At 67.8% G+C, this 57,060-nt stretch carries 55 protein-coding genes (1 of these 55 cut by a window edge); 36 read left to right on the top strand and 19 right to left on the bottom strand.

Going from position 1 to position 57,060, the window contains the following annotated elements; genetic code table 11:
- Positions 1-355: 355 nt before the first annotated feature.
- Together yaaA and BM394_RS11945 are read right to left on the bottom strand one after the other, a co-directional pair.
- Positions 356-1,096, bottom strand: coding sequence for a peroxide stress protein YaaA (gene yaaA / locus BM394_RS11950; RefSeq protein WP_092977701.1), 741 nt, complete (start codon positions 1,094-1,096; stop codon positions 356-358).
- A gap of 214 nt (positions 1,097-1,310) precedes the next feature.
- Positions 1,311-1,580 (bottom strand): HC3 family zinc finger protein, encoded by a 270-nt coding sequence (locus BM394_RS11945; protein WP_092977699.1) that lies wholly within the window; start codon positions 1,578-1,580, stop codon positions 1,311-1,313.
- 239 nt (positions 1,581-1,819) lie between these two features.
- On the opposite strand from BM394_RS11945, the gene BM394_RS11940 reads away from it, so the two are divergent.
- Positions 1,820-3,568: a proline--tRNA ligase gene (locus BM394_RS11940; protein ID WP_092977697.1), complete on the top strand. Its 1,749-nt coding sequence runs from the start codon at positions 1,820-1,822 to the stop codon at positions 3,566-3,568.
- Positions 3,569-3,711: 143 nt separating this feature from the next.
- Here the strand turns inward: BM394_RS11940 and BM394_RS11935 are convergent, their stop codons facing one another.
- On the bottom strand, positions 3,712-4,707 hold the full coding sequence (locus BM394_RS11935) for a DUF8017 domain-containing protein (RefSeq protein WP_245780126.1): 996 nt from the start codon (positions 4,705-4,707) through the stop codon (positions 3,712-3,714).
- 62 nt (positions 4,708-4,769) lie between these two features.
- Positions 4,770-5,180, bottom strand: coding sequence for a YjbQ family protein (locus BM394_RS11930; RefSeq protein WP_092977695.1), 411 nt, complete (start codon positions 5,178-5,180; stop codon positions 4,770-4,772).
- Positions 5,181-5,315: 135 nt separating this feature from the next.
- On the opposite strand from BM394_RS11930, the gene BM394_RS11925 reads away from it, so the two are divergent.
- Together BM394_RS11925 and BM394_RS23345 are read left to right on the top strand one after the other, a co-directional pair.
- The gene (locus BM394_RS11925) at positions 5,316-6,362 is read left to right on the top strand and encodes an aminotransferase class V-fold PLP-dependent enzyme (RefSeq protein WP_092977693.1); all 1,047 of its coding nucleotides are present in this window, start codon (positions 5,316-5,318) and stop codon (positions 6,360-6,362) included.
- Between the two features lie 423 nt (positions 6,363-6,785).
- On the top strand, positions 6,786-7,436 hold the full coding sequence (locus BM394_RS23345) for a hypothetical protein (RefSeq protein WP_245780125.1): 651 nt from the start codon (positions 6,786-6,788) through the stop codon (positions 7,434-7,436).
- Between the two features lie 180 nt (positions 7,437-7,616).
- Here the strand turns inward: BM394_RS23345 and BM394_RS11915 are convergent, their stop codons facing one another.
- On the bottom strand, positions 7,617-8,069 hold the full coding sequence (locus BM394_RS11915; protein ID WP_092977691.1) for a ferritin-like domain-containing protein: 453 nt from the start codon (positions 8,067-8,069) through the stop codon (positions 7,617-7,619).
- Entirely contained in the window at positions 8,066-8,524 is a 459-nt protein-coding gene (locus BM394_RS11910) for a hypothetical protein (RefSeq protein ID WP_139235205.1), read from the bottom strand. The genes BM394_RS11915 and BM394_RS11910 overlap by 4 nt, the downstream gene beginning before the upstream one ends.
- 300 nt (positions 8,525-8,824) lie before the next feature.
- On the opposite strand from BM394_RS11910, the gene rimP reads away from it, so the two are divergent.
- The 6 genes from rimP to rbfA all read left to right on the top strand — a co-directional run bounded on the left by rimP (position 8,825) and on the right by rbfA (position 15,223).
- Complete coding sequence (gene rimP, locus BM394_RS11905; protein ID WP_092977687.1) at positions 8,825-9,382, top strand: ribosome maturation factor RimP; 558 nt, start codon at positions 8,825-8,827, stop codon at positions 9,380-9,382.
- Positions 9,379-10,458 (top strand): transcription termination factor NusA, encoded by a 1,080-nt coding sequence (gene nusA / locus BM394_RS11900; RefSeq protein ID WP_092977685.1) that lies wholly within the window; start codon positions 9,379-9,381, stop codon positions 10,456-10,458. The genes rimP and nusA overlap by 4 nt, the downstream gene beginning before the upstream one ends.
- A gap of 46 nt (positions 10,459-10,504) precedes the next feature.
- Positions 10,505-10,870, top strand: coding sequence for a YlxR family protein (locus tag BM394_RS11895; protein WP_342752681.1), 366 nt, complete (start codon positions 10,505-10,507; stop codon positions 10,868-10,870).
- A gap of 80 nt (positions 10,871-10,950) precedes the next feature.
- Positions 10,951-14,211 (top strand): translation initiation factor IF-2, encoded by a 3,261-nt coding sequence (gene infB, locus BM394_RS11890; protein ID WP_217643457.1) that lies wholly within the window; start codon positions 10,951-10,953, stop codon positions 14,209-14,211.
- 74 nt (positions 14,212-14,285) lie between these two features.
- A complete protein-coding gene (locus BM394_RS11885) occupies positions 14,286-14,579 on the top strand; it encodes a DUF503 domain-containing protein (protein ID WP_092627547.1) in 294 nt (97 codons plus the stop codon).
- A 149-nt stretch (positions 14,580-14,728) separates the two neighbouring features.
- Complete coding sequence (rbfA, locus tag BM394_RS11880; RefSeq protein ID WP_092977679.1) at positions 14,729-15,223, top strand: 30S ribosome-binding factor RbfA; 495 nt, start codon at positions 14,729-14,731, stop codon at positions 15,221-15,223.
- A gap of 173 nt (positions 15,224-15,396) precedes the next feature.
- Here the strand turns inward: rbfA and BM394_RS11875 are convergent, their stop codons facing one another.
- Entirely contained in the window at positions 15,397-15,909 is a 513-nt protein-coding gene (locus tag BM394_RS11875) for a CGNR zinc finger domain-containing protein (protein WP_092977677.1), read from the bottom strand.
- A 66-nt stretch (positions 15,910-15,975) separates the two neighbouring features.
- On the opposite strand from BM394_RS11875, the gene BM394_RS11870 reads away from it, so the two are divergent.
- The gene (locus BM394_RS11870; RefSeq protein ID WP_092977872.1) at positions 15,976-17,319 is read left to right on the top strand and encodes an MATE family efflux transporter; all 1,344 of its coding nucleotides are present in this window, start codon (positions 15,976-15,978) and stop codon (positions 17,317-17,319) included.
- Between the two features lie 28 nt (positions 17,320-17,347).
- Here BM394_RS11870 and def read toward each other — a convergent pair whose 3' ends face one another.
- Positions 17,348-17,848 (bottom strand): peptide deformylase, encoded by a 501-nt coding sequence (gene def, locus BM394_RS11865; RefSeq protein WP_092977675.1) that lies wholly within the window; start codon positions 17,846-17,848, stop codon positions 17,348-17,350.
- A gap of 135 nt (positions 17,849-17,983) precedes the next feature.
- Here def and truB point away from each other — a divergent pair, with 135 nt between their 5' ends.
- The 8 genes from truB to BM394_RS11825 all read left to right on the top strand — a co-directional run bounded on the left by truB (position 17,984) and on the right by BM394_RS11825 (position 26,004).
- The gene (truB, locus tag BM394_RS11860) at positions 17,984-18,895 is read left to right on the top strand and encodes a tRNA pseudouridine(55) synthase TruB (protein ID WP_092977673.1); all 912 of its coding nucleotides are present in this window, start codon (positions 17,984-17,986) and stop codon (positions 18,893-18,895) included.
- Positions 18,896-19,086: 191 nt separating this feature from the next.
- Positions 19,087-20,067, top strand: a complete 981-nt coding sequence (locus BM394_RS11855) for a bifunctional riboflavin kinase/FAD synthetase (RefSeq protein ID WP_092977671.1) — start codon at positions 19,087-19,089, stop codon at positions 20,065-20,067.
- 137 nt (positions 20,068-20,204) lie between these two features.
- The gene (locus tag BM394_RS11850; protein ID WP_092977669.1) at positions 20,205-20,714 is read left to right on the top strand and encodes a helix-turn-helix domain-containing protein; all 510 of its coding nucleotides are present in this window, start codon (positions 20,205-20,207) and stop codon (positions 20,712-20,714) included.
- 132 nt (positions 20,715-20,846) lie between these two features.
- Positions 20,847-21,425, top strand: coding sequence for a 2'-5' RNA ligase family protein (locus BM394_RS11845; protein WP_092977667.1), 579 nt, complete (start codon positions 20,847-20,849; stop codon positions 21,423-21,425).
- Positions 21,426-21,639: 214 nt separating this feature from the next.
- Entirely contained in the window at positions 21,640-21,909 is a 270-nt protein-coding gene (rpsO, locus tag BM394_RS11840; RefSeq protein WP_092627302.1) for a 30S ribosomal protein S15, read from the top strand.
- 284 nt (positions 21,910-22,193) lie between these two features.
- On the top strand, positions 22,194-24,446 hold the full coding sequence (locus BM394_RS11835) for a polyribonucleotide nucleotidyltransferase (RefSeq protein WP_092977665.1): 2,253 nt from the start codon (positions 22,194-22,196) through the stop codon (positions 24,444-24,446).
- Between the two features lie 368 nt (positions 24,447-24,814).
- On the top strand, positions 24,815-25,522 hold the full coding sequence (dapB, locus tag BM394_RS11830) for a 4-hydroxy-tetrahydrodipicolinate reductase (protein WP_092977870.1): 708 nt from the start codon (positions 24,815-24,817) through the stop codon (positions 25,520-25,522).
- Positions 25,522-26,004, top strand: a complete 483-nt coding sequence (locus BM394_RS11825) for a tetratricopeptide repeat protein (RefSeq protein WP_092977663.1) — start codon at positions 25,522-25,524, stop codon at positions 26,002-26,004. Before dapB ends, BM394_RS11825 begins: the two co-directional genes overlap by 1 nt.
- 17 nt (positions 26,005-26,021) lie before the next feature.
- On the opposite strand, the gene BM394_RS11820 is transcribed toward BM394_RS11825, so the two are convergent.
- A complete protein-coding gene (locus BM394_RS11820) occupies positions 26,022-26,579 on the bottom strand; it encodes a GNAT family N-acetyltransferase (RefSeq protein WP_092977661.1) in 558 nt (185 codons plus the stop codon).
- Between the two features lie 107 nt (positions 26,580-26,686).
- Between BM394_RS11820 and BM394_RS11815 the strand changes: the two genes are divergently transcribed.
- A complete protein-coding gene (locus tag BM394_RS11815; protein WP_092977868.1) occupies positions 26,687-27,892 on the top strand; it encodes a winged helix-turn-helix domain-containing protein in 1,206 nt (401 codons plus the stop codon).
- A 64-nt stretch (positions 27,893-27,956) separates the two neighbouring features.
- On the opposite strand, the gene BM394_RS11810 is transcribed toward BM394_RS11815, so the two are convergent.
- Together BM394_RS11810 and BM394_RS11805 are read right to left on the bottom strand one after the other, a co-directional pair.
- Entirely contained in the window at positions 27,957-28,910 is a 954-nt protein-coding gene (locus BM394_RS11810) for a DUF4097 family beta strand repeat-containing protein (RefSeq protein ID WP_092977659.1), read from the bottom strand.
- A 186-nt stretch (positions 28,911-29,096) separates the two neighbouring features.
- On the bottom strand, positions 29,097-29,642 hold the full coding sequence (locus tag BM394_RS11805) for a toxin-antitoxin system HicB family antitoxin (RefSeq protein ID WP_092977657.1): 546 nt from the start codon (positions 29,640-29,642) through the stop codon (positions 29,097-29,099).
- Positions 29,643-29,916: 274 nt separating this feature from the next.
- Between BM394_RS11805 and thyX the strand changes: the two genes are divergently transcribed.
- The 5 genes from thyX to BM394_RS11780 all read left to right on the top strand — a co-directional run bounded on the left by thyX (position 29,917) and on the right by BM394_RS11780 (position 34,934).
- Positions 29,917-30,669, top strand: coding sequence for an FAD-dependent thymidylate synthase (gene thyX, locus BM394_RS11800; RefSeq protein WP_092924570.1), 753 nt, complete (start codon positions 29,917-29,919; stop codon positions 30,667-30,669).
- An 89-nt stretch (positions 30,670-30,758) separates the two neighbouring features.
- Positions 30,759-31,385, top strand: coding sequence for a TIGR03085 family metal-binding protein (locus BM394_RS11795; protein ID WP_092977655.1), 627 nt, complete (start codon positions 30,759-30,761; stop codon positions 31,383-31,385).
- Between the two features lie 236 nt (positions 31,386-31,621).
- A complete protein-coding gene (gene dapA, locus BM394_RS11790; protein WP_092924572.1) occupies positions 31,622-32,566 on the top strand; it encodes a 4-hydroxy-tetrahydrodipicolinate synthase in 945 nt (314 codons plus the stop codon).
- A 32-nt stretch (positions 32,567-32,598) separates the two neighbouring features.
- Positions 32,599-34,290 carry an RNase J family beta-CASP ribonuclease gene (locus BM394_RS11785; protein WP_175530074.1) on the top strand — a complete coding sequence of 564 codons (1,692 nt, stop codon included), beginning with the start codon at positions 32,599-32,601 and terminating at the stop codon, positions 34,288-34,290.
- Between the two features lie 392 nt (positions 34,291-34,682).
- Entirely contained in the window at positions 34,683-34,934 is a 252-nt protein-coding gene (locus BM394_RS11780) for a hypothetical protein (RefSeq protein ID WP_342752673.1), read from the top strand.
- Positions 34,935-35,325: 391 nt separating this feature from the next.
- Here BM394_RS11780 and BM394_RS11775 read toward each other — a convergent pair whose 3' ends face one another.
- Positions 35,326-35,760: an alpha/beta hydrolase gene (locus BM394_RS11775; RefSeq protein ID WP_245780138.1), complete on the bottom strand. Its 435-nt coding sequence runs from the start codon at positions 35,758-35,760 to the stop codon at positions 35,326-35,328.
- 35 nt (positions 35,761-35,795) lie between these two features.
- Positions 35,796-37,124, bottom strand: coding sequence for an IS607 family element RNA-guided endonuclease TnpB (gene tnpB / locus BM394_RS11770; protein WP_092977647.1), 1,329 nt, complete (start codon positions 37,122-37,124; stop codon positions 35,796-35,798).
- A gap of 504 nt (positions 37,125-37,628) precedes the next feature.
- On the opposite strand from tnpB, the gene BM394_RS11765 reads away from it, so the two are divergent.
- Positions 37,629-40,238 carry an FtsK/SpoIIIE family DNA translocase gene (locus tag BM394_RS11765; protein WP_175530066.1) on the top strand — a complete coding sequence of 870 codons (2,610 nt, stop codon included), beginning with the start codon at positions 37,629-37,631 and terminating at the stop codon, positions 40,236-40,238.
- Between the two features lie 119 nt (positions 40,239-40,357).
- On the opposite strand, the gene BM394_RS11760 is transcribed toward BM394_RS11765, so the two are convergent.
- Both BM394_RS11760 and BM394_RS11755 read right to left on the bottom strand, forming a co-directional pair.
- Positions 40,358-40,858: a phospholipase gene (locus tag BM394_RS11760; protein WP_245780123.1), complete on the bottom strand. Its 501-nt coding sequence runs from the start codon at positions 40,856-40,858 to the stop codon at positions 40,358-40,360.
- Between the two features lie 122 nt (positions 40,859-40,980).
- Positions 40,981-41,517, bottom strand: coding sequence for an amino-acid N-acetyltransferase (locus BM394_RS11755; RefSeq protein ID WP_092977643.1), 537 nt, complete (start codon positions 41,515-41,517; stop codon positions 40,981-40,983).
- A 320-nt stretch (positions 41,518-41,837) separates the two neighbouring features.
- On the opposite strand from BM394_RS11755, the gene pgsA reads away from it, so the two are divergent.
- From pgsA to BM394_RS11720, 6 genes are all read left to right on the top strand, one after another.
- Positions 41,838-42,476, top strand: coding sequence for a CDP-diacylglycerol--glycerol-3-phosphate 3-phosphatidyltransferase (gene pgsA / locus BM394_RS11745; protein WP_092977639.1), 639 nt, complete (start codon positions 41,838-41,840; stop codon positions 42,474-42,476).
- Entirely contained in the window at positions 42,473-42,970 is a 498-nt protein-coding gene (locus tag BM394_RS11740; RefSeq protein WP_092977637.1) for a CinA family protein, read from the top strand. Before pgsA ends, BM394_RS11740 begins: the two co-directional genes overlap by 4 nt.
- A gap of 206 nt (positions 42,971-43,176) precedes the next feature.
- Positions 43,177-43,683 (top strand): helix-turn-helix domain-containing protein, encoded by a 507-nt coding sequence (locus tag BM394_RS23515; protein WP_092977635.1) that lies wholly within the window; start codon positions 43,177-43,179, stop codon positions 43,681-43,683.
- A 251-nt stretch (positions 43,684-43,934) separates the two neighbouring features.
- On the top strand, positions 43,935-44,765 hold the full coding sequence (locus tag BM394_RS11730; protein ID WP_092977633.1) for a PspA/IM30 family protein: 831 nt from the start codon (positions 43,935-43,937) through the stop codon (positions 44,763-44,765).
- 6 nt (positions 44,766-44,771) lie between these two features.
- Positions 44,772-45,656 (top strand): phage shock envelope stress response protein PspM, encoded by an 885-nt coding sequence (pspM, locus tag BM394_RS11725; RefSeq protein ID WP_092977631.1) that lies wholly within the window; start codon positions 44,772-44,774, stop codon positions 45,654-45,656.
- 310 nt (positions 45,657-45,966) lie between these two features.
- Positions 45,967-47,274 carry a solute carrier family 23 protein gene (locus BM394_RS11720; RefSeq protein WP_092977629.1) on the top strand — a complete coding sequence of 436 codons (1,308 nt, stop codon included), beginning with the start codon at positions 45,967-45,969 and terminating at the stop codon, positions 47,272-47,274.
- 122 nt (positions 47,275-47,396) lie between these two features.
- On the opposite strand, the gene BM394_RS11715 is transcribed toward BM394_RS11720, so the two are convergent.
- Positions 47,397-48,245 (bottom strand): ParA family protein, encoded by an 849-nt coding sequence (locus tag BM394_RS11715; RefSeq protein WP_092977627.1) that lies wholly within the window; start codon positions 48,243-48,245, stop codon positions 47,397-47,399.
- 98 nt (positions 48,246-48,343) lie between these two features.
- Here BM394_RS11715 and BM394_RS11710 point away from each other — a divergent pair, with 98 nt between their 5' ends.
- Positions 48,344-49,090 carry a class I SAM-dependent methyltransferase gene (locus BM394_RS11710; RefSeq protein ID WP_092977625.1) on the top strand — a complete coding sequence of 249 codons (747 nt, stop codon included), beginning with the start codon at positions 48,344-48,346 and terminating at the stop codon, positions 49,088-49,090.
- A 182-nt stretch (positions 49,091-49,272) separates the two neighbouring features.
- Positions 49,273-49,683: a DUF3040 domain-containing protein gene (locus BM394_RS11705; RefSeq protein WP_092977623.1), complete on the top strand. Its 411-nt coding sequence runs from the start codon at positions 49,273-49,275 to the stop codon at positions 49,681-49,683.
- A gap of 111 nt (positions 49,684-49,794) precedes the next feature.
- Here BM394_RS11705 and BM394_RS11700 read toward each other — a convergent pair whose 3' ends face one another.
- The 3 genes from BM394_RS11700 to BM394_RS11690 are packed head-to-tail and all read right to left on the bottom strand — an operon-like array spanning position 49,795 to position 54,273.
- Positions 49,795-52,032: a transglutaminase TgpA family protein gene (locus tag BM394_RS11700; RefSeq protein WP_092977621.1), complete on the bottom strand. Its 2,238-nt coding sequence runs from the start codon at positions 52,030-52,032 to the stop codon at positions 49,795-49,797.
- Entirely contained in the window at positions 52,029-53,291 is a 1,263-nt protein-coding gene (locus BM394_RS11695) for a DUF58 domain-containing protein (protein WP_092977619.1), read from the bottom strand. The genes BM394_RS11700 and BM394_RS11695 overlap by 4 nt, the downstream gene beginning before the upstream one ends.
- 4 nt (positions 53,292-53,295) lie before the next feature.
- Positions 53,296-54,273, bottom strand: a complete 978-nt coding sequence (locus tag BM394_RS11690) for an AAA family ATPase (protein WP_342752680.1) — start codon at positions 54,271-54,273, stop codon at positions 53,296-53,298.
- 826 nt (positions 54,274-55,099) lie between these two features.
- Here BM394_RS11690 and rsmH point away from each other — a divergent pair.
- The 3 genes in view from rsmH to BM394_RS11670 are tightly spaced (at most 5 nt apart) and all read left to right on the top strand, a layout consistent with a single transcriptional unit that may run on beyond the window.
- The gene (gene rsmH, locus BM394_RS11680) at positions 55,100-56,122 is read left to right on the top strand and encodes a 16S rRNA (cytosine(1402)-N(4))-methyltransferase RsmH (protein ID WP_092977615.1); all 1,023 of its coding nucleotides are present in this window, start codon (positions 55,100-55,102) and stop codon (positions 56,120-56,122) included.
- Entirely contained in the window at positions 56,119-56,913 is a 795-nt protein-coding gene (ftsL, locus tag BM394_RS11675) for a cell division protein FtsL (RefSeq protein ID WP_092977613.1), read from the top strand. The genes rsmH and ftsL overlap by 4 nt, the downstream gene beginning before the upstream one ends.
- Before the next feature lie 5 nt (positions 56,914-56,918).
- Positions 56,919-57,060: the 5' portion of a peptidoglycan D,D-transpeptidase FtsI family protein gene (locus tag BM394_RS11670; RefSeq protein ID WP_092977611.1), read on the top strand. It continues 1,802 nt past the right edge of the window; only the first 142 of its 1,944 coding nucleotides appear in the window; the start codon lies at positions 56,919-56,921; its stop codon lies off the right edge, out of view.

The following is a 57,060-nucleotide window of genomic DNA, read 5'->3' as shown; positions in this document are numbered from 1 at the left end:
CGCGGAAGAGGTAACAGGACACGTTCGCGGTTCTCCTTCTCCGGGGCTCGTTGTGTCGCGGAACACGGTTCAACGGCGTGGACGATTTCCGGTACCAGCGGGATCGGCCGGGCGCGTACCGGCATGACAGCCCGGTTCGGTGTCGCCGGTACGGCGTGTCGGCCACACCGGGGTCCGGCAGGTTCCGGACGTCATGGGCGACTCCTGCCGCGGCTCCGCGCGGCGCTGCGCCTCGCTTCTCCAGATCGAGGAGCGGGGCGAACACACCGCACTACTGCTCACCGACCGGACGCGACGGGATGATTCTATCCCACTTCGGGCGTGGCGACGCTGCCGGTGACCGGCACGGTCCTCGTCAGTCCGCGATCACGCGCAGTGCTCGTTCGCCCGCGCGCTCCACCCCGATTCCGGCTTTTTCCGCCACCACCGCTATCGAGTCGAGATCGCTGGGCTCCTCCTCGGCACATGCCAGTGCGCGCGCCAGCCGCCCCTTGTAGGCCTTGTTGTGATGGCTCACGGTCTTGCGCGAGCCGTCCACGAGTTCGGTGACCACGCTTACCGCCACAGCACCGTGCGTTCTCGCCAACGCGGCGTAGGCCCCGGAGCGCAGATCCACCACCGGCCCCCGCTCGGCGGCCAGCACCGGCTCCAGCGCGGGGCGCCACACGGTGTGCAGTCGGCCGACTCCGGGCAGGGCCGAGTTCGCCGAAAACCGGTAGCCGGGTATCGGGTCCCCGCCCCGGACCATGCCGAACAACGCCGAGGCGATCGCCAACCGGTTGTCGGCACGGGACCGCTCGACCGCCGACATCGAGCCGACCTCCAGCGCGTCGTAGAGCACTCCGGTGTAGCGCTCCAGCGCCGGCGCGGTCGGGGAGTTCCACAGCGTGGCGTTGCGCGTGACCTCCCCCGACATCCGCTCGGACAGTCCGAGGGCCCGCAGACTGGCGTCGGTGTCCGCCGCCAGCTCGGTCAGGACGTCGGCCAGCCGTTCCCGCACCGGGTTGAGCTCCCCGAACGACAGTGATTCGAGCCGCAGCGGCGCTCCGTCACCGCCGTTCGACTTGGTTTCGGACGGGGGAAGCAACACCAACACGTGAAACCGGGATCCTTTCCGTGTGAGCCTGTGGTTCCGACGGGCCGGAGAGGCGAAAGAGGCCCGTGGGGTCCACCGCAGCCTAGTAGCAGGACTTCGTGGTCCCGGTTTTCGCAGTCGTTTCCGCGGCTGGCCGGGCCGCGTGCGTGGACCTTTCGGGGCTGACCGCGCCGGCCGAACGGGCAACCGCGCGGCGCCGCCGTTCCGCGTTCCCTCAGCGCTCCTCGGGAGGTTGATCCTCCTCGGGGGCCGTGCAGGGAAAGTCCGGTACCTGCCTACGAACCACGCCGTCCCAGCACGCTCGGCAGGTCGGATACAGCAACCATTCCGTGGAACTCACCGGAGCGGGGTCCAGCAGCGAGCCGCACAGCGCCCGGACCTTCGACCAGCCCCTCGGCGGGCGGTCTTGCCGGATCGCGTGGCGTTTCCCGTCCAGCTGCCGTGCCGGATGCCAGAACAGGGGGCCGTCGTCTTCCGAACTCATCACAGCTCCCATCGTGTGTTCGGTTCGCTCGAAGTGCGGAACAATTGAGCCACACCCACGCGTGGCGAGCGTGCGAAGATCCGTCGCTGTGCTCCGATCGTGGGACTCGCGTCCCGTACTCCGGACCTTTCGGGCGGGAGTTCCCCTCCGGGAGGGGACTCGCCACTGACCGTGGTCCCGACAGCTACGCTGCCCCGTAACACGCGAGGAGAATGCCGGGCGTAAAGGAGCGCGCAGCCGTGATCACGAGGATGTCCACGTTGTTCCTGCGTACCCTGCGGGAGGATCCGGCCGAGGCGGAGGTGCCGAGTCACCGCCTGCTCGTGCGCGCCGGATACGTACGTCGGGTGGCGCCGGGCATCTATTCCTGGCTGCCGTTGGGGTTGCGGGTGCTGCGCAACATCGAGCGGGCGGTACGTGAGGAAATGGACGCCATCGGTGCCCAGGAGATCCACCTGCCCGCACTGCTGCCGAAGGAACCCTACGAGGCCACCGGTCGCTGGACGGAGTACGGGCCGAACATGTTCCGGCTCAAGGACCGGAAGAACGGCGACTACCTGCTCGGGCCCACCCACGAGGAGCTGTTCGCGCAGACGGTCAAGGGGGAGTACAACTCCTACCGCGACTTCCCCGTCATCCTCTACCAGATCCAGACGAAGTACCGCGACGAGGAACGCCCCCGCGCCGGGATTCTTCGCGGCAGGGAGTTCGTGATGAAGGACTCCTACTCCTTCGATCTCGACGACGAACAACTCCTGCGGTCCTACCAGCTCCACCGGCAGGCCTACGTGCGGCTGTTCGACCGGCTCGAACTCGACTACACCGTGGTGTCGGCGACCTCCGGTGCCATGGGTGGCTCGGCCTCCGAGGAGTTCCTGGCGGAGTGTGCCACTGGTGAGGACACCTTCGTGCGCAGCAGTGAGTCCGACTACGCGGCCAACGTCGAAGCCGTCACGACCCCGGCACCCCCCGAGGGGAGGATCGAGGACCACCCCCCGGCGGAGATTCACCACACCCCGGATACCCCGACCATCGAGACCCTGGTGGAGTTCCTGAACTCCGAGAGCGGGCAACGCACCTTCACCGCCGCGGACACGCTCAAGAACGTGCTGGTGAAGACCCGTGCTCCCGGTGCCGAGGACTGGGAGCTGCTCGGGGTGGGTGTGCCCGGCGACCGCGAGGTCGACATGAAGCGGCTCGAGGCCGCCCTGGAGCCCCTGGAAGTGGCCCTGCTCGACGACGCCGATTTCGAGGCGAACCCGTTCCTGGTCAAGGGATACGTCGGCCCGCCGGCACTGCGTGACAACGAGGTGCGCTACCTCGTCGATCCCCGGGTGGCCCGGGGAACCGCCTGGGCCACCGGTGCCGACAAGCCCGACCACCACGTGGTCGATCTGGTCTGCGGCCGTGATTTCACCCCGGACGGAACGATCGAGGCGGCCGAGGTCAGGGAGGGAGACCCCTCACCGGACGGACGCGGCGTACTGCGCTCCGCCCGCGGTATCGAGATCGGGCACATCTTCCAGCTGGGCCGCAAGTACACCGACGCCATCTCGTTGGACGCGCTCGGGCAGGACGGGAAACCGAAGCGGGTCACCATGGGCTCCTACGGCGTCGGGGTTTCCCGACTGGTCGCGGCCATCGCCGAGCAGCACAACGACGAGCTCGGCCTGGTCTGGCCCAGGGAGGTCGCCCCCGCCGACGTGCACGTGGTGATCGCGGGCAAGGACGAGAGCCTGGCCACCGAGGCGGAACGGATCTCCGCCGAGTTGGACGGTGCCGGTATCAGCGTGATTCTCGACGACCGGAACGCCTCACCGGGGGTCAAGTTCGCCGACGCGGAGTTGGTCGGTGTCCCGACGATCCTCGTGGTCGGCAAGGGGCTGGCCAATGGTGTGGTCGAGGTCAAGGACCGCGCCGGTGGGGAGCGCACCGAGATCGCCACCGACCGGATCGTGGGGCATCTGGTCGGTCTGCTGCACGGCTGATCAGCGCGGTGGTGTTCCGCTCCGGCGAGAGCTCGCCGCAGCGGAACACCCGCCTGTTCATCGGGGAACGCGAGATCGTCGTGCGGTGGTGGCGAATCGATTCTCGGCGGTGGCCGCCATCCGCCGCTGAGCCCATCCGCCGCTCAGCGCACCGTCCGCGCCGAGTCGACGATGCGGGGAACGACCTTCTCGCCCGGAGCGCTCGGTGCCGAGGCGGGCCGTTCGCTGTCCGCGCTCGCCACCAGCACCACGTAGTGTTCCCGGGCCCGTACCACGAGTGTCGCCATCGTGGCCTTCGTGGGAAGGCACCCGGTTTTCCCGTCACCCGATTTCCGCTCGTCGCCCAGTGTCACCGTGCCCGACAGCCGGACCGCGTCGAATCCCTCCACCGTGGTCTCACGTGGTTCCGCCGGTTCGAACGAGACGTCCGGATCGACTCCGTTGGTGGCGTAGAAGTCGGTCACGGCTTCCTCGAAGAAGCCCTCGGCGGTCTTCGACATCGACTTTTCGTCTTCCACCAACGCGCTCACCACCCGACCGGCTACCAGCGTACGGTTGCCGCACCGGTACGAGGGGCCGTCCACGAGGCCGTGGAAGGTCACGTTCGGAACACCGGAAATCGTGTAGCTCTGCTCGGACGGCAGCACGCTCCAGTCCTGCGGTACGTCGTAGGCGAACCGGCTCCGCTCGTTGTAGCCCACCTGCCAGCCGTCGATCTCCGGCTCCGGTGCCGGCGGCGCGGTCCGGGCGGTCGTCGAGGACCGCTCCTCGTCCGCGGCGACGTTACCGCCGGACGGCGAGGAGGCGGTTCCGTAGTAGATGCTGATGGTGATCGCACTCGCCAGTAACAGGGCGGCGAGCGCGAGCCCGGTAACCACCCCCCAGCGGGTTCTCCGGCGATTCCCGCCACGGGCGGGTTCGTCGAACGTGCCGAAGCCGCGGTAGACGGACTCCCCGGGGATCCCCGAGCGGTTGGAATCGGACTGCCAGCCGTACGGACTGGAACTGGAATCCGTCGACCACCTCCCGGGGGAACCACCGGAGTGGGGTGGCCACTGTGGATACTGCTGTCCGCCTCGCGGGCCGAATCCTGATTGGCCGGACGTGTTGTCGTACGGCCCACCGGGTGGTTGCGTCACACCGGGAAGATTACCGTTCGCGGGCCCGGGACGGTCCGCCACCGCCGAGGGGACCGTTCCGTTCAGCCTCGGAGGAAACTCATCCGGACCCGACGCGTCGGGTTGTCGGTGTTGGTGTCCACCAGGCACACCGACTGCCACGTTCCCAGCGCCATGCGTCCCCCGAGCACCGGTACCGAGACGAAGGGCGCCACGAAAGCGGGAAGCACGTGGTCACGTCCGTGGCCGTACGAGCCGTGTCGATGTCGCCAACGGTCGTCCACCGGGAGCAGTTCGCGCAGCGCGGTGAGCAGGTCCTCGTCGCTGCCGGCCCCGGTTTCGATGACCGCGATCCCCGCCGTGGCGTGGGGGACCCAAAGGTGCAGCAGGCCCTCGTCCCCTCCGGCTCCGCGCAGGAACTTCTCGCACTCGGTGTTGAGATCGCGCACCACTTCGCGACCACCGGTGCGTATCTCGACCTCTTCGCTGTGCATGCCGGGCAGTCTAGGACCTCCGTGGCGATTCGGTCGGATGGCGCCGGGGCGGTGTCCCGCTGTCGTACCGAGGCGGGAAAACCGGATGGTTCTCGATGCGATCATCACCCCTCCTCGTTGCGGTATCGTTCCGCCATGCGCGAGTCGTTCGGTGCGAGCTTCGAGGTCCCGACCGGTTATCTCAACACCGCGAGCATCGGGGTTCCGCCCGCTTTCGCGGCCGACGCCGTGTCCGCGGTGATCGACAGGTGGCGAGCTGGTCGACTCGCCGCCACCGAGTTCGACGAATTCGTGGCTTCGGCGCGTAGGGACTTCGCTCGACTGGTGGGCGTTTCCTCCGAACGGGTGGCCACCGGCGGTTCGGTGGGGCAACTGGTCGGCTCGGTGGCGGCGGGGCTGCCCGACAACAGCAGCGTGCTGGTGGTCCGGCGGGAGTTCACGAGCGTGGTGTTTCCGTTCGCCGTACAACACGACCGTGGCGTGCGGGTGACCGAGGTCGATCCGGACTGGTTGTTCGACTCCCTGCCGGATCACGACGTGGTCGCCGTCAGCGTGGTGCAGTCCGCCGACGGCGCGGTGATGGACACCGACCGACTACGCGCGCTCGCCGAGCGACACGGTGTTCGGGTGCTGCTCGACGTGACTCAGGCGGCGGGATGGATGCCGTTGGAGCTGGACTGGGCGGACTGGGTCGTTGGATGCGGTTACAAATGGCTGCTCGCGCCGCGCGGTGCGGCCTGGCTGGCAGTCGGCACGGGAACACCGTGGCCACGTCCGCACGGCGCGAACTGGTACGCGGGGGAGGACCCGTGGCAGAGCATCTACGGTCTGCCGCTGCGGCTGGCGAGTGACGCTCGTTCGCTGGACTCCTCGCCGGACTGGTTCGCACAGCTGGGAGCGGCGGCCTCGTTGCGCTGGTTGGTCGGACTGGACAGGGCCGCGATCCGCGAGCACTGCCTCGAGCTGGCCGGGTCGTTGTGTTCGGAGCTGGGGCTGGCCGAACCCGCTTCGCCCATAGTCTCCTTCGAGGCACCCGAAGCCGTGTCACGGCTGCGTGATGCCGGTGTTCGGTTCGCCGAGCGGGACGGCAGGATCCGGGTGGCTTTCCACGTCTACAACACGGCGGAGGACGTTCGGGCGCTCCTGGACGCGCTCCGGTCCGACTCCGCTTTTCCGTCGTAGTTGATGTGCTGTTCTCTGCCCGATCGTTACCCGCTACGGTAGGTGCCCGTGTCGGATCACCACGGTGCACCCGAACAGATGACGGGGTCGCAGCAAAATTTCGAGCGCGGGGACACCGCGCCACTCAATGCTGTCCGCGGCGGCCACGGGGGGTCACCCGAACGAGCAACGCCGGCGTGGCATGGACAGGATCGTTCGGAAGGATCCGGCGAGGAACGCACCCGACCGACGTTTCCCCCACCTGAGCGGGCCAATCACGGGCAGCCCCAGCACCCTCGATCCCAGCCTTCGCACCCGCAGCACTCCCAGGGGGCCCAGCCTCCGGGCCCGGGGCCGTCCGGGCCGATACCGGGACCCGGTCAGGTTTCCCCACCGTCCGATCCGTCACGGGGAAATCCCGGGTACGCCGCCTTCGGCGCGGACGTGCCGAACAGCGCTGTCGGAGGCGGTTCATCCGGTTCCGGAGGTGGCGGTGGCGGGATCACTCCGCTGGGGTGGGCCAAACGTGCGCTGCTGCTCTGCGCGGTTTCGGTGGTGTCCGGGCTGCTGTGGGTGATGATCAAACCGAGCGCGCCCCCCGGCACCTCCGAGGACTCCACCCAGGACGCGGGGAAACCGCAGACCGCCTACGACTTCGAACGTCAACTCAACGACGAGCCCGACAACTGTGCGGAGCATTCGACGGGCAAGATCGCGGACTTCTTCGCCGACAACCCCTGCGAGCACCTCACCCGTGCGCTGTACACCACACAGCTGGACAACGGAGAGCGGGTGCTGACCTCGGTGGTCACCGTGCGCATGCCCGATGCCGAGAGCGCCGAGCGGCTGGAGCGGATGGCGACCCGCAACGCCACCGGCAACATCGAGGACCTCGTCACGGCGGGGCGCGACATGCCGGAGAAGTACCCGAGCCTGTCACACGACTACGGGTACGACTCGCTGCAGCGGCAGCGTCTGGTCGTCATCGGCGAGTCGTCCTATTTCGGGCGCAGTGACAGTGACGACGGCAGGCTCAAAAGCGTCACCACCGAAGCCCTGAAACTCGGCGGCTACCAGGACAAAAACCCCGGTTGACCAGTTCGTCGCCCAGTCGCGGGGCAGAAGGACACGGGGTCGGGGAGCGGTGCCGGTTTCGCGGGTGGTTTCCGGGGCGGGTGTGACACCGAGTGCGTGCCACGGGCCCGCGTTCGGTTCGCCGGAGGACCGTTGCCTCCGGAGCTGGTCCGGAGGATCCCGAGCGCCCGCTCCGTTCGGCTATTCCCGTCCGGGAAACGCGAGAGCGCTCGGTTCGATCCCCAACCGCGACCGCCACCGCGTCGCCCGGGTCGCGGCATCGGTCAGGCAGGTCAGCGCCAGCTCGCTCAGCTGCCGGGTCTCCGAGCGTTCCAGCACCGCCAGCCAGCCGACGGAACAGTCCTGCTCGGCCGCGAGCAGCGCGCGCAGCGCCGAGTTCTGGTCCGTGACGGTCTTCGGCGGACGGTACGCAGGTTCGGCCGAGGGCGGCGCGACACCCGCGGCGCGCAGCAACCCTCGGGTGCGATCGCGATTCTCGCGGTGTGTCGCCGCGGCCTCGTCGATCCCCGATCTCACCTTCGAATCCTCAGTGAAGGCCGTCGCCAGCCCGTAGAGCCACACCGCCGCGTGCTCCGCCTCCAGCGCTTTCCGCGCTGCCTGTTCGCTCGTTCCGGAGAGCTCCGTCGAACTCATGCCACGAGCTCCCGCAGACCCGCGCATCCGGCCGAGACGGACCCCGCGAGCCCCGCCCGGTAGCCGGACAGTTCGGGAACGGTCCGGGCCGCCTGCCGCTGTGCCTCGTGCAACGCGGCCCGCAGGCGTTCCGCGGCCTGCTCGGACCCCGCCGCGGTGCCCTGCCGCTCGGTGGGGGCAGTGCTCGTCCTCGTGGAGCCACCGCCCGTCAGGCGATCGATCTCGCGTCTCAGTTCCGCTGCGTGTTCGTCGCGTGCGTTCGCGACGACCCGCGCGCTCTCCGCGAGCTCGGGGTGGCTCTCGGCCGTGGCTCGTGCCAGCTCCGCGTCGGCCCGTGCCGTCTCGGCGAGCTCGACCAGCGGATCAGGGTCCGGTTCCGCGGCACCGGAACAGCTCAGCAACACCGGTGACAACGTGGCCAGTGCCGAAAGGCGCAGCAGAGTGCGTCGGTCCACGTTTCCGGCGGGGGTGTCGCGACCGATGCGGGGAGGAAAATCCACGGTCACATATATTGCCAGCCGGTGGCGGTGATCGATCGCCCGTGGTCCCGTGATCGTGTCGTTATCGGTTCGCCGTACGCCGCGCTCGCCAGCGGTTGGACGCGATACCCTGGAATACCACGGTCACCGTCGGTGCGTCACGACCGTGGGGCTTCGCCGCCCCGCGAAGCGGGTGACGTCGGTTCGTAGGAAAATCACCCGGCGTTGCCTTGCACCGGACAATTTCAGCCGCCGCGAACTTTTTGGAGTGCAAACGTGTCCAGCCCGCCGCGGGACGAGATAGTCGCGCGCCTGACGCCCACCGTTTCGCAGGCCGTAGCGGAGGTGGGATACGACCTCGAGGAACTCGACGTGCAGCAAGCCGGTCGCCGGCGGCTGGTCAAGGTGATCATAGATGCCGACGATGGGGTGGCGCTCGATGACATCGCCGATGTCAGCAGAGCCCTCTCCAAGGTTCTCGACGAGCACGAACACGTGCTCGCGGGGCCCTACAACCTCGAGGTCACCTCACCCGGTGTCGATCGTCCACTGACCAAACAGCGGCACTGGCATCGTGCCCGCAACAGGCTTGCCAGGATCAGAACGGTCGGCGGTGAGGAGCTGCTCGGTAGGGTCGGCCCCGCGGCCGAGAACGGTGTGCTGGTTCTGGCCGGTGGTCGTGTTCGTCGGTTGATTTACGGTGACATCGAGCGCGCGGTGGTCGAGGTTGAGTTCCAGCAGCCACCGGCGGAGGAATTGGTCAAGCTCGATCGGGCCGCGGACGTTGCCGCGGACGACGGCGGCGACGGAAATGACACGGAGGAGTCGAGGTGAACGTCGACATCGCCGCGCTGCGGGCGATCGAACGCGACAAGGACATCCCATTCGAGACGGTCCTTCAGGCCATCGAGTCGGCCCTGCTGACGGCCTATCGCCACACCGAGGGGCACCAACCGCACGCCAGGGTCGAGGTGGACCGCAAGACCGGCGTGGTGCGTGTGATTGCTCACAGTCTCACGCCCGAGGGAGAGGTCGCCGAGGAATGGGACGACACGCCGGAGGGGTTCGGCAGGATCGCTGCCACCACGGCGCGCCAGGTGATCGTGCAACGGCTGCGGGACGCCGAGCACGAGAAGACCTACGGTGAGTTCTCCACCAAGGAGGGCGAGGTCCTGGGCGGAGTCATCCAGCGCGACGCCAGGGCCAACTCCCGCGGCATGATCGTGGTGGAGGTCGGTGACAGCGAGGGCGTCATCCCGGCGGCGGAGCAGGTTCCGGGGGAACGCTACGAGCACGGCAGCCGGATCAAGTCCTACGTGGTCGGCGTTTCACGCACGGTGCACGGTACGCAGATCACTCTCTCGCGCACCCACCCGAACCTGGTCCGCAGGCTGTTCGCCCTGGAGGTCCCCGAGATCGCCGACGGGACCGTGGAGATCCCCTCGGTGGCCAGGGAGGCCGGGCATCGCTCCAAGATCGCCGTGCGGTCGACGGTCGAGGGGGTCAACGCCAAGGGAGCCTGCATCGGTCCGATGGGCGCCCGGGTGCGCAACGTGATGAACGAGCTCGGCCAGGAGAAGATCGACATCATCGACTACTCCGATGACCCGGCGACTTTCGTGGGTAACTCGCTTTCGCCGGCTAAGGTAGTCTCGGTGGAGGTCGTCGACGAACGAGCGAAGACGGCGCGGGTAATCGTGCCGGATTTCCAGCTGTCGTTGGCGATCGGCAAGGAGGGCCAGAACGCCAGGTTGGCGGCTCGGCTGACGGGATGGCGCATCGACATTCGCAGTGATGCCGATCCGAGTTCGCCCGCCACGACCGCGGGGCATCCGGATGCCGAACCCCCGGGTGTGGAGGGGTTCGTCTCCCAGGTGAATGATCTGCCGACCGTGGGTTCGGCGGAGTGAGAACTACGGGTTAGAATCACAGGTGGCTCAGCGCGAGGGGGCGAGAATTCGTACACGATCGACCGGTAACCGTGGGGGAACTCACGAACCGATCCGAACGTGTATCGGTTGTCGCACCCGAACGTGGGCTTCCGATCTGCTGCGAGTGGTGGCCGAGGGCGGCCGTGAGGCCGTCCCCGATCCCGAGCGCAGGATTTCGGGACGGGGTGCGTGGTTGCACCCCGATCCCGCGTGTCTACGTTCGGCCGAACGGCGTCGGGCCTTTCCACGCGCGTTGCGCGTGCGAGGACAACTCGACAGCACAACAGTGCAGGCCTATGTGGAGCAGGTTGCTCACGAGCAAGCCAACACGGGTTTTTCCCGTACCAGGCAGTTAAAGGAAGCAGGTCGACCCGTCATGAATCAGCCGTGAAGCTGAAGCCATGAACGCGCACCGGCAGTAGGACGAGGTCGAGCGGGTCTGCCGCCCGACCTCACCAGATGAGGAGAGCAGTGGCAGGTAAGGCCCGCGTGCACGAGCTCGCCAAGGAGCTCGGCGTTACAAGCAAGGACGTACTCAACAAACTCGCCGACCAGGGCGAGTATGTGAAGTCCGCGTCGTCGACGGTGGAAGCACCTGTGGCACGCAGGTTGCGCGACGCGTTCACCAAGGCGGACAAGTCCACCGCGGCCGCAGCGGACAACGGTAGTACCGCTACGCAGTCGAAGTCGGAGAACAAGACGAACGGGCAGGACACCAAGGCCCAGACCCAGTCCGAACAGAGCACGTCGCGCTCCGGTTCCGACAAGACGGACTCGCGAATTCCCAAGCCCGGCCCGAGGCCCAAGCCAGGCCCGAAACCGGGGCCTCCGGAGGCGAAGCCCGCGGCCGAGGCCGACTCGGAGCGGTCCGGCGAGGGTGCCGACTCGCAACGCTCGCGGCCGCCCGCTGCCGAGTTCCGGGACGAGACCGGTTCCAGCGAGGAGCAGGCCAAGGGCGCCGACTCGAGCGGCCAGGGGAACGGGGCGCAGCAGGCTCCGGCTGACAAGTCGAACAAGCGGGCCCAGGCCGGTTCCGGCCAGGACGGGTCGGCGAAGAGCGAACGTCAGGCCCCCAAGCCCGGACCGCGCAATGTACCCAAGCCCGGTCCGCGTCCTTCGGACAAACAACAACAGCAGCAGGCCGGCGGTGAAAGCAGCGACGGCAGCGTAGTGCCGCCCAAGCCGCAGGCTCCGAAGCCGGGGCCGCGCTCGCCGCGGGTCGGCAACAACCCGTTCGGTGTCGGCAGCGGTTCCCCGGGACAACGCGGCGGCTCCGGCGGAAAGCAGGGTGGCCAGGGCGGCTCCGGCGGCCAGCGTCAGTCCGGCCGAGGCGGTCAGGGCCAGGGCGGTCAGCGCCCGGACAAGCAGGGCGGCGGCCAGCGTCCCGACAAGCAGGGCGGCGGTCAGCGCCCGGACAAGCAGGGCGGTCAGCAGCAGGGCTCGGGACAGGGCCAGCAGCAGACCCCCGCGGCCAAGAGCGACCAGCGCAGTGAAGGTGCTGCCAAGCCGAATCCCGGCATGATGCCGCCGCGTCCGAATCCGGGCATGATGCCCTCCCGGGCACCCAAACCCGGTGGTGGCGCCGGAAGTGGTTCCGGTGGCGGCGGTCGTGGTGGCCCCGGTGGTGGCCGTGGTCGCGGCCGTGGTGGCAACGCTCCGGCCGGTGGTGCTCCCAGTGGCCCCGGTGGTGGCCGTGGTGGTCCGCCGAGCGGTGGCGGTCCCGGCGGCGGTCCCGGCGGTGGCCGTAGCGGCAGCGGCGGTGGCTTCCGGGGACGGCCCGGTGGCGGTCCGGGAGGCGGCCGTGGTGGCACGGCCGGTGCCTTCGGCAAGCCGGGCGGTCCGTCCCGTCGCGGGCGCAAGTCCAAGCGCCAGAAGCGCCAGGAGTACATGGACAACATGCAGGCGCCCTCGGTCGGCGGGGTGCGGCTGCCGCGGGGTAACGGCGAGCCGCTGCGGCTGCGCCGGGGCGCCTCGTTGACCGACTTCGCCGAGAAGATCAACGCCAACCCGGCTTCGCTGGTGCAGGCGATGTTCCATCTCGGCGAGATGGTCACCGCCACGCAGTCCGTCTCCGACGAGGTGCTCGAACTGCTCGGCCAGGAGATGAACTACAAGATCGAGATGGTCAGCCCCGAGGACGAGGACCGGGAGCTGCTCGAATCCTTCGATCTCAGTTTCGGTGACCCCGGCAGCAGCAGCGACGAGCTGGTGTCGCGTCCGCCGGTCGTGACCGTCATGGGACACGTCGATCACGGTAAGACGAGGTTGCTGGACACCATCCGCAAGTCGAACGTCCAGGAGGGCGAGGCAGGCGGAATCACCCAGCACATCGGTGCCTATCAGGTGCAGACCGAGCTGGCGGGCCAGGACCGTCCGGTCACCTTCATCGACACTCCCGGTCACGAGGCGTTCACCGCCATGCGTGCCCGGGGTGCGAAGTCCACCGACATCGCCGTGCTGGTCGTGGCGGCCGACGACGGCGTGATGCCGCAGACCGTCGAGGCGATCAACCACGCCCAGGCGGCGAGCGTGCCGATCGTGGTGGCGATCAACAAGGTCGATGTTCCGGGTGCCGATCCGGACCGCATCAAGCAGCAGCTCACCGAGTACAGCCTGGTCGCCGAGGAGTACGGCGGCGAGACCATGTTCGTGGAGATCTCCGCCAAGCAGGGGCAGAACATCGAGGGACTGCTCGAGTCGATCCTGCTCACGGCGGACGCCACCCTCGACCTGCGAGCCAATCCGAACATGCAGGCCCAGGGCGTGGCGATCGAGGCGCATCTCGACCGCGGTCGTGGCCCGGTGGCGTCCGTGCTGGTGCAGCGCGGCACGCTGCGGATCGGGGATTCGATCGTGGCCGGCGGGGCGCACGGTCGGGTACGTCGGATGATCAACGAGCACGATCAGGACGTCACCGAGGCCAAGCCGTCGCAACCGGTCCAGGTCGTAGGGTTCACCTCGGTTCCCGGTGCCGGTGACACCTTCCTCATGGTCAACGAGGACCGGGTGGCGAGGCAGATCGCGGATCGCCGTGCCGCCAGGATCCGCGAGGCGCAGAACGCCGCCAAGCGCAAGCGCGTGAGCCTCGAGGACCTGGACAAGGTCCTGCAGGAGACCAACCAGCTCAACCTGATCATCAAGGGTGACAACTCCGGTACTGTCGAGGCGCTGGAGGAATCCCTGAACAAGATCGAGGTCGGTGACGAGGTCGAGCTGCGGGTGATTCACCGCGGCGTCGGTGGCATCAACGAGAGCGACATCAACCTCGCGACGGCGGAGAACACCATCGTTCTCGGGTTCAACGTCCGAGCGGAGGGCAAGGCGGCCGAGGTCGCCAACCGCGAGGGTGTGGAGATCCGGTACTACTCGGTCATCTACCGCGCCATCGAGGACATCGAGCAGGCCCTCAAGGGCATGCTCAAGCCCGAGTACGAAGAGGTGCAGCTCGGCAGGGCCGAGGTGCGCGAGGTGTTCAAGTCCTCCAAGGTCGGCACCATCGCCGGTTCCATGGTGCTCAACGGCATCGTGCGGCGTAACTCCAAGGCCCGGTTGTTGCGGGACAGCGTGGTCGTGGCGGAGAACCTCACGATCAGCTCGCTCAAACGGTTCAAGGACGACTCCACCGAGGTCCGCGAGGGCTTCGAGTGCGGTATGACCCTGGGGTCGTACTCGGACATCAAGGAGAGCGACATCATCGAGGCCTACGAGATGCAGGAGAAACCGCGCATCTGAGACCTCGTCGGCGGGTGGGGACCGAGCTTTCGGTCCCCACCGTGCCGTGGGGCTCGTGCCGGTGTGGAAAGCCGATGTACGTAGGTGCGCTCGAACTGGATGTGCTGCTCGGTGATGTTCAGTCGTTGAAGCAGAAACGTGCGGTGGTCCGACCGCTGGTCTCGGAACTGCGGCGGCGCTTCGACGTCGCGGTCGCCGAGGTGGGTGGCAACGATCTCTACCGCCGCGCGGTCATAGGGGTCTCAGCCGTCTCCGGAGAGGCGGGGCAGGTTCGCGAGGTTCTGGAAGCGTGCGAGCGCGCGGTCGCGGGACATCCCGAGCTGGAACTGCTTTCGACTCGGCAGCGCATGCTCGGCCCGCAGGATTGAGTTTGTTCCCGCGAGCCGACATGTGCTCTGCTACCCGTCAGGGGTGACGGGTTCCCCTCGGGGGACACGGTGAGTGTCCTCGCGAGTCGTCGGACGAACGTGACTATGGGGTCGTCCCGTGGGGGATCGACCGACAGAGGAGGTGCGCCGTGGCTGATTCGGCGCGCGCCCGCAGACTGGCCAAACGTATCGCGCAGATCGTGGCTTCCGGGCTGGAGCACGAGGTCAAGGACCCGAGGCTGGCCATGGTGACCATCACCGACGCGCGACTCACCGCCGATCTGCGGGACGCGACTGTTTACTACACGGTTTTCGGAGACGACACCGACGAGAGTGCCACCGCGGCGGCGTTGCACAGCGCCACCGGCGTGCTGCGTTCCCGGGTCGGGCAGCAGACCGGGGTCCGGTTCACACCGACGCTGACTTTCGTCGCCGATTCGATCCCCGGTGACGCGCGTAGGTTGGACGAAGTCCTCGCGCAGGCCAAGGAGGCCGATGCCGAGGTGGCACGACTGGCCTCTGCCGCCAGCCCGGCAGGTGACGTGGATCCTTACCGCTCGTCCGAAGCGGAGACCGTCGACGACGCGGGCGCGGCTGCCGCGACGCGGGAGGACGAGCAGGACTCCGGTGGCCGACAGGACTGAACCGGAGATCTCGTGCGGGGCGCTTCTCGCGGTCCGGGGAAGATTCCCGCTGGCGCTCGTGCTTCGTCGCGGGCGTCGACTCACCGGTGCGGGAGCCCCGCGACGGGTGCCCTCGAATGTGACTCCGGCCGCTTCTCGGCTCGGGCAACCCCGTCACTGCTCGGGCAACCCCGTCACTCGCGGTTACGAGCTCGGAAAGCCGCCACGTTCACCCGATTCGCACAGCGGGCCGAACAGAACTGCTTGGTCCGGTTGGCCGTAGTGTCCAGGAAGTAGTTCTCGCAGTCCGGGGCCGCGCACCGGCCCCATCGTTCGCTGCCGTGCCGCACCACTCCCTGCGCGAGTCCCCACGCGGCGACCGCGGCCATCTCCTCCGCCGGACCGGTGTCGACGTCCGCGACGTGGATGTGCCATTCCCCGCCGTGGTCGGACAGTCTCGGACGTGGTGGATGGGCCGCCAGTAGTTCGTTCGTCTCCGCGAGCAGTGTCGGCGCGTCACCGGCACTGGCCGCCGCCAGTGCTCGTCGGACCCCCACCGCGACCTCTCGCAGCACACGCAGGTCGGACTCGGTGACCCGTTGCGCCCACCAGGGTTCGTGACGCAGCGCTTCGCGCAGTGTCTCCGGGCTCGTCAGATCCGCGTTGGAGAGACGAAGCGCACCCGCCGTGTAATCGGCATTGTCCATGACTGATCCTTACCGTAGCCTCTGTGTAAGGGGCGGTCTCCGTGCGAACAGCTTACTGGAGGTGTGGTGTCCGAGGCGGATGAACGGGTTCCGGTGCGACGGCTGCTCGCACTGGCTGTCCCGGCGCTGGGCGTGCTGGCCGCCGAACCGCTGTACGTGCTCGTCGACACGGCCGTGGTCGGTCATCTGGGCGCGGTTCCACTGGCAGGGCTGGCGTTGGGCGGAACACTGTTCACGGTCGTCTCCAGCCAGCTGACCTTTCTCTCCTACGGGACCACGGCTCGTGCCGCGCGACTGCACGGGGCGGGACGACGTGCCGATGCCGTCGCGGAGGGTGTGCAGGCGAGCTGGGTCGGCTTCGGCGTCGGTTTGGGCATCCTGCTGCTGGCGCAGCTGTTCGCCGGTCCGGTCGTGCGGTTGATGACCGGTGGTGGGGCCATCGCGGAGGCCGCTACCGGTTGGCTGCGCATCGCGTTGCTCGGAGCTCCGATGGTGCTGCTCAGCCTCGCCGGGCACGGGTGGATGCGTGGGGTGCAGGACACGGTTCGGCCGTTGCGTTACGTGTTGGCGGGCAACGGTGTCTCGCTCGTGCTCTGCCCCGTACTGGTCTACCCGGTTGGCTGGGGACTGGAGGGGTCCGCGGTGGCCAACGTAATCGGCCAGACCCTCGCGGCGGGCCTGTTCGTCCGTGCGCTGCTGACGGAACGGGTTACCGCTCTCCGCCCGGACACCGCGATGATGCGCGCCCAGCTCTCACTGGGGCGGGACCTGATTCTGCGCACTCTGGCCTTCCAGGCGTGCTTCCTGTCCGCCACTTCGGTGGCGGCACGGACCGGTGCGGACACCGCGGCGGCCCACCAGGTCGTCTGGCAGCTCTGGAGCTTTCTGGCGCTGGTGCTCGACTCGTTGGCGATCGCCGCGCAGTCATTGGTGGGAGCGGCGCTGGGACGAGAGGCGGCTCGTGCGGCCAAGAGCATCGGCAGGCAGGTGAGCTGGTACGGATTAGGCTTCGGTGTACTGCTCGGTGTGTTGTTCGCCGTGTTGTTCCCGGTGCTGCCGTCCGCCTTCACCAGTGATTCCTCGGTATTGGCCGAGATGCCCTACGCCTGGTGGTTCTTCGTGGCCCTGCAGCCGGTCGCGGGGGTCGTCTTCGCGTTGGACGGGGTGCTGCTCGGCGCGGGCGACGCGGCCTACCTCCGAACGGCGACGATGTTCAGTGCCGCGATCGGTTATCTCCCACTGATCTGGCTCGCGCTGGTCTTCGACTGGGGACTGGCGGGCATCTGGACCGGACTGAGCCTGTTCATGTTCGGCAGGCTGCTGACGCTGCTGGCGCGGGCGCGCTCGGGTCGGTGGGCCGTCGTGGGAGCGACGCGGGTTCCCGGCGAGTCGGCGTCCCAGCGGCAGTAGGCGTGTCGACGGCCGTTCCGGGAACGGCTCAGTTGCCGTTCCAGAACCAATCCGTGCCGCGCACGTCCTTCATCGCCGAGCGGCGCTTCTCGGGTTCCAGCCGCTGCAGGTAGACGATCCCGTCCAGATGGTCCGTCTCGTGCTGCAGACAGCGCGCCATCAGGTCGTCCCCCGCGACGGTGACCGGTTCGTTGCGCAGGTTCACCCCACGAACCACCGCGTGGGAGGCCCGATGCGTCGGGTAACTCAGGCCGGGGACGGACAGGCAGCCCTCCTCGCCGTCCTGTTCCCCCGAGGTCTCCACGAGCTCCGGGTTGAGGACGTAGCCCTTCTCGCCGCTGACGTTGTAGCTGAACGCCCGCAGGCTCACCCCGATCTGCGGTGCGGCCACACCGGCGCGCCCCGGCTCGGTCACGGTGTCCAGCAAGTCAGTCACCAGCGAAGTTATTCGGTCGTCGAAGACAGTGACCGGCTCCGCCACCGTGCGCAGCACCGGGTCGCCGAACCGTCGGATCGGCTTGATCGTCAACGTCGCCCCCCTCCTGCTCTTCCGCGCGCACCACGTTAGCGAGCCGCGTTCCAGGGGTGCTCCCGGGGGCATGTGTCCGTCGGGAGGGACGACCCGTTTCGGTCCGGGCGTCGATATCAGGCAGGATGGGGCGTCGTGTCGCGTCAGACCCGTACCTCCTCGCAGCAGACAGCTCCCGCCGGTTTGTTGGTCGTGGACAAACCGGCGGGAATGACCTCGCATGACGTCGTCTCCCGCGTTCGCCGCATCATGGGGACCCGCAAGGTCGGGCACGCCGGAACGCTCGACCCGATGGCCACCGGTGTGCTGGTGCTCGGTTTGGAGCGCGCCACCAAGCTGCTCGGTCACCTCGCGCTCGACACCAAGGCCTACCTGGCCACTGTCCGACTCGGTTCGGCGACCGATACCGACGACGCGGACGGGGAACAGCTCTCCGCCGCCGATGCTTCCGGGATCACCGAGTCCGCCGTCGCGGCAGTGATGGCCGAGTTGACCGGTGACATCGAACAGGTCCCCAGCAAGGTCAGTGCGGTGAAGATCAACGGGCGCCGTGCCTACGAACTCGCCCGCAGCGGTGAGGAGGTCGAGCTGAGCGCCAGACCGGTCACCGTGTCGCGGTTCGACCTGCTCGCCACGCACTCCGCCGGGGAGGCGCTCGATCTCGACGTGATGGTGGAGTGCTCCTCCGGTACCTACGTTCGCGCGTTGGCACGTGACCTGGGGGAACGGCTGGGAGTCGGGGGGCATCTGGCCAGGCTTCGTCGTACGCGGGTCGGTCCGTTCGGGCTGGCGACGGTCCGCGGTCTCGAGTACCTGGAACAGCACCCCGAGCTGTCCATGGACCTCGATCAGGCTGTCGCCGCCGCTTTCCCACGGCACCAGGTCGACACGGCAACCGCACGGGCGCTCTCGCACGGCAAATCGATCACCGGGGCGGACCTCGACGGCACCTACGCGGCGTTCGACCCCGATGGTCACGCCCTCGCGCTGCTGCGGAATCAGGGAGCGACGGCCAAGCCGCTGTTGGTGCTGCGTCCGGCCGGTTGACCACCGGTGACGCGTCGCCGTCCCGATTCCGGGCCGTGCCGGGGCTGGACTCGTCGTTCCCGGTGCTCTGCTCTCGCTTCGTTGGATGCCGCTGCGGTGATGTCTCCGACCGGGGCCACCACGGGGCTCTTCGCGGCGACACGCCCAGGTCCCGCCCACGCGGCACGCATGGCTAGATAGGGTGGAAAGCCGTGCAGCGTTGGCGTGGCTTGGAGCAGCTTCCCAGTGGGTGGGGCCGGTGTGTGGTCACCATCGGAGTTTTCGACGGGATGCACCGGGGGCATCAGCAACTGATCGGGCAGGCCGTGCGGCGGGCGCGACAGCGCGGTCTGCCGTGCGTACTGGTCACCTTCGACCCGCATCCGGCGGAGGTGGTCCGTCCGGGCAGTCATCCCGCGCAGCTGACCACGCTGCAGCGCAGGGCCGAACTGGCGGAGCAGCAGGGGGTCGACGTTTTCTGCGTGCTGCCGTTCACCGCGGAGATGTCGCGAATGCCCGCCGACGAATTCGTCCACGAGATCATCGTGGAGCGGCTGCACGCCGCCGTGGTCGTGGTGGGTAAGAACTTCACGTTCGGCCACAAGGCCGCGGGGGACATAAACCTGCTGCACACGCTCGGGCAGCGGTTCGGTTTCGAGGCGGAGTCCGCCGAACTGCTGGGCGGTCACACCGACGGCGCGGAACAGCACGAACCGCCGGTCACGTTCTCCTCGACCTTCGTACGTTCCTGCGTGGACGCGGGTGACGTGGCCGCCGCTGCCGCCGCGCTGGGGCGCTATCACCGGCTGGAGGGAATCGTCGTTCGCGGTACCGGCCGAGGAGGCAGGGAACTCGGGTACCCGACGGCCAATCTGTCCACCCCCGAGTTCGCGGCGATACCTGCCGACGGGGTCTACGCCTGTTGGTTCACACATCGACAGCGTGGCGCGACGGAACCGGAACAAACCCTGGCGGCCGCGGTCTCGGTCGGCAGCAATCCCACCTTCTCCGGCACCGAGCGCACCGTGGAGGCGTTCGTACTGGATGTCGATCGCGATTTCTACGGCGAGTACGCCGAGCTGGATTTCGTGGACCGATTGCGCGGAATGGTCCGCTTCGATTCGGCCGACGAACTGGTCGCTCGGATGGCGCAGGACGTGGCCGAGACACGTGCTCTCCTCATGCCGCGGTGACCCGTTCCGCCGTGCGGTTGATTGCCCAGGCGTTATGAAACATTTTTCGGATTCCGGACCCGTGCGTTTCGCCGGCCTGGCAATATTCGGAACTCGAGAGGGTTCATCGATCCGAACGGCAGCCGGGGGGAGCCAACGTGCAGGAACGCGAGGTCGTCCAGCGGAATCTGGCGTTGCAACGTCAGTGGTACGGCGAACCGCTGGGCGATCGGGTACGGCGACTGGTGGTCGCCTACCGCACTTCACAGGCTCAGCTGGCGGAAGTACTGGGGATCAGCGCACCGATGCTCAGTCAGGTGATGAGCGGCAGGCGTGCCAAGATCGGTAACCCCTCCGTGCTGGCCAGGCTCGTCATGCTGGAACGCAAGGTGTTCACCCCGGGCGTGGCAGCCGGGGAGTCCGAAGCGGTGCGACAGGCACTCGAGGACGTCAGGGATTCCCGGCCCGCGCTCGGAAGGGACAGCATGCCCGTTCGGCAGGTGGGCAACAGTGAGGAAGTGGTGCGACCCGCGCTGCGGCAGATCGCCCAGCCGCACGAGTTGGAATGGGCCGCCGACCTGCTGGACAGTTATCATCCCGCCCTGGCCGGGCTGTTACGAAGAGCCGCCTCCGGTGAGACCAGGGCCGAGGACAGCAGATCGGCGTGAGTGGTGGCCGCGAGTGGGACGCTGCCCCGGGCGGTCCGAATTTCGACGTGGGCTCGCCGTGACGGCGAACGTACGGACTCGTCCCGGCACGGACCTCGACACCCCTGTCGGCGGATTTCGGGAGGATTCCTGATGCGTTTGTTCACCGCGCTCTGGCCCTCCGAAGCCGCGGTCGCCGACCTTGCCGCCGCGTTGGGTGGCGACAGACGTGGCGAGTGGCCGGGCGGAGCGGAGCGGGCGCGTGGTTTCCGTCCGATCCCGCCCCGCCGGTGGCACGTGACCCTGTGCTTTCACGGTGACGACGCCGATCCCGAGACCGTCGCCGCCCGATTGCGGGCCGGAGTGGCCGAGCTCCACGAGACCGAACCGGACTTCGCCCTGCCACCGCTGTGCCTGGCGGGGGCCGGTACGTTTCGCGGCGCGCTGTGGGTGGGGGTCGCGCCGGAGAACGACGTTGGCAGCGGCGGGGTCTCACCGGTGCTGCGCAGGGTGGCCCTGCTGGCAGGAGCGGACGTTCGGCGTTTCCGCCCACACGTTACGGTCGCTCGTTGGTCGGGCGGTAGGGTGGAGCCCGATCGGCTCACCGATCGGTTGAACAGCTATGTGGGACCGGCCTGGTCGGCGGGATCGCTCGACGTGGTTGCCAGTGAGCGGCACTCGGGGACGCTGACCTATCGGACGGTGTACCGGGTTCCGCTGAACCCTCGGTGACACGCCTCGCAGCGGGTATACCGCTTTTCACCGGTCTCCCTGTTATGCTCGGTGGCAGCCTCCGGCTGCGGTCCGTGGCGGCCGGAGATCAGCCAGACGGGTGATTGCCAGCCTCGAGTGTTTGGCTTCAACCGAACGGTGACGATACGTAATCCGATACCGTGCCCAGCACGGTATCGGCGGCACGGGACACGAAAAACAAGGAGACTCACTCGTGGCGCTGTCCACTACCGATAAGCGGCAGATTCTGTCGGAGTACGGCCTGCACGAATCCGACACGGGATCGGCCGAGGCGCAGGTCGCCCTGCTGACCCACCGGATCTCGGGGCTGACCGAACACCTGAAGGAACACAAGCACGACCACCACTCGCGTCGTGGCTTGCTGCTGATGGTCGGCCGTCGCCGTCGGATGCTCAACTATCTGACGCGGGTCGACATCACGCGCTACCGCTCGCTGATTCAGCGACTGGGACTGCGCCGCTGACAGTTCGCCCGGGGGAGTGGCCGCGTTGCCACTCCCCTTGGTGTATGGAGTGGAACTCCACGAGCGACGTCCGGATCACAACCGGCAAGCGACACAGGGTTGCCAACACAGAGTCCACACCGCTGCCAAGCAGGTGCCTTCGCCGGTCCTCGGTAGTGGCCACAGGGGGTGTCGGAGCGAACATCCCCTGGGCTTCGATCGATGACCGGCCCCGTCGGACCACGCTGCGTGCGGTCGTTGTGGTCTCTGCGTTCGGAGGAGCCCGCAATTTCTAGGAGCATGAGTTGACAGACTCGCAGTCATACGACGACGGGGTGTACGAAAGCACCGCCGTCCTGGACAACGGCGAATTCGGCCAACGCACCGTCCGCTTCGAGACCGGCAGGTTGGCCAAGCTGGCGGCGGGCAGCGTCACCGCCTACCTGGACGACGGCACCATGCTGTTGTCCGCCACCACCGCCTCCAAACAACCCAAGGACAACCTCGACTTCTTCCCGTTGACGGTCGACGTCGAGGAGCGGATGTACGCGGCGGGACGAATCCCGGGATCCTTCTTCCGCAGGGAGGGAAGGCCCTCCACCGACGCCGTGCTGACCTGCAGGCTGATCGACCGCCCACTTCGCCCGACCTTCGTCGAGGGCCTGCGCAACGAGGTGCAGGTCGTGGTCACGGTGATGAGCCTGAACCCCGAGGACGCCTACGACGTGCTGGCGATCAACGGCGCCTCGGCCTCCACTCAGCTGTCCGGACTGCCCTTCTCCGGCCCGGTCGGCGGCACCAGGATGTCGTTGATCGACGGCCAGTGGGTCGCCTTCCCGACGCACGAACAGCTCAAGCGGTCCGTGTTCAACATGGTCGTGGCCGGGCGCATCGTCGGTGACGACGTGGCGATCATGATGGTCGAGGCCGAGGCCACCGAGGGGACCGACGAGCTGCTCGCCGAAGGCGCCCAAGCTCCCACCGAGGAAGTGGTCGCGGGTGGTCTGGAGGCGGCGAAACCCTTCATCCGGGGACTCTGCGAGGCGCAGCAGCGGCTGGCCGAGGCCGCCGGCGGTGCCACCGAGGAGTACCCCGTTTACCGGGACTACGCCGAGGACGCCTACACCGCCGTGGAGCAGGCCGTTTCCGGTGAGCTGGCCGAGGCGCTGGCCATCGGCGGCAAGCAGGAGCGGGAGCAGCGGCTCGACGAGTTGAAGGAAATCACGCTGCAGCGGGTCGGTGTCGAGGAGGGCGAGGCCTTCGCGGGCAGGGAGAAAGAGCTCGGTGCCGCGCTGAAGGCGCTGACCAAGAAACTGGTCCGCCAGCGCATCATCCGGGACAAGGTCCGCATCGACGGCCGTGGCCTGACCGACATCCGCGGTCTCTCGGCCGAGGTGGGCGTGGTTCCGCGGGCACACGGTTCCGCGCTGTTCGAACGTGGCGAGACACAGATCCTCGGGGTGTCGACGCTGAACATGCTCCGGCTGGAGCAGACCATCGACAGTCTCGGTCCGGACACCAGCAAGCGTTACATGCACCACTACAACTTCCCGCCCTACTCCACTGGCGAGACCGGCCGAGTGGGTACGCCGAAGCGACGTGAGATCGGGCACGGTGCGCTCGCCGAACGCGCACTGATCCCGGTGCTGCCGGGCAGGGACGAGTTCCCCTACGCGCTGCGTCAGGTTTCCGAGGCGCTGGGCTCCAACGGTTCCACCTCCATGGGATCGGTCTGTGCCTCGACGCTGTCGCTGCTGAACGCGGGTGTTCCGCTCAAGGCCCCGGTCGCGGGTATCGCCATGGGGCTGGTCTCCGACGAGGTGGACGGGCAGACCCACTACGTGGCGCTGACCGACATCCTCGGTGCCGAGGACGCCTACGGCGACATGGACTTCAAGGTCGCGGGCACCAAGGACTTCATCACGGCCCTGCAGCTGGACACCAAGCTCGACGGCATTCCCTCCGAGGTTCTCGGGCAGGCGCTGGGGCAGGCCAGGGACGCCCGGTTGGCCATTCTCGGCGTCATGGCCGAGGCGATCGGTTCGCCGGACGAGATGAGCCCGCACGCACCTCGGGTGACCTCGATCAATGTTCCGGTGGACAAGATCGGTGAGGTCATCGGCCCGAAGGGCAAGATGATCAATACGATCACCGAGGAGACCGGTGCCGAGATCACCATCGAGGACGACGGCACGATCTACGTCGGCGCTTCGGACGGCCCCTCCGCGGAGGCGGCCATCGATCGGATCAACTCGATCGCCAACCCGCAGCTGCCCAAGATCGGTGAGCGCTTCCTCGGAACGGTGGTGAAGACCGCCGCGTTCGGTGCCTTCGTCTCCCTGATGCCGGGCAAGGACGGTCTCGTCCACATCTCGAAGCTCGGCAACGGCAAGCGCATCGGCAAGGTCGAGGACGTGGTCAACGTCGGCGACAAGCTCCGGGTGGAGATCGCCGACATCGACAGCAGGGGCAAGATCAGCCTGGTTCCCGTCGACGAGGAGTCCGAGTCGGTCAACGTCGACGAGGCCTCGGTGCAGCAGTCGCCCGAGTCGGAGTGACCATCCCTCGGAACCGGCGTTCCCGGCAGGGTACGCCGACCGGCCGAACCTCGGCCGGAGGTTCCGACTCGACGGTGGACCGATAGACGTGACCCGGCCCGCCCGGAACTCTCCGGGCGGGCCGCACTCGTCGGTGACCCCCGAACGTCCCGTTCGGTCATCGCTAATCGCGGGGGCCGCGGCGGCGCGAGTGGCGTTCACGTGCCGCGTGCGACACCTCTCGTGGTGTGGGGCCGGTGCGGGGGCGGGGTCGGGGCGAGCAATATCGTGCCGGGCAGGAGATCGCCGGGCAGGGGATCGTGCAGCTTTCGAAAGGAGTCGAGCCGGTGGAGCCGATCAGGGTCGGAGTACTCGGTGCGCGCGGGAAAATGGGTTCCGAGGCCGTTCGAGCCGTCGGGGAGGCAGCCGACACCGAACTGGTCGCCGAGATCAATCGGGAGGATTCGCTGCGTGGGTTGTCCGAGGCCGGGGTCCAGGTGGCGGTGGATCTGACCCATCCGGATTCGGTCATGGACAACCTGGCGTTCTGCGTGGAACACGGTATCCACGCGGTGGTCGGCACGAGCGGTGTCGGCACCGAAGAGCTGAGCAGAATTCGGAGTTGGCTCGGTGAACAGTCGGAGATCGGCGTGCTCGTGGTCCCGAACTTCGCCATCGGCGCGGTACTGGCCATGAAGTTCTCCGAGATCGCGGCGAGATACTTCGATTCGGCCGAGATCGTCGAATCGCACCACCCCCGTAAGGCCGATGCTCCGTCCGGAACCGCGGCCCGTACCGCACGGATGATCTCCCAGGCCAGGGCGGCGGCGGAGCTGGGGCCCATGCCCGATGCGACCACCAGGGACCCGGAGGGCGCCCGTGGCGCGGAGATCGACGACGTCCACGTGCACGCGGTGCGCATGACCGGTCTGGTCGCGCATCAGGAAGTGCTGTTCGGTACCGAGGGGGAGACACTGACGGTCCGGCACGACTCCTACGACCGGCGTTCGTTCATGCCCGGCCTGTTGCTCGCGGTGCGCGAGATCGAGCGGCGCAAGGGAGTCACCGTGGGGCTGGATCCCCTGTTGGGGCTGTGATGTCCGAGAGCACGAAACGCCGTTCGTGGTCGCCGGGCGCGCGCGGAGCCGCGTTGCTGCTCGCGCTCGTGCTCGCGGTGTACCTGGTTCTGCTGGGGCAGCGGGCGGTGACGATGTTGTTCAGCGGTGTTCCGGTGTTCGCGGTGCTCGGCGTGGCCGTGTTCGTCCTTCCGGTGCTCGGTGCGGTTCTGGTGCTCGATCAGATCCGGTTCGGGATGCGTACGCAGCACCTCGCGGAGCGGATGAGTGACGAGGGAACACTGCCGGACGTGTCGCAGCTGCCGCTTCGTCCCTCGGGCCGGGTGCGGCGCGATGCCGCCGACGAGTGGTTCGAGGCCAAGCGCGCGGAACTGGAGCGGACCCCGAACGACTGGCGGGCGTGGTACGCCCTGGCGCAGGCCTATGATCTGGCGGGTGACCGGAACCGCGGCCGTCGTTCGATGCGCAGGGCCATCGAGCTGGAGCGGCGGGATTCCGAGTGAACCGGTATCCGCTCGCATCACTCGAAACGCAGCTCCAGGGATCCGGTGACGCGGAGTTCACGCAGTGGCCTGCCCCCGGCGTCCAGGGTCCGGACCGTTCCGTCCGGCTCCCAACCGACACCGCGGTAGAAGGCCATGGACGCTTCGTCGGCTTCCGGGATCCAGGCGATGCCTCTGGTGTTGCCCGCCTCTCGCAGCCGTTGGGCCAGGGTGCCGAGCAGCCTGCCACCGTGCCCCCTGCGTCCCCAACGCGGCTCCACGAGGAGGGTGCTCACGAGTCCGGTGTGGTTCGCGTCCTCCGGTACGGAGCCGTCCGCCGCGGCCGTCTCCCCCACTGGAGCGGTACCGCCCACGCAGAAGCCGACCGTCCAGCTTCCCTCCGTGGCGAGTAGCACCGTCGTCGCGCTCTCCGCCACGGCCTCCGACCACTGCCGCTCCGTGGTGTCCTGGGTGAGCTCATCCAGCACACCGGGCGGCAGTAGTTCCGAGTAGGCACTGCGCCAGGTGTCGAGCTGAATCCGGGAGATCTCTGCCGCGTCCGCGACTGTGGCGGTCCGTACCTCGGCGTCGGCCATGACGAAAACCTAACGTGCCCACCCCGACGGGGTCGGTGGTGGTGGCCGAAACCGGATCGGCATACGGATACACGGTGTGTCGGTGCCCGCTGGCATGATTGCCCGGTATGCGCACGATCGGTGTAGCGGCGGCTCGACGTATCGCGCTGGCCGCCCAGGGATTCTCCGACACTCCGGCAACCGGCACCTCGGACCGCGGGCGGCTGCGCCGTGTGCTGCGACGTACGAACCTGCTGCAGCTCGACTCGGTCAACGTGGCGGTACGTGCCCACTACATGCCCCTGTTCAGCAGGATCGGCGGTTACGACAGGTCGTCGCTCGACGACGCCGCCTGGAATCCCGGCTCCCGTCGTCTGCTGGTGGAGTACTGGGCACACGAGGCCTCGTTGATCCCGTTGGCCGATTGGCCGTTACTGCGCTGGCGGATGCGGGAATACGCCGACACCTCACGGCGCCGCTACCGTCAACTGTTGGAGCGCGCGCCCGGACTGACCGACGAGGTGCGTACCGCTGTGAAGGAGAGCGGCCCGGTCAGTGCGGCGGAGTTGGAACGCGAGATCGGCGGGTCCAAGACGGGAACCGGCACCTGGTGGAACCGTTCGGACACCAAACACGCCTGTGAACTGCTGTTCGCCGCCGGGGAGCTGACCACGGCCACCCGACGCGGTTTCCAACGCCACTACGATCTCGTCGAGCGCGTGCTGCCCCCGGAGATCCTGGCCCAGGATCCACCGGTGGACGAGGCCGTGCGGACCCTGGTCTCCCGTGCCGCCCGTGCGTTCGGCATCGCCACCGAGCCGGATCTGCGGGACTACTACCGGTTGTCTTCGCAGCGTTCCCGCGCGGCGGTGAACGAACTCGTCGAGCAGGGCGAGCTTCGTCCCGTCACCGTCGAGGGCTGGTCGGATCGGGCCTACGTGCATCGCGGTGCTCGTACGCCCCGTTCGGTCGGAGCTCGGGCACTGCTCTGTCCGTTCGACCCGCTGATCTGGTTCCGCCCCAGAGCCGAGCGACTGTTCGGCTTCCGGTACCGCATCGAGATCTACGTGCCCCGGCAGCAGCGGGAGTACGGGTACTACGTGTTCCCGTTCCTGCTGGACGATCGGATCGTGGCGCGCGTGGATCTCAAGGCCGATCGTCAGGAGGGTGTGTTGCGCGTTCCGGGGGTGTTCGCCGAGCCGGACGTCGAGCACGACCGGGTTGCCTCCGAGCTGGGCGCCGCACTGCGCGAGATGGCCGACTGGCTCGGGTTGGGCGAGGTGGTCGTCGGAGAGCGCGGTGATCTCGCCACCGGGTTGCGCCTCGTGACGTGACCTTCCCGGGAGGATCGCACGAAGCGAGGACAACGGAACTCGGTCGAGGAACCTGCACGAGCGATCAGACAGCCGAGGTCAACAGTGCCTGCCCGCTGCCGGTGCGGCCGAACAGTTTCAGCGCGGGCTCCGTGTCGGGCGGTTCCGTGGAAACCTCCAGCTCGCTGGATATGCTGCCGGTCGAGGACGTCAGGTCCACCTCCGCGGTGACGCCGCGTCCCACGGCGAACTGCAGTTCTCCTGAGCCGGTGATCAGTTCCACCTGCCCTGCCATTCCCGCTGCGACGGTGATGTCACCGCTGCCGGAACGCACCAGCAGATCGTCGGCGATCCTGCCCAGCCACACGCTGCCGCTGCCGGTCACCACCGAGGAAGCGGCCTCGATCGCGGCGATCTCGATGCTTCCGCTGCCGCTGCGTGCCTGTAGCCCGGCCCACACGGTTCCGAGCCGGACCTGTCCGGACCCGGTTCGCACGGTCGCGGTGCCGGTTGCCTCGTCGGTGAGTACCGAGCCGGAACCGCTCTGCAGGCTCAGCCGCCCCGAACTGCCGCCGATCCGGATGGAGCCCGGCCCGGTTCGTGCGTTGACCCGGGAACCGGTCGGAGCGTGTACCCGAACCGCCAGTGGCACCGAGCGCAGCGGCACCGTGGTGGGCGGATGCACGGCCACTCGGCTGTTGGTCATGTCCACCCGCGTCTGCTGTACCGCCTCCGCCGCCGCGTTCAGTGCGCGCTCTCCCTCGCGGGTGCCGCCGTTGCCGCGTCCGTTCCCGGGCTTGATGCCGGTTTCGTTGAACTGCTCGCTGACCCAGTTCAGCAGTCCGCTGAGCCCGCCGCGCCAGTCCGGATAGCCGTGCTCCGGCTCGTGCCGCACCTCCACCCGAACCGTCTCGGACTCCGCCAGCTCGACCTCGATCGGGCCGAGGCCGTTACTCAGGTCGAGTTCCACCGGCCCCGAGGCCCGGAACTCATGGTCACGCACGAGTTCCCGGGGCGGCGGCTCCGAATGTTCGCTCATCCTGCTCTGCTCCTTGGGAAGTCCTGAGTGGGTCGCTGCGAGGTGTGCCCGAGAGATACCGGAGTGGGGCCGGTGCGGCTGAGCCCTCCAGCAGCCCGGGAGGTCGCACCCCGGTCAGTGACCCCGCTACCTCGGGGACTCCTCGCGGGGTACGTCGAGCGACGATCCGCGTCAACCGCCCCGCCGCTAGCCGGTGACCCATCCCCACAGTCGGGAGGAGTCGGGAACGTCCTGGCCGGAGTCCCCGGAGCGGCCCGGCTGCTCCGGTCCGCCACCGCTCCAGGCGCCGTGCGGCCGGTTGCCGTGCAGCGCCCCCTGCACAGCCCTGGCCACCCAGGTGTTCAACGAGACGCCCTGTGTGGAGGCGGCCTGTTCCGCCTGCCCCTTGATCTCGTCCAGCAGTCGCAGCGTGATTCTGCTGATGTCGCCGCTGTCACCGCTGGGAGGCGGTTGTGGGGGCTCCTCCTCGGCGCTCTCCCGGCGGTGTTCGCTCGGCCCGCTCACCACCGCGCGTACGTCCCTACCCTCGAGGCGCACGTCGACCACGCGGCCGTCCAGCTGTGTGGTCACCTCCGCGGCCAGATCGGACAGCGCGTTCATCAGGGTCAGCCGAACAGCCGGCTCCAGCGCCCCCGCCAACAGGGTCGCGGCGTGTCGGGTGTCCTCGTCCCCCATAGATGCCGCCGCCGTCAGGTCCTCACGGAGCTGGCTGATGTGCGAGCTCAAATCCATGACGTCACCATGACGTCATTCTGGTGTCACCGCAAGGGGGAGTGGTGTCGCGAGTCCTGACCGGTCGCCGGGAGAGCGGCCTCGTGCGTGGCCCCGGTGCGGTGAGACATCGGGTTCGGCAGCCGCGTACCGCGCGTCGGACCGGCGAACTCGGGGTCGTTAGGGTGTTCGACGAGGGAAGTGGCCACGCCGATCGCCGGTGCGGGCCTCCCGGGGGAGTCATCGCCGGTGGCATCGCGCCGGCCGTAGTACGCAGGAAAGGGGTTCGCCCGCCGTGACCGAGATCGTTCCGCCGAAGGTACGGCTGATCGGCAAGACCGAGTTCTTCCCGCCCGAAGACGTGGACTGGTCGACCGATGCCGACGGGGGGCAGGCGTTGGCGGAGTTCGCGGGTCGTGCCTGTTACCAGTCCTGGAGCAAACCGAATCCCGCCACCGCGACCAACGCCGGGTACCTGGACCACATCATGGAGGTCGGGCATCTCTCCGTGCTCGAACACGGAACCGTGACCTTCTACATCAGCGGCGTCTCCCGTTCGTTGACCCACGAGCTGATCCGCCACCGGCACTTCTCCTACTCTCAGCTGTCGCAGCGTTACGTCCCCGAACGGGACGCGGGCATGGTCGAGCCCGACATCATCGCCGAGGACCCCGAGCTGCACGAGAAGTTCCTGGCCGCGACGAAGGCGGGCCTGGAGGCCTACGCGGATCTGCAGCAGGCGCTGCAGGACAAGTTCGCCGACGAACCCAAGGCGACGCTGCGCCGCAAGCAGGCCAGGCAGGCCGCCCGCGCCGTGCTGCCCAACGCCACCGAGACACGCATCGTCGTCACCGGTAACTACCGCGCCTGGCGGCACTTCGTCGCGATGCGCGCCAGTGAGCACGCCGACGTGGAGATCCGCGGGCTGGCCGTGGAATGCCTCAGGCAGTTGCGGGGAGTGGCCCCCAACGTCTTCGGTGACTTCGAGATCACCGAACTACGGGACGGCACCGAGGTGGCTTCGAGTCCGTACGTGACCGAGGGCTGATCCGCCTCGTGACCCTCGACGATCCAATGTGGGCCGTGGATCACCTCCTCGCGCGGACCTCGCCCGGATGTTCCGGCTAGAGTGCGGGCATGGGTGTGGCTAACGACGAACGTCAGCAATTGTGTGATCTGTTCGAGCGGTTGGGGCCGGAGGCGCCGACGCTGTGCCACGGTTGGTCGACGCGTGAGCTGACCGTTCACCTGGTGGTGCGCGAACACCGCCCGGACGCGGCGGGTGGGAAGCTACTGAAGGCACTGGCCGATCGCGGGGAACGTGTTCGGGGCGAACTGGCTCAACTCCAGTGGGAGGAGCTGGTCGACCGGGTACGTCAGGGGCCGCCGAAGTGGAACCCACTCGGTATCGGGGCGGTCAACGAGGGTGTGAACAGCGCCGAGTACTACGTGCATCACGAGGACGTCCGCCGGGCACAGCCGGGTTGGCAGCCGCGACCGGAGGACCCGGAGCGTTCGGAGGCCCTCTGGAAGGCGTTGTCCCGCACCGCCAGGTACTTCTACGGCCGCAGCCCGGTGGGTGTGGTGCTTCGTCGTCCGGACGGCCACGAGATCTCCGCGAAGAACGGGCCGCGGACGGTGCGCATCCTCGGTTCCTCGGAGGAGCTCCTGCTGCACGCCTTCGGCAGGAAGCCCGCACAGGTCAGCTTCGAGGGGAACGAGGCCGACGTGCTGGCGGTGGAGGATCTTCGCCGTAGCGTCTGAGCGAGCGGCTCCGGTCGGTGTGGCAGTCGGGTCCGCGGTGCCCGGGGCACCGCGAGGAGTGATGTGTCTCACCGCTCGGAGTCGTGGAAGAATCCGGGTGTTGTTCCCGCCGGGCGCGGAACAATGCCTCGCCGCGGTTCGAATCGTCGTGATGTTTCCGTCGCCCGGACGTTCCCGGGACACAGTTCCGAGACGGGCACGTCCGATGATCTCCTCGGAGGGTAGCGTCAGCAGTTATGACCGTCAGTCCCACAGCTACCGAAGGTCGTCCTTTCGGGCGCGTTCTCACCGCCATGGTTACCCCGTTCGACACGGACGGGAATCTCGACACGGCTCTCGCGCAACAGCTGGCCTGTTATCTGGTGGACCGGCTGGGTAACGACGGCCTGGTCGTCAACGGCACCACCGGTGAGAGCCCAACCACCACCACCGAGGAGAAGGAACGGCTGCTGCGTGCCGTCTCCGAGGCCGTCGGGGATCGTGCCACCGTGGTCGCGGGGGCGGGAACGAACGACACCGCGCACTCCGTGGAACTGGCGCGCGGGGCCGAGAAGGCCGGGGCCCACGGGCTGCTCGTGGTCACCCCTTACTACTCCAAGCCGCCGCAGGAAGGGCTGTACTCGCACTTCACCACGGTCGCCGATGCCACGGAACTCCCCGTGATGCTCTACGACATCCCGCCGCGTTCGGTGGTTCCGATCCAGACCGAGACGCTCAAGCGGCTCGCCGAGCACCCCCGCATCAAGGCGGTCAAGGACTCCAAACACGATCTGCTCGCGGGCAGCGACGTGATCGCCAATTCCGACCTCGTGTACTACTCCGGCGAGGATCCGCTGAACCTGCCGTGGCTGTCCACCGGGGCGGTCGGTTTCGTCAGCGTGGTGGGTCACGTGGTCGGTGACCGGCTGCGCCAGATGTTGGACGCGCACGAGTCCGGTGACGTCGCCACCGCCCGTGAGATTCACTACGGGCTGCTCCCGGTCTACCGGTCGATGAACTTCGTCGGTGGTGTGATCTTCTCCAAGACGGCACTGCGCCTGTGTGGTTACGAGACGGGGCAACCCCGGCTCCCGTTGCCGTCGGCCACGGACGAACAGGTGCGCATCATCGCCAGCGATCTGTGGGATGCTGGTCTGGTCCTGGTCAATCCCGATGCGGCAACCGAGGTGACATCGCGTTGACAGCACGCGCAACGTCGACCGAGAAACATCCCCTGACACCGACGTCGGCGACTCCGGCCCCGCCTCCGTTGGAGGAGGGGGCGCTACGGGTGGTCGCCCTCGGCGGTATCGGTGAGGTCGGCAGGAACATGACCGTGTTCGAGTACGACGGTCGGTTGCTGGTGGTCGACTGCGGTGTGCTGTTCCCGGAGGACGATTCCCCGGGAGTGGATCTGATACTGCCCGACTTCGGCCCGATCGAGAACCGCCTCGAGGAGATCGAGGCGATCGTGCTCACGCACGGGCACGAGGACCACATCGGCGCTCTGCCCTTCCTGCTGCGGCAACGTCCGGAGCTGCCGGTGATCGGTTCCGGCTTCACGCTCGCGCTGCTGTCCGCCAAGTGCCAGGAACACCGGTTGACGCCGCGGCTCGTCGAGGTCGAGGAGGGGCAGCGCAGTAGTCACGGCGAGTTCGACCTCGAGTTCTTCGCGGTCAACCACTCGATTCCGGACGCGCTGGCGGTGGCGATCCGCACCCCCGCGGGGACGGTGCTGCACACCGGTGACATCAAGCTGGACCAGCTGCCGCTGGACGGTCGGTTGACCGACCTCGCGGGATTCGCGCGGATGGGCAGTGAGGGAGTCGATCTGTTCCTGGTCGATTCCACCAACGCCGAGGTGCCCGGCTTCGTCACCCCGGAACGCGAGATCGGCCCCGTGCTGGACTCGGTGATAGGACGAGCCACGCAGCGTGTGATCGTGGCCTGCTTCGCCAGCCACGTACACCGGGTGCAGCAGGTGCTCGACGTGGCGACCTCCTACGGGCGCAAGGTCTGCCTGGTGGGGCGCTCCATGGTGCGCAACATGGGGATCGCCGCCGAGCACGGCATCCTCCGGGTTCCGGAGGGGGCCCTGGTCGACCTGGACGAGGCGCTGCAGATGTCGTCCGACTCCGTGGTGTTCGTCTCCACCGGGTCGCAGGGGGAGCCGCTGTCGGCGCTGTCACGGATGGCCCGTGGCGAGCACAAGCAGATCAGCATCCAGCACGGCGACACCGTCATCCTGGCGAGCTCGATGATTCCCGGCAACGAGACGGCGGTTTTCGGCGTCGTCAACGGCTTGGTCCGGTTGGGGGCCGAGGTGGTTCACCAGGGGAGCGCCAAGGTGCACGTCTCCGGGCACGCCTCGGCGGGCGAACTGCTCTACCTGTACAACGCGGTGCGCCCGGCCAACGTGATGCCGGTGCACGGGGAGTGGCGGCACCTGCGGGCCAATGCCGAACTGGCGACCCTCACCGGGGTGCAACCCGACCGGGTGGTCATCGCCGAGGACGGCGTCGTGGTGGACCTGGTCGACGGTATCGCCAGCATCGCGGGCCGGGTCGAGGTCGGACACGTCTACGTGGACGGACTCTCGGTCGGTGACGTCGGCGAGTCCACGTTGTCCGATCGGCTGGTGCTCGGTGAGGGCGGCTTCATCTCCATCACGGTGGCGGTGGAGGCCGGTACGGGACGCGCGGTATCACCCCCGACGGTCTCGGGGCGGGGCTTCTCGGACGACCCCAAGGCGCTCGACGAGGTAGTTCCGCTGGTGGAGATGGAACTCTCGCGGACCGAGGCCGAGGGCATCAGCGATACGCACCGCATCGCGCAGACGGTGCGGCGTACGGTCGGCAAGTGGGTCGCCGACACCTACCGGCGTCGTCCGATGATCGTGCCCAACGTGCTTCCGGTGAGTTCCTGAACCGGGTTTTTCGTTCCGGCCGACGGAGCGCGGGCACAGCGCGACCGCACACCGGCTCGTGGTGGAAGCGGGTACGTCGCTGGGAACGTCCTCGGCGGTTCGTGAACTCCGTGCTCCGTGCCGCTCCGTGATCGTGAGCTCGGAACCGCTTGAAACACTCTTTCGAGTGGATAATCCCGGGTGCGGATCCGGCTACCGTGGACACATTTTGTTTGCAACAGCACTTTCGTGTGGTGATGTTGCCTCGATGGTGTGACTGCGCGCGCTGGTTCCCGGCTGTGATGCCAATGTGGAAAACAGCCGGTCGGCGGAAAGCTTGCGGGGAAACTTTCGTGTTTCCGCTGAGCCGGTTCGCTCGGCAGTAGCAGTAGATCGCAGATTGGGGTCCGATCGTGCGTAAGTCGCTTCGCCTTCTGACGGTATCGGCAGCCGCCGCCGGTCTCATGGCCGTGGGATCACCCGCCATGGCCGACAGCTATGACAACGACGGCATCAACATCCTCAACGACAACAACATCAGCGTCCTGCCGATCCAGCTCTGCGGGAACAACGTCGGTGTGCTCGGCATCGCCGGTAACATCGGCTCCTCGCAGAACAGCAAGTGCGTCAACGCGCCCATCGTCGACCACGCCAAGATTCGCTGATCGGGCGACCGGTCCCCGCCGCGGTGGCGGGGACCGGTACGTGCCGCGAAGACGTGTGACGGAGTTCTCGTGATCGGCGATCCGGTGTTCGAGTGCCCGAGTGAAGTGGGAGCCGTCGGGCACACCGAACCGAACGGGTAGAACCGGTGACGTTTCCCAACGGGCGCTGTCGGGGTGGGCGCGCTCGGGGAGCGGTCGAACGGGAAGCCGGTACGGGCCGAAGTCACACCAGGGGAGGGGGAGCGCTCGGCGTCGCACATCGTGTGCGGCGCCGAGCGTTTTTTCGGTGTGGAGGCTCGTCTTCCCGGGCATTCCGGGAGGCCGAGTGGTCCCGCGGTGTCCAGTGCGCTCCCGCGGGACGTCGAGTGATTCCGTGGCGTCGAGTGGAACCTCAACGTCGAGCGGACCGCAGCGCCGTGCGCAACACCGTCGGCTGCGTGGTTCGTGGTTCCGACCGCCGCTTCGCCCCGGAATTCGGTTCGGAGCCGGGGTCGGGAGCGGGAAGCGGTGCGCAGACCACGTCGGCACGATCGCCCCTCTTCCGCTCGGGCAGCTCGCCGTCGGCCAGATACGCCGCTATCCGATCGTCCACACACGCGTTGCCCGACAGCGAGCCGGAGTGCGTCACTCCCGAGCGCACTCCGATCAGGGCGGATTCCGGGAACCGACGCCTGACCTCCAGCGCGCCACTGTAGGGAGTGGCCGCGTCGAACTCCTGGTTGATCAGCAGTGCCCCGCTCACCTCGTCACCGCTCACCCGGAGCCGATCGCCCGCCGGTGCGGACCAGGTACGGCAGGGCGCGTTGTACCAGGCGTTGCCGTTCAGGAAACGTGTAGAAGCGTTCCTGAGCCGTCGTATTGCTACACGGCCTTGGCCGCACCCGTAGGTGCGGTCTTCCCGTGGCGGTACCCGTTGCCAGCGGGGCTGGTCTTAGGTGGGTTTCCAGCGGGCTCGTTTTTCGTCGCCCCGCAACTCGGGGAGGACGTCAGGCCCGCGAGGTTGCGGGCCGCGTTGTGGTCGCGATCTGCGGTGTGGCCGCAGTGATCACATTGGAAGGTCCGCTCGGACAGGCGCAGTTTGGTTTTCACCGCGCCACAGTCTGAGCAGGTTTTGGAGCTGGGATACCAGCGGTCGGCTACCACCAGGTGGCGGCCTGACCAGGTGGTTTTGTAGTTGAGTTGGCGGCGCAGCTCGTTCATGCTCACGTTGGAGACGGCTCGGGCCAACCGGCGGTTGCGCACCATCCCGGACACGTTGAGGTCTTCGACCACCACGGTGTCGAACTCGTCGACGAGTCGGGTGGAGAGCTTGTGCAGCCCATCCCGGCGCGCGTTCGCCACGGCGGTGTGCAGCGTGGCGATGCGCGCTTGGGTCGTGCGCCACCGGGCCGACGGTGTGCGCTTGGTACGCCTGTCCGGGCCGCGCCGGCGGGCGGCTTGGCGCTGCAACCGGCGCAGCTGTCGCTGCGCGGCTTCGAGATGCTTGGGATTGGCGATGGTTTCGCCGGTGGACAGCACCGCGAGGGACTTCACACCGAGGTCCACCCCCACCGTGCCGCCCTGGGTCGCAGGCTGGGGGTCGGTTTTGGTGATCTCGACGGAGAACGACACGTGCCACCGGCCGCGCCGGTACGACACGGTGGCCGATCGGATGCGGGCGGTGCCGCGCTCAACATGCCGGGCGAGCTTGCGGGTCGACTCGTGGGTGCGCACCAGCCCGATCCTCGGCAGCTTCACATGCCTACGATCCGAATCGGACATCCCGAACGAACCGGTGGAGAACCGACACGAAAAGCGGTGGCGCTTGGACTTGAACCGAGGGAACCCCACCGTTTTCCCGGCGCGCTTGCCGGTGCGGGACGTGTGCCAGTTGCCCAGCGCGTCAGCCAGATTGGCCAGACCGGTGGCGTAGGCTTCCTTCGAGTTCTCGCCCCACCACGGCGCGACCTCGTCCTTGGCCGCGTTCCAGGCTTTCCGCAAGCTGTAGGCGGACCAGTTCATCGCCGGAGTGAGCTGGTCCTCGGCGACGTCGTAGGACCGTTCCGCTGCCCGCTGGTCCAGCACCGCCTTGACCTGCGCGAGTGCCCAGTTGTAGACGAACCGCGCCGCACCACAGTGCGACGACAACGCGGCCTGTTGGTCGGGCGTGGGGTCGAGCGCGAACTGGTACGCCCGCAACACCATGGTCATCGCGGCGGCACCGGACCGCCGGCGAGTATCCCGACGATCAGTGTCACGGCGAGATTCTTCCGCACTCGTTTCCCCTCGCTAGCTCTCCCGGACTCGTGGTGTTGCCGCTGCTCGCCGACGGTCCACCGAAGTTTCGTGTTCCTCCCGGCGAAGGACGTCCAGGTCCGTCCTTCCGTCCGAAGACTCCCGACCAGTGTTATCGGCATGTCCGTCCCGCTACTTGTCGCGTCACCGCAGCACCACACCCACCCGGGTGGGTGAAATGTGTGCGGCGAAGCCGTCGACGGCGACGTCCGAGCGGTCCTGCCGGGAACGGGTGCCACGACTCCACGACCTCGACGCGTGTCCGTCCCCCGCCGCTCCTGGGCGCCCGCTCGACGGCGTGTCGCCTCGTGGCCGGAACCGTGTGGCTGTGAACATGACGAGCGGCTCTTCCGAGAACAGCGATGGACGGCTTTTCGGCTGGTGTTACGAGAGAGACGGAGCACCGATACCGTGTTCGGTATGGCCAGCGGCACGACGGGCAAGGGGCGGACGAACGCGCGTGGTGGCGGGGAGCGTCGCGGTTCCTCCGGAGCGAGCACGAAGAAGTCCACCTCGAACGGATCCGGCTCCAAGAGCACCAGGAGCGGGGGAACGCGATCCGGTCGGTCCTCCACCGGGAATGCCGCCACGACCAAGCGCACCGCGAAGAACGGCTCGCGGCGTTCCACCGCCAACCGGGGGAACGCCGCCAAAGGTGGTAACTCCCGGGGCGGGTCCGGTGGGTCCGGACTGGGTCGCAGTCTTGCCCGGACGACCGGAACCCTGCTGCGTGCGTTGGGGCGCACCAGGGAGCTCGAACCCGCGCACCGGCGGGACGGGGTGGCCCTGATCCTGCTGGCCGTGGCGGTGATCACCGCGGCGGGCGTGTGGTGGCAGGCGGGCGGTCCGGTCGGGCACTGGCTCGACTGGTTGCTGCGTTCGGTGGTGGGGTCCGCGGCGCTCGCGCTTCCCCCGGTGCTGTTCGCGGTGGCGGTACTGCTGATGCGTACCGAGACCAACCCCGACGCGCGTCCGCGAATGGTGGTCGGAACGGCGCTGCTGCTGTTCGCGGGACTCGGTGTGCTGCACATCGTGACCGGTGCCCCTCGTCGCACCGAGGAGTGGTCGGAGGCGGGTGGACTGCTCGGATACGCCGCGGGCGGACCACTGGCCAACGGGATGACCGGCGTCGTCGCGGTGCCGGTTCTCGTGTTGGTCTCGCTGTTCGCCGTGCTGTTGCTGACCGGAACCGCGGTACGCGACGTTCCGGAACGACTGCGCCAGCTCGCCCATCCCGAACACGCCGCGTCCGAACCGGCCGCCGAGGAGCTGCGTCCGTCCGATCAGGGCAGTGCCGAGCTCCGTCGACCGGCCAGGCGCAGGCAGGCCGCCATGACCGGGTCGTCGTCCCAGGAGGAGTCCGAGGACGCTGTCGAGCGGTCGGGTACGACCCGAGCCGCCGCGACGTCGGAGCAGCCGCGGGCCGAATCGCGCACCGAGACGTCCTCGAAGGCGGCCGAGAGCGGCGGGGCCGCGTCGGTACAGGCGACCGGGGCCGCTCCGGAGGAGCCGCAGCAACTCACCATCAGCCGTACCGTGGAGGGTGACTACCACCTTCCGCCGCTCGACGTGCTGCAGGAGGGCGATCCCGCGAAGCGGCACAGTACCGCCAACGACGCGATGATCGAGGCGATCAACGGGGTGCTGCGTCAGTTCAAGATCGACGCGGAGGTGACCGGATTCGTCCGCGGCCCCACGGTCACCCGCTACGAGGTCGAGTTGGGCCCCGGGGTCAAGGTCGAGAAGATCACGGCGCTGACCAGGAACATCGCCTACGCGGTGGCCAACGACAACGTACGGCTGTTGGCTCCCATACCCGGCAAGTCCGCCGTCGGGATCGAGGTCCCCAACAGCGACCGCGAGATGGTGCGGCTCGGTGACGTGCTGCGTTCGCCGACGGCGGCCAACGACACGCATCCACTGGTGATAGGGCTGGGCAAGGACATCGAGGGGCAGATGGTCACCGCGAATCTGTCCAAGATGCCCCACCTGCTCTGCGCCGGTTCGACCGGTTCCGGCAAGTCGAGCTTCGTCAACTCGATGCTGGTGTCGCTGTTGGCGAGGTCCACCCCGGACGAGGTCCGGATGATCCTGATCGATCCGAAGATGGTGGAGCTGACGCCCTACGAGGGGATTCCGCACCTGATCACCCCCATCATCACCGAGCCCAAGAAGGCGGCGTCCGCTCTCGGGTGGCTCGTAGAGGAGATGGAACAGCGGTATCAGGACATGCAGGCCAACAGGGTCCGCCACATCGACGACTTCAACGACAAGGTGCGCTCCGGCGAGATCACCACTCCGCCGGGAAGTGAACGCGAGTACCGTCCCTATCCGTACATCCTGGCGATCGTCGACGAGCTGGCCGACCTGATGATGACCGCGCCCCGCGACGTCGAGGACGCGGTGGTGCGGATCACGCAGAAGGCGCGCGCGGCGGGGATCCATCTGGTGCTGGCTACCCAGCGTCCCTCGGTCGACGTGGTAACCGGTCTGATCAAGACCAATGTTCCGTCCCGGTTGGCCTTCGCCACCTCCTCGCTCACCGATTCGCGAGTGATCCTCGACCAACCGGGGGCGGAAAAGCTGATCGGCATGGGTGACGGCCTCTATCTGCCGATGGGAGGCGCACGCCCGGGTCGGGTGCAGGGCTCCTTCGTCAGTGACGAGGAGATACACCGGGTCGTGGGCTACACCAAGGAACAGGCGGAACCCGACTACGCGGACGGGGTCACGGTTGCCAAGGCGGGGCAGCAGAAGGAGGTGGACTCCGATATCGGCGATGACCTGGACGTGTTGTTGCAGGCAGCGGAACTGGTCGTCACCAGTCAGTTCGGTTCGACCTCGATGCTGCAACGGAAGCTACGGGTCGGTTTCGCCAAGGCGGGCAGGCTGATGGATCTGCTGGAGTCCAGAAGCGTCGTCGCGCCCTCGGAGGGGTCCAAGGCGCGTGAGGTACTGGTCAAACCGGAGGACCTGGACAGTGCGCTGAGCGCTATCCGGGGTGGTCCGCCTCCGGAGGAGACGGAGTGATTCCGCCGCGGTGCTCCGATCCACCGCGGCGGAATCGGTCCGTACGCTCGGGGGTCTTCCCGACCGGGAGTCCTTCCGACGCCACGCGACCGGCTCCCGAGCTCCGTCTTCGGAAGGGGTTACCGCGTCGTGAGCTGTGCCTTCCGAAGTGCCTCCGCGGTGCCGGCGCTACTGGCGCCGAACTGCCGCACGGCGTAGTAGTACACATCGGCTGCGCGTTCGCACAGTGCGTCACCCGCGCAGCTGGAGTACATGTCCGCGCGGAAGTTGTCGTCGATGATCGCCCTGTTCTGTTCGGTGAACCGGTTCTGGAGCTTGTAGTTGCGGTACCCGAAGTCGTGCCGTTGGCAGCTCGGCGTGAAGTCGTAGCCGAGCGGAGCGTCCGGTGAGTACGAGCAGGAGTCCGAGGACCAGTCGAGTTGGTCGGGATAGGGGCGTTCGGCGCGAATCTGTCCGAACTCGCCCAGTGTGACTTCGAAGAGGTAGTGGTCGGTGGTCCGGCGAAGTTGCGGGTCGTCGATCGCCGCGTACGCGCTGGTGCCGGTCAGCAGTGTCGCGAAACAGGCTGCCAGCAGCATCACCAGTACTCGCGGCCCGTTTCGAGTATTCCGTCCGAACACGGATCGTCCCCTAGCGACGGATGATCTGTAGTCGAATCAGTCCTATCGCTTCGGGCCGGCGAACGCTTCGTGCGATCGGGCGTTATCGGATGATCCGGTCGGTCCCTTTTGCCGCGTCTTGGTCAGTCCCGCTCGTCCAGTCGCAGCAGCATGCGCGTGTTGCCCAGCGTGTTCGGCTTGACGTAGGGCAGATCCAGGAACTCGGCGACGCCCTTGTCCGCGGAGCGACGCATCTCCGCGTAGACGGCGGGACTGACCGGTGTTCCGGTGATCGGTTCGAATCCGTGTTTGGCGAAGAACTCGGTCTCGAAGGTGAGTACGAACAGTTTCGGCAGCCCCAGTTCCGCCGCGAGTTCGACGAGACCGTTCACCAGTCGGTGCCCCACCCCCTGGCCGCGAACACGCGGGTCCACCGCCACGGTGCGCACCTCTCCGAGATCCTCCCAGAGCACGTGTAGTGCGCCACAGGCGACGATGTCCTTCGGATCCCGATCCGCGCGTTCGGCCACCCAGAACTCCTGCACGCTCTCGTATAGGGTGACCAGATCCTTTTCGAGCAGTACCCGACCGGCATATGTGTCCACGAGCCGTTTGATCTCCCGCACGTCGCCGATACGAGCACGGCGAATCGTTATCCTGTTTTCCGCATAATCATGCATAAACGTATTCTACTGCGATTTTCCGATCCGGCGGAAAGCCGGGGTTGAGCCCGTCGTGATCTCGACCGGTTGCCGTACTCTCCGGAGCCGGTGGGTTTCCCCGGTCGTCGCCTCGTGGCCGGACGCTATGCTTGGCCCGCCAGTGGTGGACGGTGCGACCTCCACCCTGAAGTCGCGGCCGTCGCGCCGCACCGCCGTCGTCGGTGCGAGTTCGTCCGGTCGACCGCCCCTGCGGTGGACGGTGCGACCGTCGTCGCAGATCCTGGGGGTGGCACGGCGCATGAGGTTCGTAGCGGACAGGATCGGTTCGAGGAGTTGCCATGACAGCGGACAGTGCGGCGTCGGACCGGCCTGTGTCCGGCCAGGGCGACGCCGATACCGAGCGGACGGTCCCGTTGGTCAACATCGCCAACGCGCTGACCACTTCACGTTTGCTGCTCGTTCCCGTCTTCCTGATCGTGCTGTTCTGGGCGGGTGGGCACGACTCGCTGTGGCGCTGGGTGGCCACCGCGGTCTTCGTCATCGCCTCGATCACCGATCGTATCGACGGTGACCTGGCTCGCCGTCGCGGTCTCATCACCGACTTCGGCAAGATCGCCGATCCGCTCGCGGACAAGGCGCTGACCGGAGCCGCGTTGGTCGGGCTGAGCGCGCTCGGTGACCTCGGCTGGTGGGTGACAGGTGTCATCATTTTCCGGGAGGCTTCGGTCACCCTGCTGCGGTTCTGGGTCATCCGGCACGGTGTCATCCCGGCCAGCCCGGGCGGCAAGCTCAAGACGATGTTGCAGGCCGTGGCGATCGGCCTCTACCTGCTGCCGCTCGGTGACGCCGCCGATCCGCTGAAATGGGTGGTCATGGGCGCGGCCGTGCTGGCCACCGTGGTAACGGGTGTCGACTACGCGGTGCGCGCGCTCCGGCTGCGCTCGTTGAGCCCGCGTTCACGCGGAGCGCGCGCATGAGCTTCCGCCCGGAGCGGCGGGTGGAGCACGAGGAGCTGGTCGGCGGCATCCTGGAATCGCTGCGGCTCCGTGATCTCACGATCGCCACCGCCGAGTCCCTGACGGCCGGGATGCTGAGCATGCTGCTGACCGATGTCAGCGGTGCGAGTTCGGTGGTGCGCGGCGGCCTTGTGGTGTATGCCACCGACCTGAAGAGCTCGCTCGCGGGGGTGAGCCCCGAGCTGTTGGCCGAGGGCGGCGCGGTGCAGCCCGAGGTGGCCGAACAGCTGGCCAGGGGAGCTCGGCGACACTGCGCGGCGGACTGGGGGGTCGGTCTCACCGGCGTTGCCGGGCCCGACTGGCAGGACGGGGTCCCACCGGGGACGGTTCACCTGGGATTCGCCGGACCGCGCGGGTCCGTGATCCGGACGGAACGGTTGAGCGGGGACCGTGGTTCGATCCGGTGCGGCGCCGCTTTTCGAGCCCTGGAACACTTGGAGGGGCTGTTGCGTTGAATCGGAAGAGAACTCGACGTTACCGCCGGCGGTCACGCGCGTTGTCTCGCTTCATGGGACATTGGGGTCGTTGACTCCGTCTTGTGGATGAGACTCGTTCGCCCTCGGCGGACTCGCGGTAAGCGAGCCGTGCGTTGGCGTCGCGTTGAGTAGTGTGGGGCGTTGACGCGTCGCGCAGGATGTAGGCGACGGAATGGAGGCGCGCGATGACCGTGTTGTTGCGGGAGGCGGTCGGAGAGCGACTGCGCCGCGCGCGGGCTGCTCAGTCCCGCACCCTGCGGGAGGTTTCGCGCGCAGCCCGGGTGAGTCTTGGTTATTTGTCCGAGGTGGAACGCGGTCGCAAGGAAGCGTCGAGTGAGCTGCTCGGCTCTATCTGCGACGCACTCGATCTGCCATTGCCCGAGTTGCTCGTGACCGTGGCGGGCGACTTGGACTCCTCGGAGACCGTGGTCGCGCCTTCGGTCGTGGAGCAGGCCACGCCTGCCGAGATCGAGGGGGACCGGTTGGTCTCCAGCCTGATCGACTCCGAACTGGCCGAAGCGGAGATGGCCGACGGGGAAGCCGAGCCCGTACCGGCTGGCGCCGAAAGTGTTTCGGATTCGTTCGACGCGGACGAGGACCCCGAGTCGCAGGACTGGCGGCTGCAGCCGGTGCTCAGCCAGCGCATCAGCCCGCCGGGACGAACTTCCAACGGGGTGGTAGTGGCCGCTTGAGAGTCCGTGACCGACCGAAACGCCCGTGGATCTCCGAATTTTTGCCGGAGATCCACGGGGCTTGGTGGAAGCCGTTCGACCGAGCTGACACTATGGGGGTAGACGCTGAGGTCGGTAAGCGTTTCCGGTCTGTTGTGCGCGGGGTCCCACGGTTCGGTGGAGCGGCTCCGCGGAGCAACCGGCAGCGGCGTCCCATCGGCGTGAATGCCCGATCAGGGCGAAACCGGTAGGACAGAAAGCAGGCGGAGGAGATGGCCAACCCTTTCGTGAAGTTCTGGAAGTACCTCATGGCGTCGTTCTCGTCCAAGGTCGACGAGCACGCCGATCCCAAGGTGCAGATCCAGCAGGCCATCGAGGAAGCTCAGCGGCAGCACCAGGCGTTGTCGCAGCAGGCCGCCTCGGTCATCGGCAACCAGCGGCAGCTGGAGATGAAGCTCAATCGGCAGCTGAACGAGGTCGAGAAGCTGCAGGGGTCGGCGCGCCAGGCCGTGACCATGGCCGATCAGGCTCGCGCCGAGGGTGACGAGACCAAGGCGCAGCAGTACGAGGAAACCGCCCAGCAGCTGGCCGGCCAACTCGTCACGGCCGAACAAGGGGTTGAGGACCTGAAGAACCTGCACGATCAGTCCCTGCAAGCCGCCGACCAGGCCAAGCAGGCCGTCGAGCGCAACGCGCAGGTACTGCAGCAGAAGATAGCCGAGCGGACCAAGCTGCTCAGTCAGCTCGAACAGGCCAAGATGCAGGAGCAGGTGGCGGGCTCGTTGCGGCAGATGAACGACATGGCCGCACCCGGGAACACTCCCTCGCTCGACGAAGTGCGGGACAAGATCGAGCAGCGTTACACCACCGCGCTCGGCGAGGCCGACCTGGCGCAGAACAGTGTGCAGGGGCGGATGATGGAGGTCCAGCAGGCGGCCACGGACTCGGCGGGTGTCAATCGACTCGCCCAGATCAGGGCGTCCATGGGGACCGGCGACCAGCAGCAGGTCACCGGTGGGACGACTCGGAGCGAGGAGTCGGCCCCCGCCCCGCAACAGCAGCCGCAGTCGCAGCAGCAGAACCCGCAGTCCGGCCAAGCGTGACCCACCGTGCGCGGGAGGGGCGACGGATTCGGTGAGTGGAGCGACTACGCGCTCCAACAGTTGCGTGGACCGGTGCTCACCGGTGTTCGCCGCAGGATCGCGGCTTGGCGTGATCCGCGCGCCCGTTTGATCCGGAGGCGGAACAGGGCGAAACGAACCGCTGTCGGCAGCGGAATGACGACCGGGGTCTTCGGAGGCGGGGCCTACCTGGCCTACGCGCCGGAAACCATCGGGCTTCCGGCCGACTCCGCTGGGGACGTGCTGCTCGACCTGGCTTCACTCGGGCTCGGTGGCATGGCGTTGGCCGCGGGGGTGGGCACCGTCGGGGCGATACGTCGCTACCGCAGGCTCAACCGGACGCCGCTTCCGGAGCCGCCGCCGGAACCGATCAGCCTGCCTACGCGCGAATCCGCCGCTCACGAGCCCATGCGGCGACTACGCGATGCGGAGCAGAGCCTGTATATCTCGTTGAGTCGACTCTCCGAGAACGTCGGTCAGTCCGACGAACCGGTGGCCGAGGCTCGTGGTACCGCCGCCGAGGTGGCTACGACGTTGCGTTCGGTGGCCGACCGTCTCGTGGCGGTGGAAGCCACGGTCGAACACGCTCCGGAAGGGGAACGCGCCCAGCTGCGCGCGGACGTTCGTCGGATGCGCGCCGAACTCGACGACGGTGTCGAACGGTACGGTGCCCTCGTGGCCGCGGCTGGACGCGCCGTGGCCGCCAGTGGGGGTGAACAGCACGGGCACCAGTTGCGTGACGCCACGGACAGACTCGCGGGGCTGGCCTCGGCACTGCGGGAACTCTCCGGCCACGAATCCCAGGACACCCAGGATCTCGGCCCGCCGGAGCAGCCTCCCGGCCGATGGTCCCGGAACGACTCCTCGGAGTGAGATCCCAGCTGCCCGAACGCGGGTGACGGCTGCCCCGATCCCGTTGCCGAACCCAGCCGCCCGCTCGGGCTTCCGGAAAGCGGGCACGCTGTGCGAGCACCCCACGTGAAACCGGCCGGATCTGAGTTTCCCAAGTTGGTTTTCCCAACTGTTGTGAAATAGTAATCTTCGCGGTTGTCGGTTGAGGTGATCTCGTGCGCCGCGGCGTGCTGTCGGTGATCCGTCCACGGGTCCGTCGGCCGGGAGAACACCGCGTCGGGACAACACGGCTCGGGACACGTTTCCCACGATTCCCGAACAGGAGGAGGATGTGGCTTTGTGGGCCGTGCACGGCAACGGTCGACAGCCGCCGGACGGCGAGGACGTGGCAACCGAGGAGCGGCTCAGCTGGCCGCTGACGATGGGACTCGGGCTGCAGCACTTGTTCGCCATGTTCGGCGCGACGGTGCTGGTGCCCCGGTTGACCGGACTTCCGGTTGCGACGACGTTACTGGCCTCCGGGGTGGGAACCCTGCTTTTTCTGCTGCTGACGCGTAACCGCGTGCCCGCCTACCTGGGGGCCTCGGCCACCTTCGTGGTGCCGCTGGGGGTGGCTGCCGAGCGTTCCGGCGCGGGGCCGGGCGGCCTGGTGGGTGCCGTTCTGGTCGTGGGGCTGCTGGTGACCGCTGTCGGAATCTCCGTCAAAGCGTTGGGGGTACGACTGCTGGAGACGGTCATGCCCGCCGTCGTCACCGGGGGAGTCGTCGTGCTCGTCGGACTCGGCATGGCCACCCACTCGGTCACGTTGTTCCAGGAAGCCGCCCGAAGCGTCCCGTCCTTCCGACCGGTTCCGGTGGCTGCCGTGGTGACCGCGTTGGTCATCGTGCTGTTGGCGGTCTTCGGCCGTGGACTGCTGAACCGTGGCTGTGTGCTGTTCGGGATCGCCACCGGATGGTTCTACGCGTTCGCCGCCGGAGGGGTATACCAGGCTCGGCTCGAGTCGCTGCGCAGTGCCCCGTGGTTCGGGTTTCCCGAACTGATCACGCCGCGGTTGCACATCTCGGTGATCCCGGTCGTGCTGCCCCTGGTGGTCGTGCTGGCCGCGCAGCAGGTGGGAGTGGTCAAGGCGGTGGCGGCCTCGACCGATCGCGATCTCGACGGCAACGTGGGCGACGCGCTGATCGGTGGCGGCCTGGCCACGACGCTTTCCGGGGCCGTGGGAGGGAGCGGGCTGATCGGCTACGCCGAGAACACCGGAGTGATGGTCGCCAGCAGGGTGTTTTCCACGGCGGCCTGCGTGGCCGCGGCTGTGACTGCCGTGACGCTGGCCTTTTCGCCGAAGTTCGTGGCGCTGCTGGACACTGTTCCGATCGGTGTCGTCGGCGCGGCGACGATGGTGTTGTTGGGGATGGTCACACTGATAGGTGGGCGGATCTGGCTGCGTGCCCGCATCCGGTTCACCGATCCGGCCAACCTGGTGGTCGTGGTCGCCACGCTGCTCATCGGCGCGAGCAACCCCACGCTCTCGCTCGGGGGCTTCCGGTTGAGTGGCGTGGTCTGGGGCTCATTCCTGCTCGTGCTGGTTTACCCCGTGCTGCGCACCGTGGTCGACGCGGTACGGGGCCGTCCGCGCGACTGACCTCTCCGCTTGAGGTGCTCCGCGAGCACGGTTGCCCACCCCGCTCGGAGGAGCTCCCGGAAGGGACCGTCGACGGGAACTTGCCGATCCCGCGGGGGCGCGGCAGCGGCGGACAGGTGCCTTCAGTCCTCCGCCGCGTCGATCTCGTCTTCCTCCCCCTCGTCCGGTTCCGGATCGCGTTGCGGTCTACCCGCACGCAGGGTGCGCGCCAGCAGCAGGTTGAACGCCAGGGCCACCTCCCTGGCGCCCGGTGTCCCCCACTGGTGCACGGGCACACAGGCGCCCTGGGCCTGCTGTACCGCCAGTCTGTCCGGCAGGGCTACCGGCATCACCAGGGGGCCGAATATGTCGCGTAACTCGTCGATTCTGAACTGGTGCTCGTGCGAGCGAGCACGAACCCGATTCACCACCACCCCGAGTGGTTGCAGGTCGGGATTGTTGGCCGTTCGTTCCGTCTGAACCGCTTCGAACGCCCGCTGTACGCCGGAAACAGCGAATATGGTCGGTTCGGTGACCAGCAGTGCCCGGTCCGCGGCTATCAACGCCGAGCGCGTCAACCGTCCGAGTGAGGGTGGACAGTCCAACAGGATCAGTCGGTACGGCAGCTCCCCGTCGGCGGCCGCTTTGGTCAGCTCCGAGAGCGCTTCGGTCAGCCTGGTGAGGCGTTGTTCGTTGCCGTCCCAACCGTTGTGGATCTCGGCATCCTCGGAACCGACGAGTACGTCGACCCCCTCGCCCCAAGCACTCGGTGCCACCGCGCGAGCCACCGTCTCCGGGCTCGGGTCGGCCAGCACGTCGCTCAACCCGCGCTCGGTCCGCCCCGGCTCCAGCGAAGCCGTCGCGTTGCACTGTGGATCGAGGTCCACCACGAGGGTGCGCGCGCCCTTGCGCATGGCCGCCGAAGCCAGCCCCAGCACCACTGTCGTCTTACCCACGCCGCCTTTGAGGCTCAGTACCGCCACCGTGTGCACGCCCGTAGCCTACGTATCACGCGAGTCGTCCGGGTGAACTGATCCGTCGCGGACCGGTCCGGTGCAGTAGTGCCGAACGGCGAGATTACGCTTCCCCTATGAAGTCCGACGCCGTGTACCGGGTGCTGGAAACCGAGTTGATCGACGCACGTCGCCGTCGTGGCGGTGTGCCCGAGGTACTGGATATCGGGGGCGGCAGCGGTGTCTGGGCGGTGCCACTGGCGGTGTCGGGATGTTCGGTCACCGTGGTGGACCCCAGCCCCGACGCGCTCGCCACGCTGCGCCGCAGGGCGGGCGAGGCGGGTGTGAGCGAGCGTGTGGCCGCGGTCCAGGGGGACACCGATGCGCTGCGCGGAGCAGTCCCCGAGGGAGGGGCCGATCTGGTCCTGGGGCACGGCCTGCTGGAGTACGTGGACGACGTCAGCGAGTCGCTGCGTGCGCTCGCCACCGCCGTTTCCCCCGGTGCGGCCGTCTCCGTGTTGGCGGCCAACAGGTACGCGGCCGTGCTCGCGCGAGCCCTGACCGGGCGGGTTCCCGAGGCGCTGCGGTTGTTCAACGACCCGAACGGTCGTCTCGACCATCCGGTGAGTGAGACGGTGCGGCGCCGTTTCGACACCGATTCGCTACGGGACGTGCTCGTCTCCGTCGGTCTCGAGGTCGAGCTGATGCAGGGGCAGAGCGTGATTTCCGATCTCGTCCCCGGTTCACTGCTGGAGGGATCCCATTCGAACGGCGATGCGCTGCGAGAACTGGAGATGGCAGCAGCGGCGCAACCGCCGTTGCGGGACATAGCCACCAGGTTGCACGCCTTGGCCCGCGTCCCGGGCGGTCACGCGGCGCAGTGAGGAATACCCCTACAGGATGATGTTGGGTGATTATTATGGCCTCGGGGGCGGGACCGGGTAGTCGTCTCGTCGCTGGGGCCGTATCCTCGAACGTGACGCCCCCAAAAAGCGTTCACCGGAGCTTCGTGAAACGAAGTGAGTGGGGCTCCGGTGACACGAACTAGTGTGCCGGAGGAGGAGCCATGCCACTCTCCGAGCACGAGCAGCGAATGCTCGATCAGATCGAGCGCGCGCTCTACGCCGAGGATCCCAAGTTCGCCTCCAACGTGCGTGGAGGGCGGTTGCATCGACCCTCCAGGCGGCGTCGCCTGCAAGGCGCCGCCGTGTTCGTGCTGGGGTTGATCCTACTGGTGCTCGGCGTGGTTATTCCGGTCACTGCAGCCGGGATACCCATTGTGAGCGTGGTCGGCTTCCTCGTGATGTTCGGCGGAGCAGTGATCATTCTGTTCGCCATGCGCGGTAGTGCGGAGGACCCGGAGTCGCAGTCGGGTGACGGCGGTGATGGTTCTTCCGGTGCGAAGCGCAGGGCGGGGGAGCGGAACTCCCTGACGCAGCGAATGGAGGACCGTTTCCGGAAGCGCTTCGAGAGGTAGTGCTCACGTGAGACTCGGGGACGGCGCTCGCCGTACCCGAGCGGAGCTGGGTACGCCCGGGTCACGATGTGATCCGGGCGTTTCCGTGTTCGGCCGCCGTTCGAGCGGCTCTCAGCGACGTGCGGTGGAGTTTCGACGCGCGGGCAGCCGCAGTACCGACTTCGGCAGCAGCCGTTCCCGGAACCCGAGGGGTCTGGCCGCCCGCAGGCCCGCTCTGGCCCGGTGCAGGATCTCGAGCGGTGACGCGGTCTCACGCCGCCCCGGCGGGCCGTACCTTTCCCGCTCCACGGCGCTCGCCAGTTCGTGCCAGGCTCCCCGCTGTTCGGCGGACATCTCGTACTTCCCGCTGATCCGGTCGGCGGTACGACGCGGAGTTTCGCCCGGTGGGGTGAGTTCGCCCCGGTCCGTGGCTTCGTCGAGCAGTTCCCGCCACGCGTTCTCGGCCGCTCCGAGGCCACCCGTGGCTATCAGACTCGATCTTCTTCCGCTCCGCAGCGCCCGCAGCGCCGCGGGCGTGCCGGTACCCGCCACCAGTATCGCCAGTGTCGTGCCGCCGAGCAGCAGTATACCGATCGGTATGCCGGATTCTGCCGAATCCCCCGAACCCGCTCGCGGATCCCCCTGGTGCTGTGTCCCGTCGTTCCGCCGGGTGGGGTTCGTGGTCCGCTCACTCGTGGCGGTGGTCTCCCCTTCCTCGTCCTGTTGGGTCGCGGTGGGATCGAGGTACGAAGGGGTGGAACCGCGGCCGTCCGCCAGCGGGGTCGGATCGAAGGTCACCCAGCCGTGGCCGGGAAAGTGCGCTTCCACCCATGCGTGCGCGTCCTCGGTGGTGATCACGCGTTCGTCGCCCCGGGTCCGTCCCGAGGTGAACCCGACCGCGACGCGGGAAGGAATGCCGACCTCCCGCAGCAGTACCGCCATGGCGGAGGCGAACTGCTCGCAATAACCCCGTTTGCCCCGGAACAGGAAGTCGTCCAGCGCACTGTGCGAGGAAGCCGGCGCTGTCCGCAGTTCGTAGCTGAAACCGTTCGCCGGATCGGTGAAATGGTTGTTCAACGCGAGGGCCTTGTCGAACCGGTTGTCGGCGTTCGCCGTTATGCGCCGCGCCAGCTCGCGTACTCGTTTCCCGGCACCGCTGGTGGCGAGATAGGCCCGATCGACCGAGGAGTTCCCCGAGGAGGTCCGTAGCTCCGCCTTGCTCGGGTCGGGGAGGACGGCCAGTTCGGTGTAGCTTTCGGTGTCGTCGGTCTCCCGAGTGAAAACCATTCCGGAATCGGGATCGTAACGCCAGTCGTCACCTATACCGGAAACCTGGCTGGGTACCCCGAACACCGGTAACCAGGCATCGCGGTAGCCCACCGGCTCGATCTCGATCCGTTTCGGGGCTGCCGTCGACCGCTCCGTTCCGGGAGGCATGGGAAGACGGCCCTCTACGGGAACGCCTTCGGAGAGCCTGCCGAGTCGCCAGCCCTGCTCCGGTTCGAAACGACTCAGCGTCATCGCACGCAGGTAGGTTTCCCTCGGCAATCCCTCCACCCGGAACAGCTCCACTTCCTCGTCGCGTGTCAGTTGACCACGCAACGAGGTGAACGGGCGCAGTCCGATCTCGCCGGTGTCCGGTGCTGTCGGGTTCCGGTCGGCCCCCGGAATCCTGCCTTGCGTCCCCACCCCGGTGAAGACCGCGCCCGCCAGCAAACCGAATACGGAGGCCATGGCCGTGACGGTGACGGCCTCGGAGATCCGCCGAGCGGAAACCCCATCTCCACGTCCCGATCGCGGGATTCCCACTCCGAGCGGCAGCAGGGCGGCGAACCCCAGAGCACTGCCCACGAAAACCCACCACGGCAACATCCGATCGGCCAGTGACGCGGGGATCGCGAACACGCACAGCAGCACCAGCCCGGCCACGGCCGGTGCGCGGCAGGTGACGGCGATCCGATCAACCAGGATCATGACCGCTCCGATCCCCGAACAGATCAGAGCCACTATGTCGGTCTCCGCCGGGACGGGCGGTATCCCGGTACGGATCACTTCGACCGCTTCGCCGAGCAGGTTCGAGAACTCCCCGAAGGTAGTGGGAGTGGGAACCAGCCCGAGAACACCGTGGTCGCCGAACAGCGCCGTGAGCATCACGAGCAGCGTGGCGAACTGCACCGGCAGCCCCCACCACGAGTCACGCCTCATGCGGAGCGCGATTCCGGTTCCGGCCACGGCCGTGGCCGTCATCACGGCGGGCGGGAACCACCTCCAGTCGGCGAGCACAACCGAAAAGGAGGTGGAGGTCAGCAGTACGGCCAGCAGGGCGAGTACACCGGTGGTGGAGCGACGGCTGCTTTCGGTCCGGTTCATCGGTCCATCCGCGCGATGTCCGGGGAAACGGTCTGTTCGCAAAGGCTCTCCCACACGCGTGGTATCGGAGTCGTCGGTCCGTCGACCGTGGTGACTGTCCAGCCCGCGCCGCGCAGTCGTCGTGCCACAGCCGACTGGCCATTCTCCTTCCCGTCGGTGTTCCACCCCGCCACGTTCAACAGCAGCGCCAGACTGCGCGCACCCGCGGGACGAAGTGAGGCCAGCTCGTCGGCGCCAGCGAGAGTCGTGCGCCCCAGTACCGCCATCAGGTCCTGCCCACGTGCCGGATCCTCACCTCCGGCGAGATCACGCCTGCCGGAGGGTTGCAGCGCCGCCAGCGCCTCCAGCAGGAGCGCCTCGTCCGCTTCGACGCCGAGCCGGCTGCTCGAACGCTCGTCGCCCGGTATCGGATCCCCTCCCGCGCCCACCAGTCGTAGCCGCCGATCGCTGTCGTACAGATGGGCGCATATGCTCGCCGCCGCGGAAACCGCCCATTCCAAACTGGAGTGTTTGCCCACCCCGCGATGCGCGGTGGCCCGCTGGTCGAGCAGTACGGTCGTCCCGCCTCGTTCCGGGCGTTCCTCGGTACGGACCATCAGCTCGTCGCGTCGTGCCGTCGTCTTCCAGTGCACCCTGCGGATGTCGTCACCCTGCCGGTACTCCCGCACTGTGCTGTCATCGGTACCCTCACCGGCGCGGGCCCTGCCGGAACCGGGCTCCCCGGTTCCGGTGCCGAATCCGGCGGGCAGCCCGGTCAACTCGAATACGCGCGGTACGACGGTCAACCGGGTCGTGTTCAGGAGTTCCCTGTCGAAGGCCGAGAGCCCGAACGGATCTCCCGAGCGGCAGCGCAACGGCCCGATCCGGTGCACTCCCCGGAGCTCGGCGTGGATCGTGTACTCCACGGTCGTTCCGCCGCGTCCCGGAGACCGGTCGAGTGCTCGGTACGCATCGCCGCCCAGGGTGCTCGGAACGCTGTCGGTCAGCTCCGTCGCACCGACCGGCGTGCCGGAGCGGGAGCTCAACCACAGCCGTACGGTGGTGGGGGTGTCGACCTCGGTCCGCCACGGTTTTAGCTCACGCCGTGCCGTGAGTCTCCTTCCGCCACGTGCCGCGAAGGCAGCGGCGAGCAACGGCAGCGCGGCGAGGAACACCGCCACTCGGAGCAGGTCGCGCTCGTCGAGAACCAACGAGCAGATCGCCGATGCGACGGCCGCGGCCAGCAGGCACCGACCACGGATGGTCAAGCCGGACAACACGGGATCACCGTCGCCGGAGCTGCTCGGTGCCGCGCGGTACCGGTACTCGATCCAGCAGTTGCCCGATCAGGTCGGATCCGCTCTGCCGCGCCGCGCGGGCCTCGCCGCTGAGCACCAGTCGGTGTGCGAGTACCGGCACGGCCACGGCCTGGATGTCGTCGGGAATGACGAACTCCCGTCCCTCGATGGCGGCCTGTGCCCGGGCCGCGTGGATCAGCTGCAGGGTGGCTCGTGGGGACGCTCCCAGTCGCAGCTCGGCCAGATCGCGAGTGGCCGCCACCAGGTCGATCGCGTAGCGGCGCACCTCGACCGCGACGTGGATCCCGCCCACCGCCGCCAGCAGCTCGGCCACTTCGGCGGCGTCGGTGACGGGTTCCAGCTTGTCCAGCGGATCGGAGGCGGCGCGTTCGTCGACCATCGCCAACTCCGCGGTGGGGTCCGGGTACCCGATGGAGATCTTGCAGGTGAACCGATCGCGCTGCGCTTCGGGAAGGGTGTAGGTGCCCTCCAGCTCGACCGGGTTCTGGGTGGCTATGACCATGAACGGGATCCCCAGCTCGTAACTGTGGCCGTCCACGGTTACCTGGTTCTCCTCCATGCATTCCAGCAGTGCCGACTGGGTTTTCGGTGAGGCCCGGTTGATCTCGTCACCGACCACGATGTTCGCGAACACCGGCCCTTCCCGGAACTCGAACTTCTCGGTGCCGCGGTTGTAGATCGACACCCCGGTGACATCGCTCGGCAGCAGGTCAGGGGTGAACTGGATCCTGCTGGCGGTGCAGTCCACGGAACGTGCGAGTGCCTTGGCCAACGAGGTCTTGCCCACGCCGGGCACGTCCTCCACGAGCAGATGTCCGCGCGCCAGCAGCGTCACCATGGCGAGCCGGACCACTTCGGGCTTCCCGACCAGCACGCTTTCCACGTTGGTGGTGATGCGTCGCAACGTGTCGTGCATCCACTCGATGGGGACGTCGTGCGGGATGTCAGGCGTGTTCTCGCCCGCCGGGCTCCACGCCGTCTCGCTGCCGGCCGTGGTGGGCGCTGCGCCGTTCGCCGTGTTCCTCTCCGGCCTCAACAAACCTCCAGATACCGTTCCGCGCGGATCGTCACAGCCGGACTTGCTGCCACGAGTGGACCCGTGCCACCGCGGTCGGGGTGTCCACGGCCGTTCGCGGTGTTGCCGCGCACCTCGCCGGAAGTCTCTCAGACCCGATGTAAGTGGTGAGTGTGCGTACAACTCGCCACGAGGTCCCCGCCGTGAGCCAACGCCCGTGTGAGGGTGGGGTCTCTCGTCTGCGCTCCACGCGGCAGCGGCGACCGCGAACCCCGAGCCGCTTCCCTCCGGAGCGCCGTGTGGCCCGGCGTTTCCGGTTGACGGTTAAGAGGGGTGGGGTAATGTGGCCCCCCGAGTGGGGATTTTCGATTTCGCCGTTCCGGTGGAATCGAACAGGCGGGGTGATCGCGCCGTGCGGGATTCGCGCCGGTGGTCCCGCGAGGGGTGGCTTCCGGGGGTCCCGGCCGAATTGGCCCGGTTTCCGGTCCGCGGGGGGTGGTTTCCGATGAGTCTCGCCGGTCGTGGTCACGGGTTCGAAGACGTCGGGGACCGACACTCGGCCGCGGTGCCGCACCGCGTTCCGCTTCGTGAGCTCGTCGCCCCGGCCGGTCTCCGGTGCGTTGTTCCGGTGGCCGAGTCGGACAGCTCGGGGCGGCCGGGAGGAGCCGATCGCTTCGCCCGGGATCGTGAACATTTCTCGTGAATCGCCGTCCCGCCCGGCACGATCCGATCGGAACAGGAAGGAAAGGCCAGCGTGCCAGACAACCCCGAACCCGCTGCCGAACACGAGCGGGAATTCACCGAGGGGAAGCCCGGTCCGGAAGCGGCACAGCAGCGGCATCTTCCCGTCCTGTTGGAACGAACCGTGGAGTTGTTCGAACCCGTGTTGCGGGACCGCCGAACCACGGTGCTGGATGCCACACTCGGCATGGGGGGACACACCGAGGCGTTGTTGCGTGCGTTTCCCGACGTGACCGTGATCGGCGTGGATCGTGACCCGGAGGCCCTCCGGTTGGCTCGGCAGCGCCTCGCGGAATACGGGCAACGTGTGCGGCTGGTGCACGGGGTGGATGATCAACTGGACGAGATCCTTGCCGAACAGGGGATGTCCGAGCTCGACGGTGTCCTGTTCGACCTCGGTGTCTCCTCGCTGCAGCTCGACGAGTCCGAACGCGGTTTCTCCTACGCCAGGGACGCGCCACTGGACATGCGCATGGACACCACCACCGGCCGGACAGCCGCCGACGTGCTCAACACCGCTTCGCGCGCCGAACTGATCCGGATACTTCGGGAGTACGGCGAGGAGAAGTTCGCCGCCAGAATCGCGTCGGAAGTCGTGCGGGCTCGTGAAGTCGAGCCGTTCGACAACAGCGCGCGGCTGGTGCGGTTGATCTACGACAGCGTTCCCGCCGCGGCCAGGCGGACCGGCGGCCATCCGGCCAAACGGACCTTCCAAGCACTTCGCATCGAGGTCAACGGTGAGCTCGAGGTGCTGCGACGGGCTCTTCCAGCGGCCGTCGACGCGCTCAGCGGCGGTGGTCGCATCGTGGTGCTGTCCTACCACTCCCTTGAGGACCGGGCCGTCAAGCGGGTCTTCGCCGAACGGGCCAAATCGCGTACCCCGGTCGACCTGCCGGTCGAGCTTCCCGGTCACGGACCACAGCTGCGGCTGCTCACGCGTGGTGCCGAGTTCGCCGACGAGACGGAGGCGGCCGCCAATCCCAGAGCGAGCTCGGTGCGGCTGCGCGCGGCCGAGCGGATCGAGGAGACGCCATGACGGCAGCCGCACGGGGCGGTGACCAGTCCGGCGGCAACGGCCGCGGGAGGCGGCAGCGTACCGACAACCGTACCGATTCCAAGGGAAGCGCTCGCGCGAACCGGCGGATGCACGTCCGATCCTCCTCGGGCGAACGCGCCTACGAACGCAAGCAGGAACGTGGCCGCCGTTCCTCGGAGCGAACCCCTTCCTCCGGGAAGCAGCGACGATCGGCGACGAGCGGCGGTGCCACCGGATCGCACGAGCCCTCCGCACGAGAGGTGTTGCTGGGGTCCGGGTTGCTGCGTTCCGGCAGGAAAACCCTGTTGTCGCTGAGCGAGCGGATCGCCACCTCCCGGGTTCCGTTCGTGAGCACGGTGGTGGTCGTGCTCGTCACGGGAATCGTGGCAACGCTGTGGCTCTCCATCGCCGCGGTGGGCAACTCGTACCACATGCAGGAGTCCAAGCAGCGTGTCCAGGCCCTGTCCGAACGCAAGGAGGACCTGTTGCGTTCGGTGAGCAGGATGAGTTCGATCTCCGAGATCAGACGCCGGGCCGAGCGGATGAACATGGTCCCGGTGTCCGAGGTCGCGCATCTGGTGCGGCAGCCTGACGGATCGATCAGAGTGGTCGGTGAACCGCGACCGGCCGAGGCACCCGAGTCCGCGCCGCAGGGGGAGGACAGCGAACCGGAGGGGAACGGGGAACACGCCGATGGCGGTGACTCGTCCGGTCAACGACCGCCGCGGCGGCGGGAAGAGCCTCCGGACGGCTCCGAGCAATCGTCGTCGAACGAAGCGTCGGTGGGGTGACAGACATGGCTTCTCGGGATCGGCAGGGCGCCAAGCCCCGCCAGGCCAATCGTTCGAAGCGGGCGCCGCGGCGTGGGACGGCCGCGAGCGGCGCCAAGCTCGCTCGTGGCGGCGGTTCCGCGGCTCGGCGACGTGGTCCGCGCAAAT

Source organism: Actinopolyspora lacussalsi subsp. righensis (genome assembly GCF_900116555.1).
Classification (GTDB): Bacteria; Actinomycetota; Actinomycetes; order Mycobacteriales; family Pseudonocardiaceae; genus Actinopolyspora; species Actinopolyspora lacussalsi.
Note: the sequence above shows the minus strand (reverse complement) of the source record. Positions and strands in the feature narration are given on the sequence as shown.

Coding starts and splice junctions, on each gene's coding strand:
- BM394_RS11945 (WP_092977699.1), bottom strand. CDS start 1,580: ATGAGTTCGGAAGACGACGGCCCCCTGTTCTGGCATCCGGCACGGCAG.
- BM394_RS11930 (WP_092977695.1), bottom strand. CDS start 5,180: ATGCACAGCGAAGAGGTCGAGATACGCACCGGTGGTCGCGAAGTGGTG.
- BM394_RS11925 (WP_092977693.1), top strand. CDS start 5,316: ATGCGCGAGTCGTTCGGTGCGAGCTTCGAGGTCCCGACCGGTTATCTC.
- BM394_RS11915 (WP_092977691.1), bottom strand. CDS start 8,069: ATGAGTTCGACGGAGCTCTCCGGAACGAGCGAACAGGCAGCGCGGAAA.
- BM394_RS11885 (WP_092627547.1), top strand. CDS start 14,286: ATGTACGTAGGTGCGCTCGAACTGGATGTGCTGCTCGGTGATGTTCAG.
- BM394_RS11875 (WP_092977677.1), bottom strand. CDS start 15,909: ATGGACAATGCCGATTACACGGCGGGTGCGCTTCGTCTCTCCAACGCG.
- BM394_RS11845 (WP_092977667.1), top strand. CDS start 20,847: ATGCGTTTGTTCACCGCGCTCTGGCCCTCCGAAGCCGCGGTCGCCGAC.
- dapB (WP_092977870.1), top strand. CDS start 24,815: ATGGGTTCCGAGGCCGTTCGAGCCGTCGGGGAGGCAGCCGACACCGAA.
- BM394_RS11825 (WP_092977663.1), top strand. CDS start 25,522: ATGTCCGAGAGCACGAAACGCCGTTCGTGGTCGCCGGGCGCGCGCGGA.
- BM394_RS11820 (WP_092977661.1), bottom strand. CDS start 26,579: ATGGCCGACGCCGAGGTACGGACCGCCACAGTCGCGGACGCGGCAGAG.
- BM394_RS11815 (WP_092977868.1), top strand. CDS start 26,687: ATGCGCACGATCGGTGTAGCGGCGGCTCGACGTATCGCGCTGGCCGCC.
- BM394_RS11810 (WP_092977659.1), bottom strand. CDS start 28,910: ATGAGCGAACATTCGGAGCCGCCGCCCCGGGAACTCGTGCGTGACCAT.
- BM394_RS11805 (WP_092977657.1), bottom strand. CDS start 29,642: ATGGATTTGAGCTCGCACATCAGCCAGCTCCGTGAGGACCTGACGGCG.
- BM394_RS11795 (WP_092977655.1), top strand. CDS start 30,759: ATGGGTGTGGCTAACGACGAACGTCAGCAATTGTGTGATCTGTTCGAG.
- dapA (WP_092924572.1), top strand. CDS start 31,622: ATGACCGTCAGTCCCACAGCTACCGAAGGTCGTCCTTTCGGGCGCGTT.
- tnpB (WP_092977647.1), bottom strand. CDS start 37,124: ATGACCATGGTGTTGCGGGCGTACCAGTTCGCGCTCGACCCCACGCCC.
- BM394_RS11765 (WP_175530066.1), top strand. CDS start 37,629: ATGGCCAGCGGCACGACGGGCAAGGGGCGGACGAACGCGCGTGGTGGC.
- BM394_RS11755 (WP_092977643.1), bottom strand. CDS start 41,517: ATGCATGATTATGCGGAAAACAGGATAACGATTCGCCGTGCTCGTATC.
- pgsA (WP_092977639.1), top strand. CDS start 41,838: ATGACAGCGGACAGTGCGGCGTCGGACCGGCCTGTGTCCGGCCAGGGC.
- BM394_RS11740 (WP_092977637.1), top strand. CDS start 42,473: ATGAGCTTCCGCCCGGAGCGGCGGGTGGAGCACGAGGAGCTGGTCGGC.
- BM394_RS23515 (WP_092977635.1), top strand. CDS start 43,177: ATGACCGTGTTGTTGCGGGAGGCGGTCGGAGAGCGACTGCGCCGCGCG.
- BM394_RS11730 (WP_092977633.1), top strand. CDS start 43,935: ATGGCCAACCCTTTCGTGAAGTTCTGGAAGTACCTCATGGCGTCGTTC.
- BM394_RS11710 (WP_092977625.1), top strand. CDS start 48,344: ATGAAGTCCGACGCCGTGTACCGGGTGCTGGAAACCGAGTTGATCGAC.
- BM394_RS11705 (WP_092977623.1), top strand. CDS start 49,273: ATGCCACTCTCCGAGCACGAGCAGCGAATGCTCGATCAGATCGAGCGC.
- BM394_RS11700 (WP_092977621.1), bottom strand. CDS start 52,032: ATGAACCGGACCGAAAGCAGCCGTCGCTCCACCACCGGTGTACTCGCC.
- ftsL (WP_092977613.1), top strand. CDS start 56,119: ATGACGGCAGCCGCACGGGGCGGTGACCAGTCCGGCGGCAACGGCCGC.